The sequence below is a fragment of the Neobacillus niacini genome (assembly GCF_000759675.1).
GTDB lineage: Bacteria > Bacillota > Bacilli > Bacillales > Cytobacillaceae > Neobacillus > Neobacillus niacini_A.
On record NZ_BAWM01000018.1, the window covers coordinates 149,653 to 207,323 of the forward strand.

The 57,671-nt window shown below is 37.8% G+C and carries 61 protein-coding genes, 2 pseudogenes and 1 riboswitch (1 of these 64 running past the window's edge); of the genes and pseudogenes, 7 read left to right on the top strand and 56 right to left on the bottom strand.

The genetic code is table 11. The annotated features are described in order from the left end of the window. From buk to TR08_RS08930, 4 genes are all read right to left on the bottom strand, one after another. On the bottom strand, positions 1-420 hold the start of the coding sequence (buk, locus tag TR08_RS08915; protein ID WP_045517510.1) for a butyrate kinase. 684 nt of this gene lie to the left of the window's left edge; only the first 420 of its 1,104 coding nucleotides appear in the window; its start codon is at positions 418-420; its stop codon lies off the left edge, out of view. A gap of 90 nt (positions 421-510) precedes the next feature. Further along, positions 511-1,605 (bottom strand): branched-chain amino acid dehydrogenase, encoded by a 1,095-nt coding sequence (gene bcd, locus TR08_RS08920; RefSeq protein ID WP_045517512.1) that lies wholly within the window; start codon positions 1,603-1,605, stop codon positions 511-513. Positions 1,606-1,643: 38 nt separating this feature from the next. After that, entirely contained in the window at positions 1,644-2,552 is a 909-nt protein-coding gene (yqiS, locus tag TR08_RS08925) for a phosphate butyryltransferase (protein ID WP_045517859.1), read from the bottom strand. A gap of 132 nt (positions 2,553-2,684) precedes the next feature. Next, entirely contained in the window at positions 2,685-4,760 is a 2,076-nt protein-coding gene (locus tag TR08_RS08930; RefSeq protein WP_045517514.1) for a sigma-54 interaction domain-containing protein, read from the bottom strand. Positions 4,761-4,947: 187 nt separating this feature from the next. Here TR08_RS08930 and TR08_RS08935 point away from each other — a divergent pair, with 187 nt between their 5' ends. After that, complete coding sequence (locus TR08_RS08935; protein ID WP_045517516.1) at positions 4,948-5,190, top strand: DUF2627 domain-containing protein; 243 nt, start codon at positions 4,948-4,950, stop codon at positions 5,188-5,190. A gap of 65 nt (positions 5,191-5,255) precedes the next feature. Here the strand turns inward: TR08_RS08935 and TR08_RS08940 are convergent, their stop codons facing one another. After that, positions 5,256-5,984 carry a glycerophosphodiester phosphodiesterase gene (locus TR08_RS08940; protein ID WP_045517518.1) on the bottom strand — a complete coding sequence of 243 codons (729 nt, stop codon included), beginning with the start codon at positions 5,982-5,984 and terminating at the stop codon, positions 5,256-5,258. A 38-nt stretch (positions 5,985-6,022) separates the two neighbouring features. On the opposite strand from TR08_RS08940, the gene TR08_RS30885 reads away from it, so the two are divergent. After that, on the top strand, positions 6,023-6,160 hold the full coding sequence (locus TR08_RS30885; protein ID WP_081954408.1) for a YycC family protein: 138 nt from the start codon (positions 6,023-6,025) through the stop codon (positions 6,158-6,160). A gap of 64 nt (positions 6,161-6,224) precedes the next feature. Here TR08_RS30885 and spo0A read toward each other — a convergent pair whose 3' ends face one another. The 22 genes from spo0A to spoIIIAA form a co-directional block, all read right to left on the bottom strand. Then, on the bottom strand, positions 6,225-7,016 hold the full coding sequence (gene spo0A, locus TR08_RS08945) for a sporulation transcription factor Spo0A (protein ID WP_045517520.1): 792 nt from the start codon (positions 7,014-7,016) through the stop codon (positions 6,225-6,227). A 404-nt stretch (positions 7,017-7,420) separates the two neighbouring features. Then, positions 7,421-8,719: a SpoIVB peptidase gene (spoIVB, locus tag TR08_RS08950; RefSeq protein ID WP_370576287.1), complete on the bottom strand. Its 1,299-nt coding sequence runs from the start codon at positions 8,717-8,719 to the stop codon at positions 7,421-7,423. Positions 8,720-8,818: 99 nt separating this feature from the next. After that, positions 8,819-10,519 (bottom strand): DNA repair protein RecN, encoded by a 1,701-nt coding sequence (recN, locus tag TR08_RS08955; RefSeq protein ID WP_045517524.1) that lies wholly within the window; start codon positions 10,517-10,519, stop codon positions 8,819-8,821. A 15-nt stretch (positions 10,520-10,534) separates the two neighbouring features. Then, positions 10,535-10,984, bottom strand: coding sequence for a transcriptional regulator AhrC/ArgR (gene ahrC / locus TR08_RS08960; RefSeq protein WP_045517526.1), 450 nt, complete (start codon positions 10,982-10,984; stop codon positions 10,535-10,537). Between the two features lie 147 nt (positions 10,985-11,131). Beyond that, positions 11,132-11,971 (bottom strand): TlyA family RNA methyltransferase, encoded by an 840-nt coding sequence (locus tag TR08_RS08965; protein WP_045517527.1) that lies wholly within the window; start codon positions 11,969-11,971, stop codon positions 11,132-11,134. Positions 11,972-11,974: 3 nt separating this feature from the next. Further along, positions 11,975-13,867 carry a 1-deoxy-D-xylulose-5-phosphate synthase gene (gene dxs / locus TR08_RS08970; protein ID WP_045517861.1) on the bottom strand — a complete coding sequence of 631 codons (1,893 nt, stop codon included), beginning with the start codon at positions 13,865-13,867 and terminating at the stop codon, positions 11,975-11,977. A gap of 148 nt (positions 13,868-14,015) precedes the next feature. Then, the gene (locus tag TR08_RS08975; RefSeq protein WP_045517528.1) at positions 14,016-14,909 is read right to left on the bottom strand and encodes a polyprenyl synthetase family protein; all 894 of its coding nucleotides are present in this window, start codon (positions 14,907-14,909) and stop codon (positions 14,016-14,018) included. A gap of 3 nt (positions 14,910-14,912) precedes the next feature. Further along, complete coding sequence (locus tag TR08_RS08980) at positions 14,913-15,146, bottom strand: exodeoxyribonuclease VII small subunit (RefSeq protein ID WP_045517529.1); 234 nt, start codon at positions 15,144-15,146, stop codon at positions 14,913-14,915. Then, positions 15,136-16,494 carry an exodeoxyribonuclease VII large subunit gene (gene xseA, locus TR08_RS08985; protein ID WP_045517531.1) on the bottom strand — a complete coding sequence of 453 codons (1,359 nt, stop codon included), beginning with the start codon at positions 16,492-16,494 and terminating at the stop codon, positions 15,136-15,138. The genes TR08_RS08980 and xseA overlap by 11 nt, the downstream gene beginning before the upstream one ends. Before the next feature lie 13 nt (positions 16,495-16,507). Then, the gene (gene folD / locus TR08_RS08990) at positions 16,508-17,362 is read right to left on the bottom strand and encodes a bifunctional methylenetetrahydrofolate dehydrogenase/methenyltetrahydrofolate cyclohydrolase FolD (protein WP_045517533.1); all 855 of its coding nucleotides are present in this window, start codon (positions 17,360-17,362) and stop codon (positions 16,508-16,510) included. 34 nt (positions 17,363-17,396) lie between these two features. Then, on the bottom strand, positions 17,397-17,786 hold the full coding sequence (nusB, locus tag TR08_RS08995) for a transcription antitermination factor NusB (RefSeq protein ID WP_045517535.1): 390 nt from the start codon (positions 17,784-17,786) through the stop codon (positions 17,397-17,399). 398 nt (positions 17,787-18,184) lie between these two features. Further along, on the bottom strand, positions 18,185-18,592 hold the full coding sequence (locus tag TR08_RS09000; protein ID WP_045517537.1) for an Asp23/Gls24 family envelope stress response protein: 408 nt from the start codon (positions 18,590-18,592) through the stop codon (positions 18,185-18,187). Positions 18,593-18,610: 18 nt separating this feature from the next. Next, the gene (gene accC / locus TR08_RS09005) at positions 18,611-19,966 is read right to left on the bottom strand and encodes an acetyl-CoA carboxylase biotin carboxylase subunit (RefSeq protein ID WP_045517538.1); all 1,356 of its coding nucleotides are present in this window, start codon (positions 19,964-19,966) and stop codon (positions 18,611-18,613) included. A gap of 14 nt (positions 19,967-19,980) precedes the next feature. Further along, on the bottom strand, positions 19,981-20,496 hold the full coding sequence (accB, locus tag TR08_RS09010) for an acetyl-CoA carboxylase biotin carboxyl carrier protein (protein ID WP_045517539.1): 516 nt from the start codon (positions 20,494-20,496) through the stop codon (positions 19,981-19,983). 134 nt (positions 20,497-20,630) lie between these two features. Beyond that, the gene (locus tag TR08_RS09015) at positions 20,631-21,206 is read right to left on the bottom strand and encodes a SpoIIIAH-like family protein (protein ID WP_045517540.1); all 576 of its coding nucleotides are present in this window, start codon (positions 21,204-21,206) and stop codon (positions 20,631-20,633) included. A 15-nt stretch (positions 21,207-21,221) separates the two neighbouring features. Continuing rightward, positions 21,222-21,872 (bottom strand): stage III sporulation protein AG, encoded by a 651-nt coding sequence (gene spoIIIAG / locus TR08_RS09020; protein ID WP_045517541.1) that lies wholly within the window; start codon positions 21,870-21,872, stop codon positions 21,222-21,224. Then, positions 21,862-22,494, bottom strand: coding sequence for a stage III sporulation protein AF (spoIIIAF, locus tag TR08_RS09025; RefSeq protein ID WP_045517543.1), 633 nt, complete (start codon positions 22,492-22,494; stop codon positions 21,862-21,864). Before spoIIIAF ends, spoIIIAG begins: the two co-directional genes overlap by 11 nt. An 11-nt stretch (positions 22,495-22,505) precedes the next feature. Then, positions 22,506-23,705 carry a stage III sporulation protein AE gene (gene spoIIIAE, locus TR08_RS09030; protein WP_045517544.1) on the bottom strand — a complete coding sequence of 400 codons (1,200 nt, stop codon included), beginning with the start codon at positions 23,703-23,705 and terminating at the stop codon, positions 22,506-22,508. A 37-nt stretch (positions 23,706-23,742) separates the two neighbouring features. After that, positions 23,743-24,132, bottom strand: coding sequence for a stage III sporulation protein AD (gene spoIIIAD / locus TR08_RS09035; RefSeq protein WP_152597370.1), 390 nt, complete (start codon positions 24,130-24,132; stop codon positions 23,743-23,745). Between the two features lie 16 nt (positions 24,133-24,148). Beyond that, positions 24,149-24,352, bottom strand: coding sequence for a stage III sporulation protein AC (spoIIIAC, locus tag TR08_RS09040; RefSeq protein ID WP_007084610.1), 204 nt, complete (start codon positions 24,350-24,352; stop codon positions 24,149-24,151). 11 nt (positions 24,353-24,363) lie between these two features. Continuing rightward, complete coding sequence (spoIIIAB, locus tag TR08_RS09045; protein WP_045517548.1) at positions 24,364-24,879, bottom strand: stage III sporulation protein SpoIIIAB; 516 nt, start codon at positions 24,877-24,879, stop codon at positions 24,364-24,366. Then, entirely contained in the window at positions 24,880-25,803 is a 924-nt protein-coding gene (gene spoIIIAA / locus TR08_RS09050; protein WP_045517550.1) for a stage III sporulation protein AA, read from the bottom strand. 191 nt (positions 25,804-25,994) lie between these two features. Here spoIIIAA and TR08_RS09055 point away from each other — a divergent pair, with 191 nt between their 5' ends. Further along, positions 25,995-26,669, top strand: coding sequence for an SIMPL domain-containing protein (locus tag TR08_RS09055; protein WP_045517551.1), 675 nt, complete (start codon positions 25,995-25,997; stop codon positions 26,667-26,669). A 49-nt stretch (positions 26,670-26,718) separates the two neighbouring features. Here the strand turns inward: TR08_RS09055 and TR08_RS09060 are convergent, their stop codons facing one another. From TR08_RS09060 to TR08_RS09130, 16 genes are all read right to left on the bottom strand, one after another. Then, positions 26,719-27,228, bottom strand: a complete 510-nt coding sequence (locus TR08_RS09060) for a TlpA family protein disulfide reductase (protein WP_045517552.1) — start codon at positions 27,226-27,228, stop codon at positions 26,719-26,721. 23 nt (positions 27,229-27,251) lie between these two features. After that, on the bottom strand, positions 27,252-27,377 hold the full coding sequence (locus TR08_RS30890; protein ID WP_081954410.1) for a CcmD family protein: 126 nt from the start codon (positions 27,375-27,377) through the stop codon (positions 27,252-27,254). Between the two features lie 12 nt (positions 27,378-27,389). Further along, positions 27,390-28,151, bottom strand: coding sequence for a cytochrome c biogenesis protein (locus TR08_RS09065; RefSeq protein WP_081954411.1), 762 nt, complete (start codon positions 28,149-28,151; stop codon positions 27,390-27,392). A gap of 3 nt (positions 28,152-28,154) precedes the next feature. Beyond that, positions 28,155-28,829, bottom strand: a complete 675-nt coding sequence (locus tag TR08_RS09070) for a heme exporter protein CcmB (protein WP_045517554.1) — start codon at positions 28,827-28,829, stop codon at positions 28,155-28,157. After that, positions 28,829-29,533, bottom strand: a complete 705-nt coding sequence (locus TR08_RS09075) for an ABC transporter ATP-binding protein (protein WP_045517555.1) — start codon at positions 29,531-29,533, stop codon at positions 28,829-28,831. The genes TR08_RS09070 and TR08_RS09075 overlap by 1 nt, the downstream gene beginning before the upstream one ends. A gap of 24 nt (positions 29,534-29,557) precedes the next feature. Further along, positions 29,558-30,553 (bottom strand): hypothetical protein, encoded by a 996-nt coding sequence (locus tag TR08_RS09080; protein ID WP_045517556.1) that lies wholly within the window; start codon positions 30,551-30,553, stop codon positions 29,558-29,560. Continuing rightward, a complete protein-coding gene (locus TR08_RS09085) occupies positions 30,550-30,927 on the bottom strand; it encodes a hypothetical protein (protein ID WP_045517557.1) in 378 nt (125 codons plus the stop codon). The genes TR08_RS09080 and TR08_RS09085 overlap by 4 nt, the downstream gene beginning before the upstream one ends. 12 nt (positions 30,928-30,939) lie before the next feature. Beyond that, a complete protein-coding gene (locus tag TR08_RS09090) occupies positions 30,940-31,443 on the bottom strand; it encodes a cytochrome c-type biogenesis protein (protein ID WP_045517558.1) in 504 nt (167 codons plus the stop codon). Between the two features lies 1 nt (position 31,444). Then, positions 31,445-33,427 (bottom strand): heme lyase CcmF/NrfE family subunit, encoded by a 1,983-nt coding sequence (locus TR08_RS09095; protein ID WP_045517560.1) that lies wholly within the window; start codon positions 33,425-33,427, stop codon positions 31,445-31,447. A 15-nt stretch (positions 33,428-33,442) separates the two neighbouring features. Continuing rightward, positions 33,443-33,907, bottom strand: coding sequence for a cytochrome c maturation protein CcmE (locus TR08_RS09100; protein WP_052427395.1), 465 nt, complete (start codon positions 33,905-33,907; stop codon positions 33,443-33,445). Positions 33,908-33,920: 13 nt separating this feature from the next. Further along, on the bottom strand, positions 33,921-34,967 hold the full coding sequence (locus TR08_RS09105) for a hypothetical protein (RefSeq protein WP_045517562.1): 1,047 nt from the start codon (positions 34,965-34,967) through the stop codon (positions 33,921-33,923). Positions 34,968-35,314: 347 nt separating this feature from the next. After that, positions 35,315-35,968 (bottom strand): c-type cytochrome, encoded by a 654-nt coding sequence (locus tag TR08_RS09110; RefSeq protein ID WP_045517564.1) that lies wholly within the window; start codon positions 35,966-35,968, stop codon positions 35,315-35,317. 10 nt (positions 35,969-35,978) lie between these two features. Next, complete coding sequence (locus tag TR08_RS33880; protein WP_370576288.1) at positions 35,979-36,428, bottom strand: PCYCGC motif-containing (lipo)protein; 450 nt, start codon at positions 36,426-36,428, stop codon at positions 35,979-35,981. 170 nt (positions 36,429-36,598) lie between these two features. Continuing rightward, positions 36,599-37,156 carry an elongation factor P gene (gene efp, locus TR08_RS09120; RefSeq protein ID WP_045517566.1) on the bottom strand — a complete coding sequence of 186 codons (558 nt, stop codon included), beginning with the start codon at positions 37,154-37,156 and terminating at the stop codon, positions 36,599-36,601. Between the two features lie 20 nt (positions 37,157-37,176). Continuing rightward, positions 37,177-38,238: a M24 family metallopeptidase gene (locus TR08_RS09125; protein ID WP_045517567.1), complete on the bottom strand. Its 1,062-nt coding sequence runs from the start codon at positions 38,236-38,238 to the stop codon at positions 37,177-37,179. Between the two features lie 106 nt (positions 38,239-38,344). After that, positions 38,345-38,842 carry a YqhR family membrane protein gene (locus tag TR08_RS09130; protein WP_045517568.1) on the bottom strand — a complete coding sequence of 166 codons (498 nt, stop codon included), beginning with the start codon at positions 38,840-38,842 and terminating at the stop codon, positions 38,345-38,347. Between the two features lie 347 nt (positions 38,843-39,189). On the opposite strand from TR08_RS09130, the gene TR08_RS09135 reads away from it, so the two are divergent. Next, the gene (locus TR08_RS09135; RefSeq protein WP_305082400.1) at positions 39,190-39,582 is read left to right on the top strand and encodes an SA1362 family protein; all 393 of its coding nucleotides are present in this window, start codon (positions 39,190-39,192) and stop codon (positions 39,580-39,582) included. A 26-nt stretch (positions 39,583-39,608) separates the two neighbouring features. Here the strand turns inward: TR08_RS09135 and TR08_RS09140 are convergent, their stop codons facing one another. The 7 genes from TR08_RS09140 to TR08_RS30230 form a co-directional block, all read right to left on the bottom strand. After that, complete coding sequence (locus TR08_RS09140; protein WP_045517570.1) at positions 39,609-40,493, bottom strand: patatin-like phospholipase family protein; 885 nt, start codon at positions 40,491-40,493, stop codon at positions 39,609-39,611. Positions 40,494-40,587: 94 nt separating this feature from the next. Further along, positions 40,588-41,613: a spore photoproduct lyase gene (splB, locus tag TR08_RS09145; protein ID WP_045517572.1), complete on the bottom strand. Its 1,026-nt coding sequence runs from the start codon at positions 41,611-41,613 to the stop codon at positions 40,588-40,590. Between the two features lie 194 nt (positions 41,614-41,807). Then, positions 41,808-44,222, bottom strand: a complete 2,415-nt coding sequence (locus tag TR08_RS09150; RefSeq protein ID WP_045517574.1) for a heavy metal translocating P-type ATPase — start codon at positions 44,220-44,222, stop codon at positions 41,808-41,810. An 84-nt stretch (positions 44,223-44,306) separates the two neighbouring features. After that, positions 44,307-44,513, bottom strand: coding sequence for a copper chaperone CopZ (copZ, locus tag TR08_RS09155; RefSeq protein ID WP_045517575.1), 207 nt, complete (start codon positions 44,511-44,513; stop codon positions 44,307-44,309). 175 nt (positions 44,514-44,688) lie between these two features. Next, complete coding sequence (locus TR08_RS09160; protein ID WP_045517577.1) at positions 44,689-45,423, bottom strand: urease accessory protein UreH domain-containing protein; 735 nt, start codon at positions 45,421-45,423, stop codon at positions 44,689-44,691. Positions 45,424-45,582: 159 nt separating this feature from the next. Then, on the bottom strand, positions 45,583-46,128 hold the full coding sequence (locus TR08_RS30225) for a hypothetical protein (protein ID WP_152597373.1): 546 nt from the start codon (positions 46,126-46,128) through the stop codon (positions 45,583-45,585). Between the two features lie 2 nt (positions 46,129-46,130). Further along, positions 46,131-46,412 carry a hypothetical protein gene (locus tag TR08_RS30230; RefSeq protein ID WP_052427397.1) on the bottom strand — a complete coding sequence of 94 codons (282 nt, stop codon included), beginning with the start codon at positions 46,410-46,412 and terminating at the stop codon, positions 46,131-46,133. A 349-nt stretch (positions 46,413-46,761) separates the two neighbouring features. Here TR08_RS30230 and chrA point away from each other — a divergent pair, with 349 nt between their 5' ends. Further along, positions 46,762-47,946, top strand: coding sequence for a chromate efflux transporter (chrA, locus tag TR08_RS09170; protein WP_045517579.1), 1,185 nt, complete (start codon positions 46,762-46,764; stop codon positions 47,944-47,946). A gap of 50 nt (positions 47,947-47,996) precedes the next feature. Here the strand turns inward: chrA and TR08_RS09175 are convergent. Both TR08_RS09175 and TR08_RS09180 read right to left on the bottom strand, forming a co-directional pair. Beyond that, positions 47,997-48,590: pseudogene (locus TR08_RS09175) on the bottom strand (hypothetical protein); the annotation flags it as partial. A 300-nt stretch (positions 48,591-48,890) separates the two neighbouring features. After that, positions 48,891-50,846: pseudogene (locus TR08_RS09180) on the bottom strand (vitamin B12-dependent ribonucleotide reductase); the annotation flags it as partial. A 387-nt stretch (positions 50,847-51,233) separates the two neighbouring features. Between TR08_RS09180 and TR08_RS09185 the strand changes: the two are divergent. After that, on the top strand, positions 51,234-51,713 hold the full coding sequence (locus TR08_RS09185; protein ID WP_045517583.1) for an SRPBCC family protein: 480 nt from the start codon (positions 51,234-51,236) through the stop codon (positions 51,711-51,713). A 42-nt stretch (positions 51,714-51,755) separates the two neighbouring features. Here TR08_RS09185 and TR08_RS09190 read toward each other — a convergent pair whose 3' ends face one another. Next, positions 51,756-52,592, bottom strand: a complete 837-nt coding sequence (locus TR08_RS09190; RefSeq protein ID WP_045517584.1) for a lipoate--protein ligase family protein — start codon at positions 52,590-52,592, stop codon at positions 51,756-51,758. 190 nt (positions 52,593-52,782) lie between these two features. Here TR08_RS09190 and TR08_RS09195 point away from each other — a divergent pair, with 190 nt between their 5' ends. Further along, a complete protein-coding gene (locus TR08_RS09195) occupies positions 52,783-53,166 on the top strand; it encodes a rhodanese-like domain-containing protein (protein WP_045517585.1) in 384 nt (127 codons plus the stop codon). Between the two features lie 156 nt (positions 53,167-53,322). On the opposite strand, the gene gcvPB is transcribed toward TR08_RS09195, so the two are convergent. Genes gcvPB through gcvT form a run of 3 tightly spaced genes read right to left on the bottom strand, consistent with a single transcriptional unit; the run spans position 53,323 to position 57,247 of the window. Further along, positions 53,323-54,783 carry an aminomethyl-transferring glycine dehydrogenase subunit GcvPB gene (gcvPB, locus tag TR08_RS09200; RefSeq protein ID WP_045517590.1) on the bottom strand — a complete coding sequence of 487 codons (1,461 nt, stop codon included), beginning with the start codon at positions 54,781-54,783 and terminating at the stop codon, positions 53,323-53,325. Continuing rightward, positions 54,776-56,122 carry an aminomethyl-transferring glycine dehydrogenase subunit GcvPA gene (gene gcvPA / locus TR08_RS09205; RefSeq protein WP_045517591.1) on the bottom strand — a complete coding sequence of 449 codons (1,347 nt, stop codon included), beginning with the start codon at positions 56,120-56,122 and terminating at the stop codon, positions 54,776-54,778. Before gcvPA ends, gcvPB begins: the two co-directional genes overlap by 8 nt. 21 nt (positions 56,123-56,143) lie before the next feature. Further along, entirely contained in the window at positions 56,144-57,247 is a 1,104-nt protein-coding gene (gene gcvT / locus TR08_RS09210; protein WP_045517593.1) for a glycine cleavage system aminomethyltransferase GcvT, read from the bottom strand. Positions 57,248-57,440: 193 nt separating this feature from the next. Further along, positions 57,441-57,529, bottom strand: a riboswitch (glycine riboswitch). Positions 57,530-57,671: the final 142 nt, after the last annotated feature.

The following is a 57,671-nucleotide window of genomic DNA, read 5'->3' on the forward strand; positions in this document are numbered from 1 at the left end:
TTCAAGCTCATCGACAACAACGGGGTCGACGATAAAGGAAGGAATATTTAAACCTGAAGCAATTTCGTAAGCAATAATACCACCTAGATTTGAAGCATGCTGCCCGGCAAAACCAGTACGCAAATCTTCAAGCATGGTTTCATTGACAGTATAGGTACCACCTTCGATTGGCCGAAGCAAACCGCCGCGACCACAAACAGCACTCAGCTTGGATATATTAATTCCTTCATTATCCAGTGTTTCCAAGATGGTATTCTTTCTAAATTCATATTGATCGATAATATTGGCATATGAATTAATCAATTCTGAATCATGACGGATTGTTTTTTCTAAAATTGAAATTTCATTATCGAAGACCCCGATCTTAGTTGAAGTGGAACCTGGGTTGATGACGAGCATTCGATATTCTTTATCAGGCAACGTATTAGACCTCCATTTTTTTACATTTCACATCTATTAAAGGGGAAAAGACGCTGAATTACTCATTCAGCGCTCTGACCTTACTATTTTTTAACGACGGCTTAGAATATGATGACCATTTTGGAGAAATTGACTGCGAGAGTTACGCATTTTTTCAATTCTTTCTTCAGCCATTCTGTCTGCAGCAACATAAGTTGGAATACCGTCACGCTTAGAAATTTCAATTACCTTTTGGATACTTGCATAAATTTGATCAACCTTTTTCATTGCTCGTTCATGGTTATAACCATAAAGTTCATCTGCAACATTAATTACACCGCCAGCGTTTATTACATAATCCGGAGCATAAACAATACCCATTTCATGGATAATATCACCGTGACGTGTATCTTTTAATTGGTTATTTGCAGAACCAGCGATAACCTTTGCTTTAAGTTGTGGAATGGTATCGTCATTAATCGTTGCACCAAGGGCACATGGAGCATAAATATCACATTCAACACCATAAATTTCATTTGGATCTACCGCACGTGCACCAAAATCCTCGACTGCACGCTGAACAGCTTCCTTGTTAATATCCGTCACAATTAATTGCGCACCCTCTTCATGCAAGTATTGACAAAGAGTATATGCAACATTCCCAACACCTTGAATTGCAACTACTTTTCCTTCAAGGGAATCTGAACCAAAAGCTTCTTTAGCGGCTGCCTTCATTCCAACATATACACCATAAGCTGTAACTGGGGAGGGATTACCAGATGAACCAAATGCTGGTGAAATACCAGTTACATAGTCTGTTTCCTCATGAATTAAATCCATATCTGCAACTGTTGTTCCAACATCCTCAGCAGTAATATATCTTCCATTTAGCCCTTGAATGTAACGACCAAAAGCACGGAACAATTCTTCACTCTTATCCTTACGTGGGTCACCAATGATAACTGTTTTACCACCGCCAAGATTTAGCCCAGCTGCTGCGTTTTTATAAGTCATTCCTTTTGCTAAACGTAATGCATCGATGATGGCAGCTTCTTCTGATTCATATGTCCACATACGGGTACCGCCTAAGGCTGGACCTAGTGTTGTATCATGTATAGCAATAATTGCTTTTAGTCCTGATTGTTTATCTTGGCAAAATACAACTTGCTCGTAATCATATTGTTCTAAGTACTTAAAAATTTCCACGATAAAATCCTCCTCTAATTTAAAAGCTAGACTAAATTCTATTTGGTGACAGAGCAGATGGCGAGTGCAAGTGAATATAGCTTACTTTCCGCCGAATCAGCTCTAGAGGTTAATACGATGGGAGCTTTTGCGCCAGCAATAACAGCCCCTACTTTTGCTTTTGCAAAATAAATTAATGATTTATATAAGACGTTTCCAACCTCAATGGTGGGAACTAATAAAATATCAGCTCTTCCCGCTACTTCACTCTGAATCCCTTTGTGTTCAGCAGCTAAAGCAGAAACGGCATTATCTAATGCTAATGGACCATCTACAATACAGCCAGTTATTTGCCCTCGTTTATTCATAACACTTAATGCAGCAGCGTCAATAGTCGCTTGCATTGCTGGATTTACTACTTCAACTGCGGCTATAGGAGCAACTTTAGGATATTCTATTCCGATTGCCCTTGCAAGGGAGGCAGCATTTTTTATCATTTGAGCTTTTTGCTCTAAATCAGGGGCAATATTCATCCCTGCGTCTGTAACAATGGTAAACCGATTGTAATCTGGAATCTCAAAGACAGCCACGTGTGATAGAACATTTCCCGTCCTAAGACCGTATTCTTTATTTAAAACTGCTTTTAAAAGAGCACTCGTGGGGATATTTCCTTTCATTAATACGGATGCTTCCTTATTGGATACAGCCCTAACTGCTAGTTCTGCAGCCATCACACTTGAATCTGCATGAACAACAGAAAGTTTTTTGTTACTTTTTTGCTGGTCTTTGTGATTAACATTCAATATCATATTAATTTTTTCTTTATCACCGAATAATATAAAATTAGCAAGATCTCGACTTAATGCCTCGATAACAGCTTCGATGACTTCTTCATCTTCTGCCACCGCAACAGCTACCGTGTTACCATTCAGCTGGGTTGCTTTGTTCATTAGTGATTCAAGCAACAAGTTGTCATCAACCCTTTCTCTCTTCAACTGTGACTCCATAATAGTAATATGCAAAATCCGTGCCAAGTTAAAGTTACTGAAAACGCTTTAAAAGTCGAAATAATAAGTGCAATTTTTTTCACACTATGAAATTTATTGCATGCTATTATTTTCAAGTTTGTATTTTTCTAGCTTATAATAAAGATTCCTCACTGACAAACCAAGTGCTTTAGCAGCTGCCGTCTTATTTCCATTAAAACGGTGAAGCGTTTGCTGGATGATTTCTGCTTCATAATCTTCAACCATTGCAGTTAAGGAACGATCCTGCTGGATTGATTCGTTTTGGTCAGTTACTAGTGGTTCACTTCCCGTTTTTTTAGGTCTAAGTTCTGGCAAGTGATGCACATTAATGAATGTTTCATAATAATTCATAAAAATCATTGCCCTGCCAAGAATATTCTCTAGTTCCCTAACATTCCCCGGCCAATCATAGTTCATTAATTTAAGCAGTGCAGCTTGGGTAACACCCTCCACATTTCTACCGTAATCACGGTTAATTTTCTGAATAAGCCTTTCACACAATACGGGAATCTCTTCTTTACGATTCCTGAGTGGAGGTATATGTATTGGCATACGATTTAAACGATAGTATAAGTCTTCCCTAAAAGAACCTTTTGCAATTCCTTTTTCAAGATTCACATGGGTTGCCGCAATGATTCTAACATTTATCGGAACTGGCTTTGTCCCACCTACTCGGATGATTTCATTTTCTTGCAATACTCTGAGTAATTTCGCTTGAGTATTTGCTGATAGTTCGCCTATTTCATCGAGGAAGATACTTCCGTTATTTGCTTCTTCAAAATAGCCCCTTTTTCCTCCCCTTTTTGCCCCGGAAAATGCCCCCTCTTCATATCCAAATAATTCACTCTCTAGTAGGGACTCTGAGATTGCAGCACAATTAACACGGATAAATTTGTTATATTTTCGATCACTTGCATTATGTATGGCATGGGCAAACAATTCTTTTCCTGTACCCGATTCACCTCGTAATAAGACAGTTGCAGGTGTTTTTGCCCCAAGCTTCGCCTGCTCAACCGCAAGCGTCATTTCTTCTGAGCTACCGATAATGTCTTCAAAGGTATACTTTGCTTCGAGCGTGCGAATGATTTGACGTGCGCGGTTCAATTCCCGGTTTAGAGTTTTAATTTCAGACATATCATGAATAACACCGACGCTGCCTTTTAGTTTACCTTTTACAATAATCGGGGCAACATTGACTATTACTTCCCGTTTATTTGCACCTACTCGCATCGGGACACCACGGACTGCTCTTCTTGTTTGAAGCACTTTCATATGCATACTTTCGCCTTCTGATATATCAGCTGTTGCTGGCTTTCCAATAACCTGTTCTTGTGTAAGCCCAGAAAGGCGAGTATATGCCGGATTAATGAGAATCCCCCTGCCGTTTTCATCCACTACTGAAATGGCATCGTCACTAGAATGGATGATTGCCTGAAGCATAGTTTGGATTTCTTTTAAATCCGTAATTTCCTCTGCGAGATTCACTACTTCTGTGATATCTTTAAAAACAGCGAAAGCACCCATTAAGGTTCCGTTCTCTTCGATGATGGGAATACGCGTTGTTATAATTTTTCGCCCATTTCCCAAAAGCATCTCTTGATTCGTCTCTATTCTTCTCGTTTCAAGAATTAAAGGCAGTCTACTTTCAGGTATTACTTCAACCACATATTTCCCAATTGCTTGCTCCCGTTTTACACCCGTCATTTCTTCAGCTCTGCAGTTAAATAAAATCACAAATCCCTTATCGTCGATCACTATCATCCCATCATTTGTGGCATTAAAGATTAGTTCTTGTTGATAGGAGGCATTTTGGTGTTTTATGATTAATTCTTCCTTTTCTTCAAGAAGCCTTGCTAGAAGAAATGCTACACTACCAGGAATTAAAACGGTTTTCTTTTCCTTGGCGCTCCTTAACTCTTGGAAGACATCTTCATTTCCCGTTACCTCAATGATGATATCAATCTGCTCGGTTAAATACGGCTTCCAGTCCCTCCCGGTTTTTATCCCCTCACTTTGTGCTAATACTATCCCCGGCGCATCAAAGTTTCTGTCAATTACAATCTGAACATTCAGAACTTCTGTTTCATTGAGTAATTTTAGGATCGCAGTACCACCCTTACCGGCACCAACAATCATGACATTTTGCATTTTTTCGCCCCTTTATTATATTTGAAAAAAGAAAACTTTTTCAGACCAACATAATCGAAATCATGCAATATTTTTCATTATCTATTTTATATTTTTTTCGTTACCTTGACAAATTATATCCTTGAACTAATATTTCTCTTGAGGGTATAATTCTTATTACTTACTAAACAATTGGAAGGATTTAATTATGAAGCGGATTATTGCTCTACTTATATTAGTTATTCCTGGCTTTTTAGCAGGGTTGGGGATTAAATTAATGCGCGATATGACATTTGGGATTCTTCAAAGCCCTATCCCTTTCTTATGGCTGCAATTTCTTTTAGGATTGATTCTATTCATTGGTGGTTTAGGGTTTGTCGCAGGATTTATTTTTCACCGTGACCGAAAAAGGAATAAAGTGCAAACTAGATTTAAGGACAATACAAAATAAATAGAAATGCGGAAGCGCCTTGACCAGCCCCGACAAGCAAATAGTCTTAGGCAAAAAAGAGGCCATCAAGGTCTCTTTTCATATTGCTTCTTAATTTTCAAAGCTTTTACAGGATCGTCTGTAATAATTGAAGTACAGTTTATTTTATAAAGCCTGTGCATATCAGCATCTTTATTCACTGTATAGGGTCTAACTGCTACTCCATTTTCAATTGCACCCTTGATAATTTCATCTGATAGCGACGCTAACTTCGGATGAATACCTTTTGCGCGAATAGATTGTGCATAAACCCATGGCATATAGATTCGTTCATTATATAGTGGCGCTGTCGCGATTTCAGGTGCTGTCCGATAACTTAAGACGATACTGTAATGATTAAAAGAGGAAATAATAATCCGGTCACACAATTCATATTTCCGCACAAGCTGAATAACTTTTTCTTCCATTCCTTCGTATGGGAAAAGTCCGTTTTTTAGCTCTATGTTACAAATTAATTGGTTGGTTTGCATCCATTCAAGAACCTCAATTAAAGACGGTATTGGCTCTTTTTTCACACTTTTTTTATTTGCATTGAACTTTCGTATCTCTTTAAATGTTAAATTTTTAACAAAGCCATTTCCACTTGTAGTCCGGTCAACTTTTTCATCATGAATGACAACCACTTCATCGTCTTTTGTTAATTGGACATCTAACTCTAAGCCGTCTGCACCTGCTTTTTCAGCTGCAATAAATGCACTCATGGTGTTTTCTGCATATGCTGCAGAATAACCTCGATGGGCAAAAATCTGTGTCATTTTTTTCACTTCCTAACTAAAAAATGGAGGAAACCACAATGAAACCATTACAATTATCGCCTGAAACAGCCATTAAGCTTGCAGAAAAATTAAATGTTCCGTTAGAGCAGATTATGCATATGCCTCAGCATATACTTATTCAAAAATTAATGGAACTAGAAAAAGAAAACAAATAAATTACGTCCACGAAAAAATCCTTCATTATGAAAATGAAGGATTTTCATTATATTATTGGTCTCATCAAGAGGCCTTATGCTCTAAACGCAGTTTATCCGCAACCATAGCGATAAACTCTGAGTTTGTAGGTTTAGCCTTGGACATGCTTACTGTATACCCGAATAGAGAGGAAATGGAATCAATGTTTCCACGGCTCCAAGCTACTTCGATGGCATGGCGGATAGCGCGTTCCACACGGCTGGCTGTCGTGTTATATTTTTTCGCAATATCTGGGTATAGTACCTTCGTAATAGATCCCAGTAATTCAATGTCATTGTAAACCATCGAAATGGCTTCACGTAAATATAAATATCCCTTAATATGCGCAGGAACACCAATTTCATGGATAATGCTTGTGATGCTTGCATCTAGATTCCTTGGTTTATGTTCAGTTTGTGATCGGTAACCTCCAGTCGGGGCCTTACGGCTAACCTGACTGCTTTTGCCACTAACCTGACGGATATGGTTTCCTAAATTCTCCATATCAAATGGCTTTAAAATAAAATAGGAGGCACCAAGCTCTACAGCCTTCTTGGTTACGTCTTCTTGTCCAAATGCAGTCAACATAATAACGTTTGGAATAGCGCCCTTTTTCAACTCTCTTAAGCGCTCTAGGACGGCTAATCCATCAAGATGAGGCATAATAATATCTAAAACGAGTACATCTGTATCCGTTGATTCAAGAAGATCTAAACAATCCTGACCATTATGAGCGATACCTGCAATCTCCATATCATCCTGGGACGAAATATAGTCCTCTAATAATCCCACTAATTCCCTATTGTCGTCGACGACACAAACTTTAATTTTTTTCAACTTTATATCCTCCTCAAATCCAAATGGTCATATCTCTATTTATTATTTATCTTTATTCTCTTAATTCTATTCTAAATTAGAAATTCGACAATGCAACTAAAATTCCTCTAGTTTTTTTATTATTTCTTAAAATAGTGATAAAATCTTATCTTTTCTTTGTTTTCCTTTAAATTTCGACTAAATTCGCATAAACGACTAATTACCCCAGCATTTTGTCGAAAAATCTTCAAATAAAAACAAAATAGGCGATTCCGCCTATTTTGTTTTTATTATTAGAATTGTCTAGCTGCAGCGCCTAGAGGCTCTCAGGTCTAAGTCAATCCGACGAAAAGGTTAAAGAACAACCTTCTCGCCGGCTCGCCTTATGCCTGTCGCCCCCTGACAAGGCGCTTTCGCTTTTCGTTTTAACTTGCCTTTTCTTGTGGTTCTTCATATATGTTAATTCCTGCTTCATTTAACATCCATTCAATGTGTACTCCGTAACCAGAGGTTGGATCATTGACAAAGACATGTGTTACTGCACCAATCAGCTTTCCATCCTGGATAATTGGACTTCCGCTCATACCTTGAACGATTCCTCCAGTTTTTTCTAGAAGTTTCGGGTCAGTAACTTTTAAAACCATGCCTTTAGTTGCTGGAAATTTCTGCGGGATCGTGCTGACAATTTCAATTTCAAATTCTTCTACCCTGTCATCATTTACCACTGTCAGGATTTTTGCCGGTCCTTCCTTAACTTGGTGGGATAAGGCAATTGGCAACGGTTTATCCATAATTCCGTTCTTTAAATCTTTATTTAACACACCGAATATGCCAAATGGACTATTTTTCGTGATGTTTCCGACAATTTCACGATCAGAAGAGAATCGTGCTAGCTTTTCACCTGGATCACCATTACTTCCTTTTTCAATTGAAGTAACAGTAGAACGAACGATTTGACCATCTTCAACAACAATTGGCTTTTTCGTATCCATATCAGATATTACATGCCCTAAGGCTCCATATTTTTTAGTTTGTGGATGAACAAATGTCATCGTTCCAATACCTGCTGCTGAATCACGAATATATAATCCAAGCTTATAGGAGTTTTCTCCCTTATCTTTGAGAGGAGTAAGCTTCGTTGTGAACTTACCACTTTCCCTGCTAATTACCATATCTAGTGCTTTTCCACTTTGTCCTGCATTTTGTACAAAGGGAGCTACATCTGTCATTTTTTCAATTTTGTTTCCATTGATTTCTGTTATGATATCACCGATTTGGATTCCTGCTATCTCACCAGGTGATTTTTTTCCATCTTCGGTATTAACTAAATGGTGGCCTACGACCAATACGCCAATTGTATTTAATTTAACACCAATGGATTGTCCTCCTGGCTGAACTTTGAAGTCTTTCAATACATTGACATCGACCTTTTTTACTGGTATTCCTGCAAATTCTAATAACATTTCATCTTTGCCGTTTTCACTTGCTGTTAGGGAAATATTGTTTTGATCTTGTTCAAGTGTGATATTCGAATTGTGAGATACTATTGAGGCTGATACCGGTACAGCCTTTTGGAAAGTATAATCTTGTCCTTCAAAGACTGTAATGGTCTTTGGTATATCAAGGTATTGCTGAAATGGCTGAAAAAATAGAACGCTGATTAATGAAACAAGGAGAATTCCACCAATGATCTTTCTAATTATTTCTAACTTCAAAATCTTCACTCTCCTCGCTTCTGCTTCACACTATATAGAAATGGCTACATCTTTAATTTTGCCTGCATCAGCAGCATTTATAACCTGATACAACATAAAAAAGCTCCCCTAATTGGGAAGCTTTTCAATTTTTTTATTTTCAGATGCTAAAAACAACAATTCTTCAGCATGTTTTTTAGTTAAATCAGTAATTTCAACACCAGAAATCATCCGGCCAATTTCCTTTATTTTCTCTTCAATATTAAGTGGAATTACCGAAGTTTTAGTTCGCCCGCCTTTCGTTACTTTGGAAATAAACAAATGGGTATCAGCCATAGCAGCCACTTGAGGTAAGTGAGAAATACATAATACTTGTGAATCTACTGCTACTTTATAAATTTTTTCAGCGATTGACTGAGCCACTCTGCCGCTAACACCGGTATCCACCTCATCAAATATAATCGAGGTAACTCCTTGGTGCTTTGAAAAAATACTCTTAAGTGCAAGCATAATCCTTGAAAGTTCACCACCGGAGGCAACCTTAGATAATGGTTTTAACGGTTCACCAGGGTTGGTTGAGATATAGAACTCCACGTGATCGACTCCGTTTTTTGAAAAATGAGGTAAAATAGATTCAAAACGAATTTCAAAAACCGTTTTTGCCATGTAAAGCTCTTTTAACTCGTTATGTATTAATTTTGTCAGCTTCTTAGCCCAGCGTTTTCTAAGCTCTGTTAGCTGTTTTGCTTCAAGACTTAAATCCTTTTTAATAGATGCTAATTGCTTCTCTAATTGTCCAATATGTGTTTCTTTATTTTGTAATGTTTCGATTTCTTCTTCAATTTTCGCTGCATATTCTAAAATTTCTTCGATTGTTTTTCCATATTTCCGCTTTAATTGATTAATTTCATTTAATCTTTCTTCTATCTCATTTAAACGTTGCGGGTCATATTCTAATCCGTCCAGTTCATTTCTTAATGTACGGGACGCATCTTCTAATTGATAAAAGCTGTTCATGACCGATTCATATATTTCTTTATAAGAGGAATCCAAGACGGCCGCATCTTCAAGCTGTCCCATTACCATACTAATCCAATCGAGCCCCTTTTGTTCCCCAGTTAGGGCATTATAACTGGATTGAATCGCATCAAAAACACGCTCAAAATTCGCAAGCTTTCTTTTTTCTTCAAAGAGTTTTTCATCTTCATTAAGCTTTAATTTTGCATTTTGAATCTCGTCAAATTGAAATTGAATAAGATCAAGACGATGTGCTGTTTTTTGCTCATTTTCACTTAAAGATTTTAACTTGTGAGAAATTTGTTCATAGCGATGAAAAACCTCTTGGTACTCTGCCTGAGACTGAGAAATTTCTTCAAACCCAAATTGGTCAAGCAATAGCAAATGCCTGCTTTCATCCATTAGATCTTGGTGTTCGTGCTGACTATGTATATCTACTAAGGTCGAGCCCACTTCGCGAAGAGTTGAAATAGTCACAAGCTTACCATTAATTCTACAAACACTTTTGCCTGTCCGTGAGATATCTCTTCTTAAAACAACCATACCTTCTTCAATTTCAATACCAAACTCTAACGCTTTTAAATAACAGGGGTGGTTCTCATCTAATTGAAAAAGTCCTTCAATTTCTGCTTTTTCCTCCCCATGCCTGACAAACTCAGCCGACCCTCTGCCACCTACGAGCAGATGGATAGCATCAATTATAATCGATTTCCCTGCACCTGTTTCTCCTGTTAAAACAGTCAAGCCCTTGTCAAAAGAAATAGAAAGGGCCTCTATAATAGCAAAATTCTTAATCGATAGTTCTGATAACAAGGTACATTCCCCCCATTAAAGCATATCAAGGAACCGGTTAGTAATTGTCTCTGTATCTTCCGGAGTACGACAAATGATTAATATGGTATCGTCACCACAGATGGTTCCTAAAACTTCTTCCCAATCAAGGTTATCTAGCAGAGCACCAATAGCCATGGCATTTCCCGGAAGACATTTCATTACCAGCAAATGTCCTGCGGAATCTATTCGAACAAACGCATCCATTAATGATCTTTTTAATTTTTGCAATGGATTAAAGCGTTGATCTGCTGGCAGACTATATTTGTATCTCCCATCTAAAAGCGGTACTTTAACCAGATGTAATTCTTTAATGTCTCGAGAAACCGTTGCTTGAGTCACATTAAACCCTGCACTTTTTAATTCATCAACAAGTTCATCTTGTGTTTCAATATCATTATTGGTGATAATTTCTCTAATTTTTATATGACGTTGGCCTTTATTCAATCCATTCACCCCGTAATTATCAAAACATATAAGTAATTTGTACTTAAATGTCGCTTCTACCCATATGTTAGCCCATTTTGCCAAGGATGTACAATTATTATTTTGCAAAAAAACAGACCATATCAAAAAGGAAGAATAAGCACATGCTTATTCTTCCACATCTTGTTTGGATTTAAATTCTAGATGAGAGTCTTTCACAATTTGTGAAGGCTCGGCAGGTAATTGATTTTGACCTTTATCTTGCTCCCCCATCCACTTGAGGTGAAGGAGAAACTCAATATTCCCGTCTCCTCCTGTGATCGGAGAAAAGGATAAGTTAACCGCATTAAATCCTTGTTCGAGTGCAAAATCGACAATTTTATTAACAACCTGTAAATGTACTTTTTCATCACGTACAATACCTTTTTTTCCAACTTGCTCACGACCTGCTTCAAATTGTGGCTTAACAAGTGCAACAATATCACTACCAGGTACAAGCAAGGTTTTTAGGACAGGTAAAATTAATTTTAAAGAAATAAAAGAAACATCGATCGTTGCAAAATTAGGCATTTCCCCAACTAAATCTGGAGGTGTTACGTACCGAAAGTTGGTTCTTTCCATTACCACTACTCTTTCATCTTGACGGAGCTTCCAGGCAAGCTGATTGTAGCCTACATCCAAAGCATAGGACATTTTAGCCCCGTTTTGCAGAGCGCAGTCAGTAAAACCTCCGGTCGAAGCACCAATATCGAGCATAATTTTATCCTTGACTGTCACATCAAAGACCTTTAAAGCTTTCTCTAACTTAAGACCGCCGCGACTCACATAAGGGAGCACATTTCCCTTTATCATAAGTGGTATATCTATTTTTACTTTCTCGCCAGGCTTATCTAAACGTTCTTCATTCGTATAAACTAAACCAGCCATGATTGAACGTTTTGCCTTTTCCCTAGTTTCTGCTAATCCTCTTTCAACTAATAAGACATCTAATCTTTCTTTGTTCTTCATTACTTATGCCCTTTGTTGTTTTTTTCGTGCAAGTATGGTCATTCTTTTAACAACCTCTGAAGTAGTCATCCCAATTTCCTCAAGCAGTGAGTTAACATCTCCATGCTCAATAAATTGGTCTGGTATCCCCATTCGGTCGATTGCTTGATGGTAAAAACCTTGATCATGTGCGTATTCTAATACATAGCTTCCGAATCCACCCTGCAGAATTGCTTCTTCAATGGTTAGGATAGGAATATTCTTTAAGAATAACTGATTGAGCATTTTTTCATCTAACGGCTTAATGAAACGCGCATTAACTACTTTTACTGAAATCCCTTGTTTTTCAAGAACTTCTGCTGCCTCCATCGCCATTGGGATTGTGGTACCAAAGGTTAGTATAGCCGCATCTTCACCTTCCTTCAAAACCTCCCAGGTGCCAATTGGAATGCTCTTGAATTTTTCATCCATTGGAACACCTAAACCATTTCCTCGAGGGAATCTCATTGCAATAGGACCATCATCATAATTTAGAGAAGTATAAACCATATGCTGTCCTTCATTTTCATCTTTAGGCATCATCAGCACAATATTAGGCACATGTCTTAAAAAGGCAATATCAAATACTCCCTGATGGGTCTCACCGTCTGCTCCTACTAATCCAGCACGATCAATTCCAATGAAAACATTTAGATTCTGCCGGCAAATGTCATGAACGACTTGATCATATGCCCGTTGTAAAAATGTCGAATAGATTGCTAAAAATGGCTTCATATTTTGTGTGGCTAATCCTGCAGCTACAGTAGCAGCGTGCTGTTCAGCTATACCAACATCGTACATTCTCTCTGGAAATTCACTAGCAAAGCCCTCTAGCTTAGATCCAACAGGCATTGCAGGGGTAATCGCAACAATTCGCTCATCCTCGCGGGCAAGCTTGCGGACAGTTTCACTAACTAAGCTGCTCCAGGCAGGAGGGGTTTTATCAGACTTAACAAATGCACCTGTATCCATCTTATAAGGTCCCGTTCCATGCCATGTACCTTTTGTATCACTTTCAGCAGGTTGAAAACCTTTTCCTTTTTTCGTGATGACATGAAGAAGGACAGGACCTTCAGTTTTTTTTGCATAGCGGAAATTTTCAAATAAAGCTTCATAATTATGTCCATCAACAGGACCTAAATAGGTAAAGCCCATTTCCTCAAAGAACATACCTGAAACAAATAAATATTTAAGACTGTCTTTCACACGTTCCGCAGTTGCTGCGAGTTTTCCCCCAACGGCTGGTACCTTTTTCAAAAATAATTCTAATTCATCTTTGACCCATTGATATTTCCCAGCTGTGCGTAATTGACCAAGGATATTATGAAGAGCACCAACATTAGGAGCAATTGACATTTCATTGTCGTTAAGTATGACAATCATATTCTTCTTTTCATGACCAATATGGTTTAATGCTTCTAACGCCATTCCTCCTGTTAACGCACCATCGCCAATAATAGGCACAACAAAGGAACTCTCTTTTTTCAAGTCTCTTGCAATGACCATTCCCATCGCAGCGGAAAGGGAAGTTGAGCTATGTCCTGTTTCCCAAACATCATGCTCACTTTCAATTCTTTTAGGGAAGCCGCACAGTCCTTTATATTGACGCAATGTATCAAATTCGCAAGCCCTGCCTGTTAGTATTTTATGAACATAGGACTGATGTCCTACATCCCAAATAAATTTATCATTGGGGCTGTCGAAACATTTATGTAAGGCAATCGTTAATTCGACAACACCTAAATTCGGTCCAATATGTCCTCCAGTTACAGACAGTTTTTTAATCAAGAATTGGCGTATCTCTTGACTTAAAACCTCCAATTCTTGATTTGACATTCCTTTTAAAAAGGAAGGGTCTTTTATTGATAACAGATCCATGTTTGGACCACTCACTTTCATACTTTTTCTTTCCATACACCTAGTAAAAAATAGCCGCTAACACAAAAAAGTGATAACGGCATTGACAACGTCTTCTACATTGACAACAATTATAACACAATTACGTTGTTGTTCAAATACCAGTTATTTAGTGGTCTCTGGATGCTACAAGATCTGCAATTTCTGTAAGCAAATGTATGTTAAGCCCTGTCTTTTCTAAGTATTGCTTAGAAAGGTTCAATTGCTTTCGTAACGCTTCCTTCGCACCCTCCATTGACAATAGCTGTGGATAGGTGCTTTTTTGGTTAGTGGTGTCACTTCCAATATGTTTACCTAGTAACTCTGGATTTCCCTCTAAGTCGAGAATGTCATCTTGGATTTGAAAAGCAAGACCCAGATGATGAGCAAATGCAGATAGATTTTCTAGTTGATCATGATTTGCTCCACCTAACAATGCTCCCGCTATGACACTAAATTTTAAAAGCTTTCCTGTTTTATGAATATGGATATACTCAAGCTCTTCAATGGTAAGAGTTTTTCCTTCTCCTTCCATATCCGCAACCTGACCACCTACCATTCCTTCACTTCCAGCAGCTTGGGCCAATTCGATTACCAATTGGAGTTTCGTTTCATCTGAAGCAATTTCATTTGGAATTTGCCCGATTACCTCAAAGCTAAAGGTTAATAATGCATCTCCAGCTAGAATAGCCATTGCGTCACCAAATACTTTGTGATTCGTGGGCTTTCCTCTTCTAAGATCATCGTTATCCATACTTGGTAAGTCATCATGGATTAATGAATAAGTATGAATCATTTCAATAGCTGAGGCTGCCAATAGTCCATTTTTAGGATCTTTTCCGAATGCTGCGAGGGTAGCTAATAATAGTAAGGGACGGATTCTCTTACCGCCTGCTTCAAGGGAATAGTGCATGGCTTCTTTAATAATAGGAGGTGCTTTCAGCTTTTCTACCAAGGTTCGAAGCTCTGATTCAAGCAGTTGTTTATGTTCTTGTGTAAAAGCATCTAGAACTTTTGTATTCAAAGCCTATACCTCCTCTTCAATCGTAAAGTTTTGTTTACGTCCGTCCTCCGTAATAATCTGCGTTAATTGTTCTTCAACACTTTTTAGCTTATCATGACAAAGCTTTGACAGCTCCATTCCCTCTTTATAAAAGGCAATGGCCGCTTCGAGTGGGACATCCCCTTCTTCAAGCTTATCCACAATTTGCTCCAGCTTATTCATAGCTTCCTCAAAGGAAACCTTTTGTTCATTCGTCACGGTTTTCGCTCTCCTTTATGTTCTGTACATTACAGAGAAGGCTGCCATCTGTTAATTGAATTTGTAGTGGTTCGTTCTCTTTGATTTGTTTAATACTTTTTATTAGCACATTGTCTTCAGAATAAACGAGACTGTATCCTCGTTCCATTATTTTTAACGGGCTTAAAGCCTGGAGTGTTGAAATGACCTTATCAAATTCCGTTTGTTTCTTCAAGAATATTTGTTCCATTGCTCGTTGCATGTCTTTTTGCGAGCGGTCAAATTTACTCTCAGCTTCTCGTAAAGCCAGTCTTGGATGGTTTCGCATTAGACGTTTATGAATGGTATCATGCTTAGATTTTTTTACGTCCGTCAATCTAGAAGCACCACGAACAAGCGATTCAGTTAATTTATCAACCTGTTCTAGCTTTTGTTCGTAAAGACGCTGCGGATATCGAAACGCATAGGATTTTTGTACGCGGTCTAACCGTTGTTTTTCATATCGATATCTGCTATTCATTGATTGAAGCATCCGGGTTTTCCGCTGAAGTATTCTCTCCATTAATTCATCGATATGAGGAACGGCTAGCTCCGCTGCTGCAGTTGGTGTCGGGGCACGCATGTCTGCTACAAAATCTGCAATCGTAAAATCTGTTTCATGCCCAACAGCAGAAATAATTGGGACTTCAGATTGATTAATGGCTCTAGCGACTAACTCTTCGTTAAATGCCCATAATTCTTCAATAGAGCCGCCACCTCGCCCAACAATAAGAACATCTATCTCATCCATCTTGTTTGCTCTTTCAATTGCCCGTGCTATAGATGGAGCTGCATTTTCGCCTTGTACAAGTGCTGATAAAACAAGAATATTAGCAATCGGATATCGCCTTTTAATCGTTGTGATAATATCCCTTATTGCTGCTCCTGTTGGCGATGTAATAACGCCAACCGTTTTAGGGTAGCTCGGGATGGGCTTTTTTTGTTCTATAGAAAACAAGCCTTCCGCTTCAAGCCTTTTTCTTAACTGCTCGTACGCTAAAAATAATTCCCCGATTCCGTCTGGCTGCATTTCTTTAATATAAATTTGATATTGACCGCTTGGTTCATAAACCGAGATATCCCCTTTAACAACCACCTTCATTCCGTTTTCTGGCAAGAACTTCATGGACCGTGATTGGCTCGAGAACATGACCGCTAAAATACGCGCTTTTTCATCCTTTAACGTAAAATACATATGTCCGCTCGAGTGCTGTTTAAAGTTTGAGATTTCACCTCTTACATTTACATCCTGCAAATGGGGGTCTGCATCAAATTTTCTTTTTATGTATTTTGTTAATGCTAGCACAGATAAATACTTTTTTTCCTGCATAACGAACTCCTTTTTAGAACCGCAGCGTATTTTTTGCTGATTTAAGAGTGTTATACATGAGCATCGTAATGGTCATAGGACCTACACCTTTTGGAACAGGGGTAATATAACCTGCTTTTTTACTCACTTCATCAAAAGCAACGTCGCCACAAAGCTTACCAGCTTCATTTCTATTTATGCCTACATCAATAACAACGGCACCATCTTTTACATGTTCAGCTTTAATAAAGTTGGCTACGCCAACAGCTGCAACAAGAATATCCGCCTGTGTTGTATGATGCTGTAAATCTTTTGTTCTTGAATGGCAATACGTTACGGTTGCATGCTGATTAAGAAATAACTGACCTACAGGCTTTCCAACAATGTTGCTTCTCCCAACAACTACAACATGTTTGCCTGCAACTGAAATTCCCATTTCTTCTAAGAGCACCATAATTCCATAAGGTGTGCATGGTAAGAATGCATCTTGACCTGTCATCATTCTTCCAATATTTATCGGATGGAATCCGTCGACATCCTTGAAGGGGGAGATTGATTCGATTACTCTTGTTTCATCGATATGCTTTGGAAGAGGAAGCTGGACCAAAATACCATGGATGGTAGGATCTCCATTTAGTTCCTCTATTTTTGTGAGTAATTCTTCCTGAGTAGCCATTTCTGATAATTCAATCAACACTGAGTGCATACCAAGGTCTCGACAAGTTTTTTCTTTATTTGTTACATATGTTCTGGATGCATGATTATTTCCAACAAGAATTACAGCTAGTCCTGGTGTAACACCTAATTCCTTTAATTTTTGGACTTCCTCAGCAATTTCCACCTTTTTTTTTGCAGCAATTTCCTTACCGTCAATAATTGTAGCAGTCATGACATTTCCCCCTTTTCAACGTAAGATGACGCAATTATAGTATTTCTTTTACTTTCGACAATACGCCATTAATAAAACGGCTAGATTGTTCATCTCCGTATATTTTAGCAATTTCTATGGCTTCATCTAAGATAACATTTTCAGGAATTTCATTTTGGAAGTATTTTAATTCGTAAACGGCAATCCTTAATAAATTCCTGTCTACAGTTGCTAAACGGTCAATCGTCCATTTCTCAAGGTTTTCTTTGATTAATGGATCAATCTCGTTCTTCTGTTCGACAACTCCTAAAACAAGCTTTGTTAAATAGTCGTCTCCCGGCTCACCTTCCAAAACATGTTCGATTGCAGAAGATGGATCTGTATTGCTTACATCAATTTGAAAAAGAGCTTGTAACGCTTTTTCCCTTGCTGTTCTTCTTTTCATTATACCGTTAACTCCTTTAGAGAAAGTAATTAATTTTTGTCAAAATTGATACAACCATTGCATGATGATGTTTTGTACATAAAAAGATAATAGCATAACTATAAATGATTCGCACTGTAAGAACTTATTTTTACCTAGTAGCAGTATACTATTAACCGTAAAAAAAGAAAAAACCAAAGGATTTAACCCTTTGGTTTAGGCTGTGTTAAAATTGTCTGTTGATTTCCACTCCAGGCACTTCGCTTTCCGCGGGCGGTCCGGGGAGCCTCCTCGTCGCTTAAGCGCGCCTGCGGGGTCTCCCCTGCCCCGTCCTCCCGCAGGAGTCTTCGTGCCTTCCGCTCCAATCAACAGAGTTAACTAAATCAACAATTAGCGTTACCACAGCCTTGGTTTAATTATTAAATCTCTTCTTCTACTTCTGGTTCTGGCTTTTGTGTTTCAAATGAGATACCAACAACATGTATGTTTACTGCCTCGGCTTCTAATGCGGTCATATTGAGCAATGCTTGGCGAATGTTATCTTGCATTTTTCCTGCTACTGTAGGAATGGATACACCAAATTTCATTACGCAGTAAACATCTACAGTAATTCCTTCTTCCGATAATTCCACCTTAACACCTTTACCGTGGTTTTTCTTCCCTAATCGTTCAACTACTCCTGTAGCGAAATTCCCACGCATTTGTGCTACACCTTCGACCTCGGAAGCAGCAATACCCGCAATGACTTCAATGACTTCAGGTGCAATTTCTACTTTTCCATGCCCGCTGTTTCCTTGATTCATTTCCAGTACATTATTTTCGCTCATAAAGTACACCTCCAGATTTTAGATAGTCTTCATCACATCATGTAACTCAAGAAACTTTGTATTGAATTGTCCCTCTACGAAATTTTCATGCTCAAGCAATTTTAAATGGAACGGGATGGTGGTATGGATACCCTCGATCACAAATTCGCTTAGTGCACGCTTCATTCGTGAGATTGCTTCTTCCCTGCTATTACCATATGTGATGACTTTCGCAATCATGGAATCATAATAAGGTGGAATGGTATAACCTGGGTATGCAGCTGAATCAATTCGAACTCCAAAGCCGCCAGGAGGCAAATACATATTAATTTTCCCAGCTGAAGGCATGAAGTTCTTTTCAGGGTTCTCTGCATTAATTCGGCACTCTATTGCCCAGCCCGTAAACGTAACTTCCTGCTGGTTAAGCGTTAATTTTTCTCCAGAAGCAACTCTGATTTGCTCCTTAATAAGATCAATACCTGTAACCATTTCTGTAACTGGGTGCTCCACCTGTATCCTTGTGTTCATTTCCATAAAATAAAATTTACGATTGCGGTAGTCATATATAAATTCTACCGTTCCCGCACCTGAATAATCAACTGCTTTTGCTGCTTTTACTGCAGCATTTCCCATTTCTGCACGCATTTCTCCATCTAATGCTGGAGAAGGTGTCTCTTCTAACAGCTTTTGCAGTCTGCGTTGAATAGAGCAGTCTCTTTCCCCTAAATGGATAGTGTTTCCATAGGAATCTGCAAGTACTTGTATTTCAACATGACGGAAATCCTCAATATACTTTTCTATGTATACTCCCGGATTACCAAAAGCGGTCAAAGCTTCCTGCTGTGTAATAGAAATACCCTTAATTAGTTCCTGTTCATTTTTTGCAACGCGGATCCCTTTACCGCCTCCGCCAGCAGTTGCTTTGATGATTACAGGGTATTCTATTCTACTTACAAGCTCGAGTGCCTCATCAATATCATTAATGATACCCGTTGATCCTGGTACAATTGGTACACCAGCTTCACGCATCGTTTCTCTGGCAATATCCTTTGTACCCATTTTTGTAATAGCTTCAGGACTTGGTCCTACGAAAGTAATATTGCATTCACGGCAAAGTTCAGCGAAATCTGCATTTTCAGCTAGAAACCCATAACCTGGGTGGATCGCATCACAAGCTGTTAATTTTGCCACACTAATTAAATTTGTCACATTTAAGTAGCTATCTTTTGATAATGTCGGTCCTATGCAATAGGCTTCGTCTGCAAGTTGTACATGCAGCGCTTCACGGTCTGCCTCCGAGAAAACAGCAACAGATTCAATTCCCATTTCTCTACAAGCTCGAATAATTCTGACCGCTATTTCTCCTCTGTTTGCAATTAACAGTTTCTTTATCATCCTGTTATCGCTCCTTATTCTGGTTTTACTAAAAATAATGGTTGCCCATATTCTACCAATTGGCCATTCTTCACAAGTACTTCAACGATTTCACCATTAACTTCTGCTTCAATTTCATTAAATAATTTCATCGCCTCAACAATACATACGATAGAATCTTTCGTAACAACAGAGCCTGATTTAACGTACACATCCGCTTCAGGTGTTGGTGAAGCATAAAAAGTCCCAACCATTGGGGAAGTAATTTTGTGTAAATTTGATGTATCAACTGGAGTTGCTGCAACATTGTTTGCTTCTTCCTGCTTTAATTCTTGCACAGGTGCTGGAGTTGATACTGCTGCTGGTGATGCTGGTTGAATCACCGGAACAACCTCTGCTCCTGCTTGTGGTACTGGTTGTACAGATGTTACTGTTGTCCCAGTATATTTTTTCATTTTAATTTTTGAACCTTCATTTTCATATACGAATTCATCAATGCTTGAATGGTCAACTAATTTTATCAATTCACGAATTTCTTGTACTTTTAACAATCTGAACACTCCTTGTTCTGCAAAATTAAGACTAACTACTAATACTATACGCTAATACATTGTTAAAGTTCAATATGCTTATTCAGCTATCAGCTAAAAAAGGAAAGCCTAAGCTTTCCTTTTTTATGTTTTATTTATTTAGTTGGCTGGAATTCAACAGCAACAAAGTTTGTTTCGCCAATTTCTTTCTTAACCATTTGAATAATCGCGTTTGCTTCTGATTTAGAAGACTCTTTATTAGACTTTACAATAATTTTAACCGTTGAACCATCTGCTCTAACAAGGGCATCCTCATAATTCATCGCTTTTATTAATGTCTCAAGCATTTCTTCCTTTTGAGCGATTTCATTTAATTTTTTCATTTGGTCAACCGCTTCGCTTCTTTCATCTGCAGGAAGGTTAGTTGTCGCCACAACCGTGTTTAATTGTTCCTTTGCTTCACTGCGCTCGTCTTGAAGCTTCAAACGAAGCGCTTCAAATTCTTCATCCCCAGCGACCTGTGAAATAATAGTATCGCTATCCTTTGCTTCAGCATCTGTTTTCGTTTCTGTTTGGTCAGTTTTCGTTTCTTTTTGATCAGTTTTCTCTTCTTGCTTTACTGCTGCAAGTTCATTGCTTTTTTGTTCAGGAGTAGTAATGTAATAAACTGATAATACAACCACTAAACTTAACATTGTTAATAACCAAACTGTTTGTTTTTTCAATAGCATTTGTAAATCCTCCTTTTATTTTTTAGGCATAACGGCAACGCGATGACTTGGTACGTCAAGCGATCTTGTTACTGCCTCAATAATCCATTTTTTCACTTGAATATTTTCTGCACCTTTAGCTACCACTAACACTCCGCGAATGGAAGGTTTTTGATATTCAACCACAATTGGAACCTCTTTCTCTCCTTCACGAATAATGACTAATTGCTCGTCAGTGGAAGTATCCTGCACTTTTCGTTCCCCACCCTCGTTGTCTTTTTCTTCTGTTGTCTGTGATTTTGTTACCGTATTTTTCTCGAGCACCTTCTTGTCTGTAGAATCAATGTTAACTACTACCGTTACATCATCTACACCCAGCATTTCTTCAAGTGCCTTCGTAAGTTGCTTCTCATACTCTTCTTCGTAACCAGTAATTGTTTTATTATTTGAATCCTTCTTAAGGCTAAATGTCTCAACATCCGCTGCTTCCTCTTGGCTGCTGTTCACTGTCTTACTATCAACAGGAGCTGATTTATTCGAAAAAAGTACATTACCGACAATCATGAAGGCAGCACCGATGCATAGTACCAGAATCATATATTGATATTTCCCTGACTTTTTATCGGAATTCTCTCCCTTTGCCAATATGTTTTTTAACCATGAAAATGGTCCTTTGCTATTTTCCATTCTGCTTACTCATCCCCCCTTCAACCGAGACTTCAATAGTTTTTTCGGTTACATTCCATTGTTGAGAAAGAAATGCGGCGATTTTTTCTGATTCTTCTGTTGTATCGTTAGATGGAAGAGGCGTTTCTGTATTAATACTTACTGGTTGTATGGCTTCGACTGTCGTAATGATTGTTTCCGGCTGCTTAAGGCGAACTGTAACCATTTCTAAGTTTTCAGGGAATGATTCTTGACTATCTTTCTTGGTTGTTAGTTCTATTTTTGCAATTTCCAAACCAAATTGTTCCATCAACTCCTCTTCTACTCCCTTTTCAAGCTGGACAGCCATTGTTTTTAAAATATATGCATGATTGGAGGCTTGTATTTCTTTTTTCTGCAATTCTATTAAATTTTCCATATTTTTTTCTCCTGGACCTTGAAAGGAGGGGATCTGAGCCATTGCAGTTTCAAAATCCTTTGAGATTAACTTAAAGATTGGTGTAAGGATAATTGCAATTAGCAGCAGCCCTGTAACCATTTTTGTATACTTTTGCAAACTTGTATTTGGAAGCAGCATATCAACAACAGTGGCAAGTAGGATAAATAAGATAATATTCGTTACCCATTCTATTAAAAATTCCATAATGTTCTCCCCTATCTCATCATCATCGTTAGATTCCCTGCTGCGACAATAACTGTAATACTTAAAAAGAACATGAGAGATACAATACCGAGTGCAGCAAAAACATAAATTACGCTTTTGCTAATAATATCTAAGCATTTAATAACCGGCCCCCCGCCTAATGGCTGCAAAATAGCAGCAGCGAATTTATAAATAAACGCGATCATTAAGATTTTAATAGCCGGGAAAGCAACGATGATTAATAGAATGGCAACACCTGCAATACCGACTGAATTCTTTAATAATCCAGAGGCACTTACTACTGTATCCGCTGCGTCTGTAAAGATTCTGCCAATGACGGGGATAAAGTTACCTGTAACGAATTTTGCTGTCCGGATGGCAACACCATCTGTTATCGCTGTCGAAGCACCCTGCACTGAAATCACTCCGAGAAAAACCGTCAAGAAAAGCCCCATTAAACCAATGCTCCAGTTTCTTAGCAGCTGTGCCAGCTGTGTCACCTTATACTGGTCTGACATCGTACTCACTATACTCAACAGAGTGGCTAAAAAAAGAAGTGGGAGAATGACATATTGCATGAACATCCCGCTGATATTCATTAAAAACAAAATAACAGGGTGGAAAAAAGCAGCCGAGATGATTCCTCCAGATGAAGCAATTAAAGCTAACAAGAGCGGAATAAGTGCAAGTACGAATGAAATCATGCTCCCGATTGCCTCATTGGTATATTCTATGACTATATGAAAACTATTAAGTGCAATAATCACTAGGACCATATAGACGATGGAATAGGCAACTTTACTAATCGTGCTGCTTTCAAATGCATTTTGCATCGATTGGAGAAACATACTGAATATCGTAAGAAGGATTAAGGAACCAAGCAATTTCCCATTTACAACAAACTCGTGGAATAGAAATTTAAGTATTCCTTGTGTCCAGTCCTTGAAGGAGAATTTCTTATCTCCCTTCACAAAATCGTACAAACTGCCTTTTTGGCTTTCCGGGAGGAAGCCGCCGTATTTATTTTGAATATCCTCCCAATATTGTTTAAGCTCTGTTAAATCCATTGTTTTAAGCTGTGCGTCTACTAATTCCTGTGGCGAGAGAGGTGTGGAGGCAACACTCACTTCATCGTTAGCTTGTACACTTGTTGAAGTAAAAAACATAAATAATAGAATAATAATGGGAATAATCTGCAGCCTTTGCTTCATTATTTTTCACCTCTTGTTTTCAAAGAAAATGACCTTTCTAGCTTGGAATCAGCTTGATTATCGTTTCGATCATGACGGTTAATATCGGAATGGCCATTGCAAGGATTAACACTTTTCCAGCAAGCTCTATTTTTGAAGCCACTGCACCCTGACCTGCGTCCTTCGTTATTTGAGATGCAAACTCAGCAATATAGGCAATTCCAATGATTTTAAGTATTGTCTCTACGTAAACCAAATTCACATTTGCATTCACTGCCAGCTTTTCAAGCATATGAATAATTTCATAAATCTTATCGACTAAATACAGAAAAATGCTGCAGCCTACAAATACAATTAAGAGGAAGGCGAAATTAGGTTTTTGTTCCTTTATTATTAATGCAAGGAAGGTTGCAACAAGAGCCACTCCAACTATTTTAATAATTTCAATGGCAAAGCCCTCCTTTCTATTGAAACAAGAAGACAGATTTTATTTTCTGGAAGAGGTCATCCACAATTGAGGCGACTTGAAACAAAATATAAATAAAACCGAATAATGTAACCCACTGGGCATATTCTTTTTTCCCAACCTGATCTAGAACTGTATGCAAAAACGCAACGACTATTCCCACTCCGGCTATTTTAAAAATAATATCCACTTCTAAGCCCATTGCTTTTCCCCCTAAATTAATAAAATAATCAGTAATAATCCTGAAAAGAACCCTAAACTCTTTACCATTTTTTCGTATTTTGATTGTTTATCAATTGCGTCTGCTTCCTCTCTTTCGAGATGGGAAAGAGTTAGCATAATATGTTTTTGCTGGGAAAAGCGGTCGTGCCGACCCAGGGTTTCGCCAAATTGTTTCATGATCTCAAATTCACCTTGTTTAAAAGCCGTCTGCTTCCAAACTTCTTTCAAGCTGTCTTCCCAGGCTTCCTTTACTGTTGTTTCAGTATCTGTCAATTTCTTTGCAAAGCTTTCAAAGAAAGATGATAATGGACTTGATAGTTGTGCCGCCAATCTCCTCGCAGCTTCATGCAAGGGTGTATGACCGTACATAATTTCTGCTTCAAGGGATTGAAGTGCAGATTTTAACTGCCTAAGCTGTCTCGGTCGCTCGCTTAAATGTTTGGCGGCTTCAAACCCTGTCCAAGTGGTAGCGAGTATTATAAAAATGGCTCCAATTAACTTAACCATTTACATCACTCTCACTTTTTGACTCAGTTCTTTTCCGTTTCCATCCAAAATATGTGTAATGGATCCTGGACCGTGAGACCTGCTTAGGACAATAAATCGTTGGAATATGTTTTGGTCTATAATGGTCTTTAATGAAGGTCTGTTCCTTACTTCCTCCAAGCTGGATCCATGTGTGGTCATAATTAGTTTAATTCCTGCGTGGACAGCTTCTTGAATTGCTTCAGCATCCTCTATGCGGCCAATTTCATCAACAACTAATACATCTGGGCTCATTGAACGAATCATCATCATCATACCCTCAGCTTTCGGGCAGGCATCTAGCACGTCTAGACGATGGCCGAATGACATTTGAGGAATCCCATTCACACATCCGGCTATTTCCGACCGTTCATCCACGATCCCTACCTTATATGCATGTATCCCTTTTTCATGGTTTCCAGTTGAGATAATTCTGGCGATATCCCGTAAAAGCGTTGTTTTTCCTGTTTGGGGTGGACCAACAATCATCGTATGCAACCAGGAATCTTTGAATATAAAGGGTGTAATCTTCTCTGCGATACCTAACTTCTCCTTGGCAATCCGGATGTTAAACGAAGCAATATCCCTTATCGCTTTTACCTTTCCTTCTTCAAGAATAACCTTTCCTGCAAGTCCAATTCGATGACCTCCTGAAACCGTGATATACCCCCGCTTCAGTTCTTCCTCAAGTGTATATATAGAGAATTGGCTGATTTTATTCATTAAATGGAAAGCATCTTCTTGCCGAATAATGTACGATAGAAACCTTGGAGCGCCTTTCATCGTAATTTCAATTGGACGGTCGATGCGAATTCTGATTTCTTCCAATTCTTCTTTTTGATTAGGAGGGATTTTACTGATTAGATCTGCAATGTTTTTTGGTAAGAATTTTAGGATCGTTTCCACATTCGTTCCTCCTTTTTTGCTTGTCTCATTATTTAAAATGTATGCCTTTCGATAAGCAATATGACCTTGAAAATTTTAATTCTTTCAAAATACTCTTATTTTCTATTAAATTAAAAGTATTGCTAGAACGAATACTTCCAATGACAAAACGTACTTTATAATATATGCAGCATTCGAAAGGGGAACGAACCATGTATAATCAAAGACCAGTAGTCCATAATCCACAGCCTCCCAGTAAAAATATTATTAAGGTTACTGGGGAAGGAGAAATTGCCGTTCAACCTGATACAGCGTCTGTAAATTTAGGTGTAGTAACAGAAAGTAAGGAGCTGATTGAAGCTCAACATCAGAATTCAATAATTGGAAAAAAGGTCATTGATTCACTAATAGCATTAGGGATTGATAAGAATCAGATACAAACTTTTGATTATCGTATTGAATCAGATTACGATTATGATCAAGGGAAACAAATTTTTCGTGGCTATAAAATCACACAAATTTTACAGGTGAAATTAGAAGATTTATCGATTATTGGGAAAGTAGTGGATACTGCTGTTCAGAACGGAGCCAACTATGTGGCTAACATTCAATTTACAATCAAATATAAAGAGGCTTATTACCAACAAGCACTTGCCTTGGCATTAAAGAATGCAAACAATAAAGCGACAACCATTGCTAATACGATAAAAGTGAACCTAAATCCTACACCCATTCTAGTTACAGAGGTTAGAGACACAATTCAACCCTTTGAGACCCACCAAATTGCCTTTGCTAAAGGAGTCAGCTCCACCCAAATTGAACCAGGGCAGCTCGTCATTAAAGCGCATGTTTTAACAGAATACAAATATCATTCAATTAATGGATAAAAAAAGAGTGAATCACTAAAATTAGTGGTTCACTCTTTTTTTGATAGATTTATTTATCATACTTTTTAACCATTTCGTAAAGTTGTGCGGATGTTACTGGTCCGTTGTAATGTTCTCTTATTACCCCTTGTCTATCGATGACAAATGTTTCTGGCTGTCCGGTAACATTATACTTTTTGGCAATTTTAGAATTATAGTCAAAAACATACACAGCAGGTGTATTATATTTTTCTAGGAATTTTTTAACTCGGTCCTTTGTTTCACCCTTGTTAATCATAATTAATCTGTATTGATCACCGTAATCCTTTGCAAATGACTCAAGCTCAGGAGCTTCATCCACGCAAGGTTTACACCATGAAGCAAAATAATTTAAGATGATTATTTCGCCTTTGTAATCAGAAAGCTTCGTATTTGTTCCATCTAAATTTGGCAGCTCGAAATTATATGCTTGGTCCCCGACATCAGTATTGTCACCTTTGCTAGCCAAACTATATCCAAAAAAACCAAACATTCCAATTAATAGAAACAACACGAGTAAGTTAATGACTCGTCTGCTCATCTGTGCTTCCTCCTAACAACCCCTTATTTATCCAGTTGTTTTAAAAATTCAATATCCTTTTTAAGGCTGCTATGACGCTTTCCGATAAGAAGCATATAGCCAAAAATAATTACCCAAACTATTGAATATGCTGCATACATGAATCCCATGATTAATTCCTCCTAGTGTTCTAATCTTTCACGTAATTTTTCTTTGTAGTGGCCTACTTTAATTTTCATATTTTCAAAAGATACTCCCTTATGAAGGAGATAGGCATAAAGGAATGTAAAAGCGGTAATCGCAACCAACAAAGCAACGAGCATACTAGGTGCAATTCCTCCGCCTTGTTGTGAAGGACCATCTCCAAAGACGATTGGGTGGAATTTAGATTGCCACCAGCGAATCGCGAAGAATACAATTGGAACATCCGCAAACCCGATAATTCCAAATACCGCCGCAAGTCTTGCTTTTTTGTCCCAAACCCCATCCATCTGGCGAACCATTAGATAAGCCATGTAAAGGAAGAAAAGAATTAAGGTTGTGGTTAAGCGTGGTTCCCATGCCCACCAAGTATTCCAAGACGACTTTGCCCAAATGGGACCTGTTGTTAATACGATAGTAGTAAAAACTACCCCTATTTCTGCTGATACGTAGGCATATGTGTCATAAATTCTTTTACGCTTTATTAAAAATAGGATACTAAAGACAAATGTCACGAAGAATGCTAAAAATGCTACCCATGCTGATGGAACATGCATATAAAATATCTTTTGTACGACACCCATAGTCTTTTCAATCTCTGCATACAGGAAAATAAAGTAGAATGCCGCTAACATAGACACTACCATTCCACCGTATAAAACTTTCGTAAGCATAGTTGTTTTTGTCTGGACCACTTCTTCTAGAGGAAGGGTCACTTTTTCTCTTTCGAGATTTATACTCATCTTTTAAACCTCCAGAACATACTCAATTAGTAAAAAACAAAGAACAAAGAAAATTACATCATAGGCTGCGACCAATTGCATCCAGGCGATAGCATTCGGTAATTTCTCCATATTAATAAGAATAATTTTTGTTGCTTGCGTAACACCAATTAAGACAGGGCTTGTCATTGGGAAAAGCAATAGCGGCAATAACATTTCACTACTCTTTGAATTGGAAGCAAGTGCAGCTAAAAAGGTTCCAATGGCAATGAATCCAAAACTACCTACAAACAGCACTAATATGAAATAGAAAATACTGCTGTTCATTTTAAAGTCAAATAATAGAAATAGAAATGGAATGGATACAATTTCTACAATTAATATCATCGAGAAGTTTGCCATGAACTTGCCTAAATAAATGCTGGAGGCGTCCATAGGTGCTACCAATAAACCATGCATAGTATCATTTCGCTGTTCGGATACTAACGAGCGATTAAGTCCCAATATTCCCGAAAATACTATGATGATCCAGACAGCACCGGGGATAACAGCTTTTGTCGTATTGTTTGCTGGGTCAAATGCAAAGCTTAATACTAAGATTACTAAACCAGCGAAAATGATCATGGTTCCCAAAACTTGCTTTGTTCTTAATTCTGAATAAATATCTTTTTTAGCTATTGTGAGGGCTGTTCTTAACATCACGATACTCCCTCCACTAGTACCTTATATTTTTCAGAAACTAAACCTAGTGATTTATTATTTATTTTAAAATCATCAGCAATCTTGCCATTTTTCACAATAATAATTCGATCACATATTTCAGCTGCTTGTTTAAAGTCATGTGTAACCATTAATGTTGTACATCCTTTCTCTTTCATGGAGAGGACAACATTATTTAAAATGGTAATGGCACCTTGATCCAATCCTGTATGTGGTTCGTCTAGCAACATGATTTTCGGTTCATGAATAATAGCTCTTGCAATCGCAATCCTCTGAATCATCCCGCGTGAGAAATTCTTTACAGGTTCATTGATAAAGAATGACAAACCTACCTCATTTACGAGTTTTCTTGCTCTATTTTCAACCTCCTTGACTCCATATAAGTTTCCGAAGAATACCAAGTTTTCTAATGGGGTGTAGTGATCATAAAGCAAGCTGGAATGCGGTAAGTAACCAAACATTTTTTTTACTTCAATATGATCCTTTTTCAAATCCAATCCGTTAATCTTCACAAGGCCTGATGTAGGCTTAATTAATGTTGCCAGCACTTTAAGCAGCGTGCTTTTTCCAGCACCATTTGGACCAAGTATTGCAACTGTTTCACCTTGAGTAATTGATAGGTCAATACCTCGTAGGATCAACTTATTGTCGGCTTGCTTTGTTAGCTTTTTTATTTCAATCATCATGTATCCCTCGCATTCCGACTGTTACTCTACAAATTGGCGTAAATTCATTTTTACTTGCACTAAATACTGTTTATAAGCAGCCAATTTTGCTTGATAATCCTCTTCTGACATATTTCCATCACCGAAGTTTTCTTCTAATTCGAGGATTTTATCCATAATCGCTTTTTGTTTAGCCATTAGGTTTTTAAATGCTGATTCTTCCTTATCTGCTCCGAGTCTCTTCTCTTCCGCGATTGCCTTCATTCTAAAATAGGCAAAGTAGGACAATGCTGCAATAATAATGGCACCCATTACAAATAAGAAAACATGTGGATCCCAACTGCGCAGCGGTGATTGTGCCCACATCCGAAGGTGACCGGGATTATGAAACGCTGGTGCGGTTTTGGTTACGTTCCCATTCGTTTCACTTGCTCCTTTTACTGTAGAACCTTGTGCATCACTTGGTGACGGCTGTTTGTCTTTATCATAGACCATGGTAAAGGATTGCTTGGCTTGAATGCTTTCAACACTGTAGCCCTGATAATTTTGATCGTCCATTTTGAAAAGACCTTGATTAGTTGCCGTAACATTTTTAAATTCAATGCTTCCCATTCCCTCAGGAACAAGAATTTGCATCATTTGAACAGGATAGTCAAAGCTTAAATTAATTTCCTCGTCTTTAGCGACTCTATAACTATACGGCAAAACTACTGTTTGATTAGCTGGAATGGGATCCGTTGTGATGAATCCTGTATCAACCTGTTTCTGTGCAATTTTGTTATCTAAAAAGGTAAATCCTGTTGCTCCTGTCGGAATAGTGACATTCAGAACTGCTTCACCCTTGCCGTCACCTTTATATTCCTCTGCTGTAGTATTGGTGAAATTCACCATGTTCATCATATTGGAAGAACCATCTTCTGCAGGGCTAACGACTAGATAATGCATATCAACGGATATCGCTGATTCTGCAGCTGCCATTCCGTTTATAGGAATCAACAGCAGTAGTCCAAGGAGGAAAACTGTGATTTTCTTGATCACTTTCCTTCCCCCTTTTTATTCTTATAGCTCTTCATTGTAGCTTCAATTTCACTTTCTATTTCAGCCATTATATCCTTGTCTACTGTTTGAGTTGACATTTGCTCTTCTTCATCCTTCATGATGCTGACAACTTGTGATTCATATTGTTTCTTAAGATTTTTGTAATCTGCATGTGAGATTTTATCCATCTTAAATTCAAACTCTAATTCATTAAGTGTGGATAAAAGCACTTCTTTATTGGATGCAGAATCCTGACCCTTAGTGGCGAAATTCAAATATGAATTCCAACTAAAGAATGGTGCTAGGACTAGAAATAAACAGATTAGCACAAGAGCGGCGGTAAATATCATTGATATGATCGTGATTTCTTGCATTTTGTTCACATCCTAAAGGTACTTTTTGCGTTCTTCTTCAATCATAGATGAGAGGATCTCCTCCTCCACTTCATCTTTATCGATTTCGTTGTCTGAGGTTTGTTCATCCGTTCCTTTTTTCTTCACCCATTTACGAACGATGAAGAATATCGCTACCCCTGCAATTCCTAAAGCTGCAAAAGGCATTATCCAAGCAACTAAACTGAATCCGCTTTTCTCTGGAGCTGTTAAAATTTCTTCACCGTAAATATTGACGTAGTATTCACGAATTTTGTCCTTATCCCAGCCCTTGTTCATCATTTCAACTATGTCTTCCTTAAAGCCAATGGTGAGATTACAAGTTTTAGGGTCACATTCAAAGTGATCTTGACCACAGCCGCATGTACACATAAATTGTGACGCAGCTGCTTCGAATTCCTTAGATTTGTAGTCGAATTCTTTTGCTTGGACTTGGAAGAAAGAAGCTTGAAAAACAAATGCAATCAGAAGGAGTCCAATAAAAATTTTACTTTTCATATTAAGACACCTCTTTGCGTACTCCTGTGTACCTTGGAGTAATATTTTGATATTTTCCATTCCAAACTGCAAATAGTGAACCAATTACAATCATGAAAGATCCAATCCAAAGCCACGTAATCATTGGGTTAATTTTCACAATAAAAGTTGCTTTTCCATCGTCTTCCCAATCACTTAAAACAACGTATAAATCCTCTTTTAAGGTTGTGATTAGCCCGACTTCTGATGATGGCTGGTCCCAGTTTCCGTAAAATACTTTTTCAGGCTGAATGGTTCCAATTCGTTTACCATTCTTGAAAACTGTCATTTCTGCATAAACGATGTCATTAATTCCTTCTCTTTTTTGATCAAGGCGCTCGTAATTAATACGATAATCCTTCAGTTCAATGGAATCGCCTAAGTTCACAGTTTTCATCGTTTGCACGTCATAGTTTTGTGAGCCGATAATTCCCATTGCGATAAACGCTATTCCAATATGAACAATATAACCCCCATACCTGCGGCGGTTTTTAGTCATTAAACGATAAAGTGAAAGATAAACTTTTTCATTTGTCATTTTTCTACGTGCTTTGACACCACGGTAAAATTCTAGGAAGTGTGTGATAAATAGTAAAACAATAACACCAAATCCAATTACTGCCCAGGCTTTTTGGATTCCAAGTACAACCATTAAAGCCATTGCTGCAACAGCAAGGATTGCTGGAATGAAAAAGTTTTTCTTTAAGTTTTTTAATGATGACCTTTGCCATGCTAGCAATGGACATACTGCCATTACAAACATCATAGATAATAGAATTGGAGCTTGAACGGTATTAAAGAATGGCATACCTACAGTAACCTTTGTACCACGTACAGCTTCAGATACGAGCGGGAATACTGTTCCCCAGAAAACACCAAACGCTGCTCCCACCAACAATAGGTTATTAATTAAGAAACTGCTTTCTTTTGAAATATAAGAATTGAACTCACCTGCACTACGTTTAAGTAGGTTGTAACGGCTCATTAACACGTAAAGTGCTCCAATAACCATTACACCCATAAAGATTAGGAAGTATAATCCTAGATTTGAGTTAGCAAATGCGTGAACCGATGTTAGAACACCACTTCGAACAAGGAATGTTCCAAATAATGTTAAAGCATAAGATGTAATGATTAAACTTATGTTCCAAATCTTCAACATGTTTTTCCGTTCTTGAATCATCACCGAATGTAAGAACGCAGTTGCCGTTAACCAAGGCATAAAGGAAGCATTTTCAACCGGATCCCATGCCCAGTAACCACCCCAGCCTAGCTCTACATAAGCCCATTGACCGCCAAAAATATTACCTAGACTTAAAAACAACCAAGCTATTATCGTCCAGCGTCTAGTCATTTTAATCCAGAAATCATCAACATTTTTCAATAAAAGTGCTGCCATTGCGAATGCAAAAGGAATAGCGAGTCCTACATAACCAAGGTAAAGTGTAACAGGGTGAATAATCATACCTGGGTTTTGAAGCATTGGGTTTAAACCATGACCTTCAATCGGAACTTGATCCAACAATACAAATGGTTTAGCAACAAATCCAAGGATTAAAAAGAAGAATACGATATTTCCTAATAGAATAGCCGAAATATATGGAACCATTGGATTTCCTCTCATTTTTCTTGAGAAGGCAATCATAACGGTATAGAGAACTAAGAAGAACGTCCACAATAACAAGGAGCCTGAATTACCTGCCCATAGTGCTGTAAGCTTATAAATAACTGGCAGCTCACTACTTGTATAATCAGTAACATATTCATATTGAAATTGGGATGTAGCTAGTAAGTAGAATAAGGAAAGCATGGCCATCGAAGCGCAAACCATAATTCCAATTACTCCACCCTTGCCACTGTTAATTAATTTTTGATTCTTCGTGCTAATCCCCAATGTGATTATGAGGAGTGAATAGATAGCAAGCGCTAAGCCTACATATATTGTTGCGTTAGCAAATAAGTACATATCGTCACCTTCTTATTATTTTGCCTCATCGGTTTGTGCTGGTGGCTGATCTAATAATTTTTTATGTGCTTCAGGATCATAGTTTTCAACGTCTTCACCCTCGTATTTAGAAGGACATCTTGTTTTTACCGTTTCAGCAACAAACGTATCTTTCTTAGTTGGTGCGCCTTGGAGGATAACAATAACACCTTCAGAGAAGTTATCTGGTCTTGTGCCATTATGAATAACTTGCATTAAGTTACCATCGTTATCTTTCAAATCAAACTTCAACTCAATTTTATCTGGGTTCCATTTAATAGATTCTTCGATTAATAGACCTTCAACTGTTACAAAATCATCTCTATACTTTTCTTGGTTAGTCAAAAGCTCTTTCATGGTTAATTCAATGCCGCTTGATCCTGGTGTAGCTGCCATAAGTAAGAAAACAATAGCTCCCGCGATAATAAATCCGCCAATCATTACAATCGTGTTCTTTTTCAACCCATTCACCCCATTAAATTAATTTTTTCATTTCCTCATCGTATGTTTCTTGATCAATTTTTCCATTTAATAGTTTCTTACGTAGTTCTTTTTTATCATCAACACTGATTGAATTATTTTCCTTTTTTACTACCTGTTTTTTTGGGTGATGGTTTGTTGCTTTGGAACTTGAAGTTTTAGGTGCAGACTGTGATTTTCCCTTTAATCCTAAGTAAACAAACACACCAGCAATGATGATGGCGATTCCAATTACGACAGCACCGCCAATTCCAATTAGAGGTCGATCTCCCCCTGATCCCCCAGAAATTTGGTCTGTTGCAGTACCATTAACACCAGTATGGTTTTCATCATTAGGCGGTTGTTTCTCGTTGATAGCATCTAACGTTGATTTAAAACCATCTTTTTGATAGGAGAAAGAATATTTATAGCTTTCACCTACTTTTACATCTTTGTATTGATAGTAGAATAGCTCTTCACCATATTCACTTTTCGTATTATTTGGTGCCTTTGGCTCTAGTGTGATCTCTTTTGCATCCATTGGAGCATAGAAGATTACGTCTAATGTTCCAATCTCCGTTGGGTTACTATATTCGTATGTAAAGCTTCTTTTATCCTTTATATCTACTGCGCTGGTATAGTACTCTACTACGAATCTATAAGATTCATTATTCTTAATTGCTTTTGAAGGTTTCCAAGAAATAACTCCCTTTTCCTTATCTACATCAAATGGTCGTTGTACTTCTGGCTTATTGTCTTCTGGAAATTCAGCAACTAAATACGCTTGGAAACCTTTTTCATTTGCTGGAACAGTTATTTCAACTTTCCCATCAAAATCCTGTCCGCTTTTGTTAGTAAAAGTTCCATATTGTCCCACTAGTAAAGATGGGGTGTCTTTTGCCCAACCTTCAGGATAATCAAACTCTGGCATTATCTGAATTTGCATATCTGTATAAGGAAATTTTTCTGGCTGGAATGTTGTTTCTGCATATGCATTTGGAATGATAAAACTTGCTAAAAATGACGTAATTAGAAATAATGCCAATAACCTTTTCTTAAGCATATTAATCCTCCTTGAGTTCCAATAAAAAAACTATTTTTCACTATAGCCCTCTTTGGAATAAATATAATATTAATCATCTATGTATAGTTGATTCACTTTTGAACATTTTGTAAAAGGAGAAAAAACGTTACGTTTTTGTCAAGAAATGCCCACAGAATGTTCACATTTACTTTTGTTTCATAAATATCCCCCTGTTTTTTTATATCCCAACTAGTACTATAAACCCTAACCTATTTACCTAGTTGGCCTGAAAATGAACGTTTTGTTAATTTCGATCACCTAATACTTTTTTTGTTATTATTAAATGGATACTAAAAAACCTGAATCCGAAGATTCAGGTTTTTTGATTATTTTCCTTCTAATGAACGTATATATGTCACAATATCAGAAATTTCTTCTTCTTTAAGCTGTCTTACTCCGTCGAGACCTTTAAGCGATGGGGCCATTCTAGTATCATCACGACCATAAGCCGTACCAATCCAAATTTGCTTGTCAGTGGTGTATTTCAGGTATTGTGGATGTGAAAGAGCTGTCCCCATTTTTAATTTGCCTGCACCAGCTTCTCCATGACAGTTAATACAATATAAGTTATATAGTTTTTCACCGTTAATAGGATTACCAGCAATTGTTTTAGGGACATCAAACTCTATTTCCTCAGACTGCCAACTTCTAATATACGCAACAACATTATTCAATTCATCTTCTGTTAGTCTTGGTCCATAGCTCGGCATACCTGTACCTTCTCTGCCGAATTTAACACTATTGAAAATGTCTTTGTCACTTACAGAATTTAAATATTGTTGGTTGTTTATCGCTGTGCCAGCATTTTTACCTTCACCTTTACCATTCCCTCCATGACAAATCAGGCACTGCTTTTGATAAATTTTTTCACCTGCAGTGATTACTTCTGCATTCTTACTGCTAAAAATACCACTATTAATAATACAGATAATAATCCCAATAATGATGATGATGTAAAGGCCGTATAATATTTTTTTCATTGGCTATCCCTTAATTAGGTTCTGGTGTCGGAGTTGGCTCCCCAAAATCTTGATATTTAGTAGTGATTAAGTCATATATTTTCTTAGGACTTTTACCGTCAAGATGCATTTCTACCGCCTCCCGGGCGATATCTATACAGACGTCTCAGGATATACTCATTGAATCCCAACCGGTTACTGCCTTATCTTCTCCAAATGAATCAATATAGCAATCTAGATTACTTTCATGTCCATCTTGAGCATAACAGCCGCAATAGCAAGGAACACCTGCTACAACTTCTGGATAGTTTGATACCATAGCGTATGTTTCCTGAATTAAATCAGAAGAATTCAAAACATAATCTGGTAATGGTAGATGTTTTTTATCTAAAGTAACATTCGTCTCTTTAGAACTGCCGCAAGCTGCTACTAATAGACCGATAGCAGTACAGAGAAACAAGAGAGATAGGATTTTTTTCATTTTGCGTGTCACCCCTTTTGTTTATATGTTGTAATTCTACTTTATTTTAGCAAAAACTAATGGCTTGAAATGGAAGTAAATATTACTATTTAGTGAAGTTTTCACAATAGGGAAAGAAATAAAATAAAAAAACTAAGACCGTGAAAAACGGTCTTAGTTTTATGAGTTAGTTATGCACGAGAAACATAGGAAGCTTCTGTTGTGTTAATAATTAATTTATCACCTTGATTAATAAAGAAAGGAACTTGAACGGTAAGTCCTGTTTCAAGTGTTGCAGACTTAGTCCCGCCTGAAGAAGTATCTCCTTTTATTCCTGGCTCGGTTTCAGCAACTTCTAATACAACAGTGTTTGGCAGTTCTACACCAAGAGTTTCATAATTGAACATCATGATGTGAACTTCCATGTTCTCTTTTAAAAACTTTAATTCGTATTCGATATTGTTAGCAGGAAGTTCAACCTGTTCGTATGATTCCATATCCATAAAAATATGCTGATCGCCACTTGCATATAGATATTGCATTTTACGATTATCAATTTGTGCCTTTTCAACTTTCTCACCAGCACGGAATGTTTTTTCTTGAATCGCGCCATTACGAAGGTTACGAAGCTTTGAACGAACAAATGCCGCACCTTTACCTGGTTTTACATGCTGGAAATCAAGAACGCGCCAAAGCCCTCCATCCACTTCGATCGTTAGTCCTGTTTTAAAATCATTAACAGAAATCATTTTTTTTCCTCCTATGTCTATTACAAAATAATAAGTTCTTTTGTTGAATGAGTAAGAGCTTCGTTAAGGTCTTTCGTAATGAGAGTATCATCCTCAATCCGAACCCCGCCAAGTCCTGGTATGTAAATACCGGGTTCAACAGTTACCATCATTCCAGGTTCTAGAACCATTTCTGAACGGGTTGAAAGAGTTGGACCTTCATGGACTTCAAGACCAATACCGTGACCGGTCGAATGCCCAAAGTAATCGCCATACCCTTTTTCAGTTATGTAATTCCGGGTTAATGCATCTGCTTCTTTCCCAGTCATTCCAGGCTTAATTCCTGCCATTCCCCTCAATTGCGCTTCAAGGACAATCTCGTAAATTTCTTTCAACTTCGCATCTGGTTTTCCAACTGCCACTGTTCTCGTGATATCCGAGATATAGCCGTTGTAATAGGCACCATAGTCGAGTGTTACAAAATCTCCCGTTTCAATGGTTTTGTCACTTGCAACTCCGTGTGGAAGAGCAGAACGATGCCCAGAAGCAACAATAATATCAAAGGAAGAAGAAGTTGCTCCAGCCTTTCTCATAAAGAACTCTAATTCATTGGATACTTCAAGCTCCGTTTTTCCTGGGCGAATAAAATCCAATATATGTTTAAATGCAGCGTCGGCAATATCCGCTGCTACCTTTAATATCTTAATCTCTGCTTCTGTCTTAATCAAGCGTAACTTTTCAATTACCCCTGAAACAGGAATAAGTTTTGCTTCCACTTCTTTTTCATATGCTTTATAAGTAGAGAATGTTAAATGATCTTCTTCAAAACCCAACTTTGTAATACCAAGTATTTTCGCTTGCTTAGCTACCTCTTCAACAAGCGTTCCTGTCATTTTAACAATATCATATCCTTCGCATTGGTTCGAAGCCTGTTCTACATATCGGAAATCAGTAATAAACTGTGCTTTATCAGCACTAACAAGAACTACCCCAGAGGAACCAGTAAAGTTCGTCATATAGCGACGGTTAAATTGGCTTGTAATTAAAAAACCATCAATTCCATATGTAGAAAAACTTGATCTTAACTTATCTATCTTTCCCATTTTCTCCCACTCTCCTATATGTAATCCAGTGGCATGTACTATCGCCTAATGCACTAATATCAAAAATTATTTTAACACAACTCAGCCCATAAAGACTAATAATGAATTAGGTGGCTGACTCATTATCCTCCACATGATTAATTTGATACTCATAGTTAATCGAATATCCAATAAATAAACCATATACCAAATATAAGCATATTGTCGTAATAACAGTATCACGATTTAACTCTAAAAAAGGTTTGATACCTGGAAAAATTGGATTTAGCACAAAGTACACCAATAAGAACAGTACAATACCATACCCTAAACCTAGCCATATTCCATTTAATTTTTTTAATGCTATAGAATAAACAAATGCTGCCCCAATGGATAAGATTCCGATTAAAATAATTGAAATAATCGTTCCTAGCCATTCATTTTTCCAATTTCCTAATGCCCATGGCTCTAATATGACATTAGGACGAATTTCAGTAAAATTAAAGTAGTATGCTAAAAAACCAATTGTTCCCCAAAAAACACCACCAAATAATCCGGTCCAGAAAACAATCACATGAAAAGACATTGGTTTTGGATAATCTGATTTTTTTGGTCCGTTAGCCATAATAAAATACCTCCTTTAAAGGTGTTATTTTTCTCAATAAAATAATAATCCAGCATGAATTCCACCATATTATGCCCTTACCTTGTCAATCACTTGCATAGAATAAATTTTTTAATTGGAAAAATTATGTCATCCTAGAGGTTTTTTCTTATTTGAAGTAGAATAAAATATAAGTACATACTAATTTTTCTTAAAGTTAGATATAAAAGCTCTCTGTGACTCTGGATGGAATTCCAAAGAACTAATGGAGAGAGTTATTATAAACAGCAAAAGCTAAGAAATCGTCTAAAACATTATTATTTATGAGTTTAAAAAATTAAGAAAATGCTTATGATGCTCTTAGGGAGGTGGCTTTCTTGAAAAATCGGATTTCTGTTCCTTTGGTTGGTAGTGTTATCGTTCTAGGAATAATTGGCCTTATTGGAGCATTAACTAGTGATCCTATTGGTTTTCTACAGAGTATAGCAGTCTTTGCATTAGTCGGCTTAGTCATATTCTTCATATTCCGTCTAATTGTTAGAGCAAATCCTCAGAAAAAAGAGCAGCAAGCATTTATTAAAGCAGCTAAAAAATCAAAAAAGCGATTGCAATCTAAGACCGGAGATATGCAGACTAAAAGTTCTTCCTTAGGCTCGCTTGCTTCTTTAAAGAAAAGCAAGAAGATAAAAAAGAAATCTCCTATTCACTTAACGGTCATTGACGGAAAAAAGGGCAAAAAGAAAAATCGAGCGTCATTATAAACGCTCGACTTTTTTATTTGTTTAAATTAATAACACCAAAACTTAAAGAACTTTTTAGCAGCCTCTCTACCTAACTCAAACAACTCCTGCTTCTTTTCCTCTGTCAGATGGAACTCTATTGCTAATGCCCCCTCCGAGGGAATAAAAATTATGTTTTTTGCATGTTTTTTTGAAATATAACGTGAATCATGCGCGTCCTTCATTGTTTCAAAAAGTGCACCAAACAATTGAATGGCATTTTTAATTTTATGTTTTTCATGTTCATATTCATCTGCGTTTAATTTAATCCCGATTACCGGTCTCAACTTTTGAATATTTTCACGATCGAAAAGCCACATTGGAAAATTGCTTAATACCCCGCCATCAACGATCACATTTACGCCATCCATCGATTTCAATTTCACCGGTTCAAAAAAATATGGGATACTGCAGCTCATTCTTACTGCTTTTGCGATTGAAAATGACTCAGGGGGAATACCATATTTAACTAAATCATCAGGAAGAACCATCAACCTGCCATTCGAAAGGTCTGATGCAATGATTCTTAAGTTTTGTGGCGGTAAATCTGAAAAAGTTCTTACTCCCCTAGCTGTTAATTTTTCTTCAATCCATTTTTCTAACTCATTCCCTTTATATAAGCCTAACCTCCAATAAACAAAAAGCCATTTAGCAAGTGGAAACGGAATAATCATTTTTCGGGCATCGAGAAATTTTGTTAAATCCAACTCATCAAGAAGTTGTTCTATTTCACTACTGCCATAGCCTGCCGCAATTAATGCAGCAACAATCGATCCCGCACTCGTCCCAGCTACGCGTTCAAATTGAAAACCTCTATTTTCAATTTCTTGAATAGCCCCAATAAGGGCAAAACCTTTTATTCCTCCTCCAGAAAAAACACCGTCTATTTTCATGGCAGCCACTCCTAAAGGTGAACTCATTGTTACACTTTAAGCAGAAGCTCACCGAAATAGTACGGTGTACAAGTAAAAAAACTAAAAATCTTTTTTATGTGAAATATTCAACAACTGCATTTGGAAAATATTCATCTATATAATTACGAATGGTGGTTTCCAATTCCTTTGCTTCTTCTGTTGGATATACGTATTTTCCAATCCCATAACGGCCCCATTTATATTTTCGTTTTTCCTCATCCATTTCAAGCTTGGTTTTCGGATACCTTTTTGCTATTACGTTTTTTGCTGGCTTTGTAAAACGGTGTTGGATGAGTTCAAATGTTAATTCGGGTATTTCTATTCCTGTAAGTTCATCACTCAATCGTTCAAATAATTCACGGTAACCTTCTTTCCATTCTTCATGCAAGTAAATGGGAGCAACAATAAAACCTAAAGGATAATTTGCTTTTGCAACCTTCCTTGCGGCTGAGAGCCGGTCTTCAAAGGAAGATGTACCCGGCTCAAAGTTTTTTATGACATAACGGGAATTTACACTAAAACGGAACCTTGTCCTACCATTGTGATTGGCATCAAGCAGATGGTCGACATGATGGAATTTCGTTACAAAACGCAGCAGACCAAATTCAGACTGCCCAATGAACTCAATCGTCTTCTTTAAAGAATGTGTTAAGTGATCCAAGCCAACAATGTCCGAGGTACAAGCTGCTTCAAATCGTGTAATTTCCGGCATACGCTCATCCATGTATTTTTGTGCTTGCTCAAAGATATCCTCTAAGTTTACATATGTTCGAATATACGGTTTGCTTCCAAGTGTTGTTTGTAAATAACAATAATGGCAATGCCCCATACAGCCCGTAGCCAAAGGAATAGCATACTCTGCTGAGGGCTTGGAAGTATCAAATTTCAATGTCTTTCTAATTCCTACCACAAGGGTTGATTTTGCATTTCTATATTTCTGGTTTTCATTTTCCCCAGGCAAATCACGAATCTGGTTATGGGAGGTAGTTTCACGAATTTCAAGATTCAATTTTTCAAATTTCTCTTTTAGTTCTCTACCAAGAGGGTATTCTAATGCTCTTGGTTCAAAATATACTAATTGAGGCATAAAAGGCTCCAAATTGCTTTCCTCTTTTCAATCTGTTTTTTATAGTATGAACAAATTTTAATTATTAACATGATTCAAAATTTGGTTATATTTTGTCTACAAATTGTTCACTTTACTACTCTCTTTCTTCATATTATCAACACAATAGTTACAGATAGTGAAAAATGCGAAAAGGGCTGACAATTATGTGTCAGCCTTTTTCACATCTAAAGTTTTACTTTTTGCAATCGTAAAGCATTAAGAACAACTGACACAGAACTAAATGCCATAGCAGCACCAGCAAGCCAAGGAGCCAAGAAGCCGAGTGCAGCGAATGGGATCCCAAGTGAGTTATAGGCTAGTGCCCAGAAAAGATTTTGCTTAATATTAGTGATGGTCCTCTTACTCATGAAGATGGCGTCGGCAATGCTATTTAAATCGCCTCGAATAAGGGTAATATCGGCCGCTTCCATTGCCACATCTGTTCCGGTCCCTATAGCCATCCCAATATCCGCAACCGCTAGTGCTGGGGCATCGTTAATCCCATCACCGACCATTGCTACTTTTTTTCCTTGTGCCTGTAATTTCTTAATTTCGGCAGCCTTGCCATCTGGAAGAACTTCTGCAATGACGTGGTCAATTCCAGCTTGTTTTGCAATCGCTAATGCTGTCTGCTGATTATCACCAGTGATCATAATGACATCAAGCCCCATGGTTTTAAGGCGGTTAATAGCCTCCTTTGACGTTTCCTTAATGGTATCAGCGACAGCAACCGTACCTGCATATTGACCATTAATCGCCGCAAGCATCGCCGTTTTTCCTGCCTTTTCTAATTCATCCATTTTTTCGAAAGCGGCTGCAGCGTCTACATGATATTTATTCATTAATTTTCTTGTACCAACTAATAATTCTTTACCATCGACCATTGCTTTAATGCCAAAGCCAGGAATCGCTTCAAATTCAGTAACATCTTTAAAATTAATCCCTTTATCTTTAATACCTTGGACTATTGCTTGTGCTAATGGATGCTCCGATTGCTTTTCAGCTGAGCCAATCAATGATAATAATTCTTCCTCTTCAAACGTTTGGTCTGTGATTACATCCGTTAAAACAGGAGTACCGTTTGTTACTGTCCCGGTTTTATCCAATACTACTGTGGTAATCCGGTGGGTCATTTCTAAATGTTCTCCACCTTTAAAAAGAATGCCATATTCTGCCGCTCTTCCCGATCCAGCCATAATAGACGTTGGTGTTGCTAATCCTAATGCACATGGACAGGCAATTACAAGGACAGCGATCATTTTTTCTAAGGCTTCCGCAAAGTCTCCAGGAGCAGCCCACACATACCAGATAATAAAAGTAATAACTGCGATCCCAACCACGATTGGTACAAAAACTCCAGATATTTTATCAGCAAGTCTTTGAATCGGAGCCTTCGAGCCTTGTGCTTCTTCTACGACTTTAATTATTTGCGCTAGTGCTGTATCTCTGCCGACCTTTTTTGCCTCAACCTTTAGGAATCCATTTTTGTTAAGCGTTGCTCCAATCACATCATCACCGACAGTCTTATCAACTGGGACACTCTCCCCTGTAAGCATGGACTCATCAATCGCAGAATTTCCTTCAATTATTTTTCCGTCCACAGGTATTTTTTCGCCTGGCTTTATATAGAGAATATCTCCAACGACAACTTCCTCAAGCGGGATTTCTTGTTCTTGCCCATCTCTTTCAATTGTTGCTGTTTTAGCTTGAAGTCCCATTAGTTTCTTGATTGCTTCTGATGAACGACCTTTCGCTTTCGCTTCAAAAAGCTTACCTAAAATAATTAAGGTAATTAAAATTGAACTAGTTTCATAATAAAGCTCAACTCCATGTGCCTCCTCCATTAGTGACAATATAGATAAATATAAACTGTAAAAATAGGCTGCTGATGTCCCCAAAGCAACAAGTACATCCATATTAGCACTTTTATTTTTCAGTGCCTTATAGGCTCCAACATAGAACTGGGAACCAATAATAAACTGAACAGGTGTAGCTAGTGCCAGTTGAATCCACGGATTCATAAACGCTTCAGGGACCCAAATAAAGGATGTAAATGAAAAGTGTCCAACCATTGCCCATAATAATGGCAGGGAAAGAATGGCTGAAAAAATAAACTTGCCCGTTTGCTTTTTAATCTCCTTTTGACGGTGGTCGCTTGTTTCCTTTACGTCTTCCTTTAAATGAGCCCCATAACCTAGCTTATCAACTTTTTCTATGATGTCACTTGGTGTTAAGACAGAACCATTGTATTCCACCGTGGCTTTTTCAAGAGCTAAATTCACATTTGCCAATACAACACCATCTAGTTTATTTAAGCCTTTTTCTATTCTTGTTGAGCACGCGGCACAAGTCATCCCAGTAATATCAAACTCGGCCTTTTCAGTAACCACGTCATAACCAAGATCCCGAATCTTTTTCTCAATATCTTCGACCTTTAGTTTTTGTGGATCGTATTTAATCGCTGATTTTTCTAAAGCCAGATTGACCGTTGCTGTTTCAACACCTTTTAATTTATTTAGTCCTTTTTCAATCCTCAGCGCACAAGCTGCACAGGTCATTCCAGAGATTTGTAGATTGGTTTCTTTTAAATTTTGATTCATAAAAGCCACCCCTTCATACCCCGTACGGGTATATTTTTTTGTAAAAAGAACGTGCTAATCGCTAGCACGTGTCTTTTCTAATTTTTACTCCACGTCGTATCCTTGATCATCAATCGCTTCTTTGATTTTATCCAGTGATACCTCTTGGTTGTTAAATTCAACATCCACTGTATTCGCTTTTAAATTAACTTTAACAGCGCTTACTCCGTTTAGTTCTCCGACACTGCCTTCAACTGCTTTTACACAATGATCACAAGACATCCCTTGTACGTTTAAAGTAACTTTTTCCATTGTATATACACCCTTTCCTAATTAACACTTTTTTAACCTTTTAATGCAGGTAAGGTTCTTAATACTATTAAACCATACCCCCCTACCCTATGTAAAGTGTTTATTAAAAATTTATTTCTTATTTTCCAACTTTCACATTTTGTTCATACAGCCATATTTTTATCCAAGAGTTCTGCTACAAAGACCAATAGGTAATGGAGTCAAATATCCCAAGCAGGATAATCAAAATTCCTGAAACTCTTTGTATGGAAGCGCCATGCTTTCTTCCCTTTTTCATTAACACTCCGCCTCCGCCTAAGTACCATATAATGAAAATAAAGAGGATAAGCGGCAAAGCAGTTCCAAATGCAAATATGGAAGGCAGGACAAACCCGTATGAACTGGACAATACAATCGGCATCAAGGTAACAAAAAACAGGATAAACATTGTTGGACAAAAAGCCAGAGAAAAACTGAAACCCAACATAAAAGAACCAAATGGCGTTTCCTGTTTGTAATCATTAGGTCCTTTAAATAAATTGATTGTCCCTCTTAGTTTTATTAATCCAATCATATATAACCCAACAATGATTAATAATGGTCCCATAATTTTGCGGATCCAAGGAAAATACGAAATTAAGCTTTCTTGAATTTCTCTTCCTACTATCCATACAAGACCTCCTAATAAAGAGAAAGCAGCCACTTTACCTAAAGTGAAAAAAATAACATCCTTCCAAACAACTTTTTCTTGAAAGGAGCGGTTCCCATATAAAGTTAATGCACTGATGTTTCCAGTCAGTTGACAGGGTGCTAAAGCACCAACAATCCCCAAGAGCAAGGCAAAAATGATTGGCAAAGACTCCAAGTTATTGGCAATGATAAAAAACGGTTTACTTACAAATGAACTAAATTGGCTCAAAATATTGTACATATGATCACCTGAATTCTAGTAAATAGGGCTATTTACTAATTACTACTATTTCAATAGTACTCAGATTATATGAAGATGGGATGAAGAGATTTCGACAATTCTGCGACAACTACATTAAAGGGGTGAAAGCATCGGAAATTACCGATGCTTTCAGGGAATCTATTTAATTTCTACTACGTAAGGATATACAAATACCTCGCCGTTAAACTTAAACTCTGCCCATATTTTATATACACCAGGTTTTGAAAATTTTGTAGCAAATACAGGCTCAGTTCCTTCAAGAGGATGTACGTGAATATAATTTTCGCCTTTTTCGTCAAGTATAACTACATGACCTAAAGCTCCAAGATACTGTTCTGGGGTTTCTCCTCCTAAATCAAATGTAAGTTGGATTTCCTTGTTTGTCTTTAATGAACTAGGAAGCAGACTTACTTTATGTCCGCCAGCTTCTTTCGTTAGTTCGGAGTCAACCATTAGAGAGCCTTCATTATGTTCTATATGATTTTCTCCAACCTTGAACGTAATTGGCTCTACTTTATATACCTTACCTTTCGGTTTAATATCAACAAATGCTTTATACTCCCCTGACTGTAATGAATGGGAAATTTTAAACACACCAGGCTCGTTTGTTTGAGGATGGAGATGGTGATACTCTTTCAAATCTGAACTAACTACGATTAAATGCAACAACTTTTCGTGATTCACATCTAAATCTGATACAGCTCTATGTCTTTCAAAGTAATAATCAATTCACCATTTACTACTTGGAGACTAGGGTTAACCTCACTTTCACCACTGTGGTTTTCTCCATTTTCTTGATGTACCTGACCATGAGAATCCCCTACGTCTTGCTCATGAACTACTTTTGTTTCTTCATGAATTGCATCTTTCTTTCCATGAGTTTCTGGTTCGGTTACAGAAGCATAAACATAATATCCACTAACAGCCACCAGCAGGTAAACAAGAGCTGATATTGCCCATTTTTTCATATCCTTTCACTCCTTAATAATATTAATTAACCCTTAACCCCCCATACCTCTACGGGGTATATTTTTAAAAAAAAGAGAGAGTGCTAATAAATAGCACGTTTCATAAAGTTCCTTACATATTTATCATCATTCTAAGGTGCATACCTTGTTAACTACTTTATGAAAAGATTATATTATACCCTGGTATAGTATGTAAAGGGATAAATTTACATTTATTTAGTTATTTCTACTTCTTTATTTTAGTAAGCTTGCACGCTAGGATTGTAATTTTTTTGTAAACATATACAAATTAACGAAAACTAAAGATAGACTTATTTTATAATACTTGAAATCTTCTATAGGGGGACATATGAAACAAAATAAACTAGCTTTACTGATTGAAATCCTTGTCGTTTCAACAAAGCTTGGTCTTACATCATTTGGTGGTCCGATTGCTCATTTAGGATATTTTCATGAGGAATATGTTCGTAAGAGAAAGTGGCTCGATGAACAGGGATATGCCAATTTAGTAGCTCTTTGTCAATTCTTGCCCGGTCCAGCTAGCAGTCAGGTTGGGATTGGCATTGGTGTATTGCGTGGAGGGCTACTTGGAGGAGTTTTGGCATTTATTGGTTTTACCTTACCTTCTGTCATAGCGCTTATCCTATTTGCTCTCCTACTACAAGGGATGGATATTGAAAAAGCGGGTTGGATTCACGGTTTAAAAATTGTGGCCGTTGCCGTGGTTGCACATGCTATTAGTGGTATGGCGTCCAAATTAACTCCGGATTTATCACGAAAATCAATTTCTTTGTTTGCCTTGATATCTACTCTTCTTTGGCAAACAGCTTATACACAGGTAAGTGTAATTCTAATTTCAGCAGCTGCAGGTTATTTTATCTATAAGGAGCAGAAAGAAGATTTCCCCACGGAAATTCAGTTTTCAATCTCTCGAAAATTTGCATTCATTTGTTTAGGTTTATTCTTTGGACTACTGATTGTACTTCCTATTGTAAGAGAGTTGACCAATTTAAGCTGGGTGGCAATGTTCGATAGCTTTTATCGCTCAGGTTCGTTAGTATTTGGCGGTGGGCATGTGGTTTTACCGTTGTTGGAACGTGAATTTGTTCCAGGTGGATGGCTCAGTAAAGAAGCGTTCCTAGCAGGATATGGTGCTGCCCAAGCTGTACCTGGCCCATTGTTTACCTTTGCTGCATATATTGGTGCTGTTGTGGATGGCTGGGCTGGAGGCTTACTGGCAACCTTTGCAATCTTTCTTCCTGCTTTCTTGTTGATATTGGGTACATTACCATTTTGGGAAAGCTTAAGCCGTAATCCAAAAATAAAAGGAGCATTAATGGGCGTAAACGCAGCAGTTGTTGGCATTTTAATTTCTGCCTTTTATGATCCAATTTGGACTAGTTCGATAATGGCACCTATTGATTTTGCTTTTGCTGCCCTATTGTTTAGCATGCTTGCCTATTGGAAACTGCCACCTTGGGTGATTGTGGTTACTGGAATCATTGGAGGTTACTTACTTAGTTTGATTGGATAATTATTGTAAAAAAACGAGGATGCCCCATGGGACATCCTCGTTTTATCTTTTTATAAACCACACTTAAGTTGTGTACCACAGTTAGAACATGTATTACAGCCGCCAATTTCTTTTACTTTACCTTTACGGCAAACAGGACAGGTGTTGCCAACTTCAGAACCAATCGTTACATCTGTTGAACGAAGGTCACTAATGGTATCAACAAGTACCACGTGCTGTTTAGTTTTTTCTGTGAATGTTGGAATCTCGTTTTCTTCTGCTTTAAGGGTAAGGACTTGTGAATCACGTGACCCATCCACATAGACTGTACCACCCTTAGCTCCGCCTTTGTAAAGACGCTCATATACTTTTTCCACTTGTTCAACACTATATCCTTGTGGAGCATTAACAGTTTTACTAATAGAACTGTCAATCCAACGCTGAATAACACATTGAACATCTGCATGTGCTTCAGGTGCCAGCTCCATCGCTGCAACAAACCAGCTCGGAAGATTATCTGGATCTGCTTCTGGGTGTTTATCAAGGTATTCTTGAACGATATCAGCTTTTACTTCAATAAATTTCCCTAAACGTCCACTTCGGAAATAAGAGAATGAGAAATAAGGTTCTAATCCAGTTGAAACGCCAACCATTGTTCCAGTACTCACTTTTGTTACTCTCTATAAATCTTTATAGAGGGCGGGAATATTAGTACCCGCTCCATATGTCGCCATATGGGTCAGACTCTATCACCAACCATAAATTATTATGGTTGCTCAGCGTATAGTCGTTGAGGGGTCAGCCACGACTTCCCTGCGGATTGTCTGGTAGGCTATGAGCCAACACTCTTACATTTTTACCCGATTACTTGTTGGCAAGACAAAGGTAGTAAGAGATACGCCAGGGTTTCCCGCATATAGCTAAGTTTACGCAGCGCTCTTACGAACACTGGGGGCAATTACTTTACCCGTTGGAGCAACAGTTAGCAAATGTGAATTTCTTATTCCATTTTCTAATATCGATTGACGAACATCTTCAGGCATTTTTTTCATATATCCTGTATCAATAAATGCTTGTCGTAATCGATTTGTTTCTTCTCGTGTTTCACCGTTTAAGAATGGGAAGCTTCCCTTTTCCTTGGCTAATTCTACTGATGTTTTGTACGCTGTGGTTGCAATCACTTCAAAAACTTGATCAACAAGTTTATTTCCTTTTTCTGAACCGTACATCGTTTCACAGTAAATAAGCATATCGTGCAAGCCCATTACACCAAGACCAACTCGACGCTCTCCAAGAGCCTGTTTCTTATTTTCTTCAAGGAAGTATGGTGTTGCATTAATAACGTTATCCTGCATTCTAACGCCAACTGCAACTGTTTTCTTTAACTTCTCAAAATCTACTGTTTTTGTCTCTTTATCAGCCATTTCTGCAAGATTAACAGCTGCAAGGTTACAAACAGAAAATGGAGCGAGCGGTTGCTCCCCACATGGATTTGTTGCTACTACTTGCTGTCCATAAGCTTTTGCATTTGTCATTTCGTTGGCATTGTCGATGAAAAATATTCCTGGCTCTGCAGAATAAGTTGCACAAATGTTTATAAGATTCCAAAGTTCTTTTGCTTGGATTTTCTTATAAACTCGTATTTTGTGGCCAAGTTTTTCCCACTCGCGAACGTCTCCAACTTTATGCCATTCTTCATTGTAAATCTTCATTTCCTCTTTATTATAAATTTCAACATATGGGAAACGAAGCTCATACTCACTATCTTTTTCAACCGCGTCCATAAATTCCTTCGTTAAACAAATTGAAATGTTCGCTCCTGTTAAGAATTCTGAATTATGAACGGTATAGTTACCACCAGTTTGAAGCTTCTCTTCAGCCTCAGCAATGATTTCTTCACTAAAACCACCAGTGCCTGGTATATGTTTATAATTAACAATTCCTTGATACATTGCTTTCTCCTGGACAGTTAACGGAGTAAATTTAAGTTTGTCCTTAGCATGTTTCTTAATTGTTTCATCGTTTGTATTTTCAATTAAAAACCGTAGTATTCTAGGGTTTTGCATTTTTGAAATAATAAATTCAATAACATCTGGATGCCAGTCCGACAACATGATCATTTGGGCGCCCCTGCGCGACCCACCTTGTTCTACTAAATGTGTCAATTTCGCGATATCATCTAACCACGAAACCGAACCAGATGATTTGCCATTTACGCCTCTTGCCAAAGTGTTTCGAGGTCGTAAAGTAGATCCGTTAGTTCCTACACCACCGCCGCGGCTCATGATTTCCATTACCTGCTTACGGTGATCTGAGATACCTTCACGTGAATCTGGAACGAAAGGCATTACGTAGCAGTTAAAGAATGTCACATCTGTTTCTGCCCCAGCTCCATATAGGACACGCCCAGCTGGAATGAAGTTCATCGTAACGAGTTCTTGATAAAACTTTTCAAACCATTCTTTTCTCTTCTCTTCTGTTTCCTCAACAGAGGCAAGGCCAGTTGCATTTCGCTTGGCAATTTGCTCATAGAACAATTCCAAAGGTTTTTCAATCACATCTAGTGATCTCCAAATTAAACCTGTGGCACTTTCTTCAGGGTCATCAAGAACACCTCTAAATTCCTCTTCCACTAAAACCTTTGCTTTTTTACGCTCCCAATCTATTTCCATGATGTATCCAAGTCCGCGTGCCGGGAATTTTGGATCCTCTTTAATCGTGAGTACAACAAAGTCGCCATTTGTAAGGGTTATTTTTGCAGTGTCTTTAAAGGTGTAACGGTCTAACATGACCAATCGAGAAACACCCTTATGAGTTATTTTCATATCTGGGGTTACTGGGTGCACCTGGGGGAATAAGTGGATATCCTCATTCAACCTTTCAAAATCAATATTCATTTTTTGTCTAAAAACTACAGACATGAGAACAACTCCTTCAAAAAATTCTATATATTGTGTGAAATTCTAGTAAGCGAGACTATATCTTGTATTTCTTGTTGACTTAATATAAATAAATTAACACAGATAGGATGCACAAATCAATATATAGTACCGAAAATATTTTCGACAGTACTACATATTGTGTTCAGGCAGAAAAACACAAGTTTGTCAAACTCAAAATAAACTAGAAACAGGAGAAAAGATAAGATATCTCTTAAATTTCGGCATAATACAGGAAAATTTAACAAATTTCGCAGGTTGCGATTTTTATTTACAGAAAATTTACGGTAAAAAAGGAGATAACATGATTATCGAGAATATTAAAAAAGGTATACTTAAAAAAAGAATTATTTAAAGGAGGAAGTATAGATGATAGCACATATTGAAAAAGTTGCAACTAGCTATTCTGCCACATATGAACGCCATCTTAAACATCCTGTGGAAGATGTATGGACTTATTTAACCGATAACGAAAAACTGCCAAAATGGTTTTCAGAGTTACGTATAGACGAGCTTCGTGAAGGCGGGGTTATTAAGTTTGACATAGGAAATGGTACCTTTGAGGAAATGGAAATTCTTGATCTTGAGATGCAATCAGTTTTGGAGTATACGTGGGGAGAGGACGTTGTCCGTTTTGAGTTGTCTCACGAACCCAATGGATGTTTATTAGTTTTTAAAGAGAAGATTAACACTATCACTGCCCATACCCCAAGGGATCTAGCAGGCTGGCATGTTTGTTTAGACGTAATTCAAGCATTGATGGATGGCAGGACAATTGAACGGAGTGAAGAATGGAAAATCTGGTACGAAAAGTATGTAAAGGAAATCGAAAAAGTAACGCAACAATAATAAAAACAGGCGAACCCCTAAAAATGGATTCGCCTGTTCATTTTATCTTTTATAATTCCACTCATCGTTTTCATATCGCTCTTTTGCAATTTTGTTAACGTATGCAAGTTCTTCTTCTGTTAATTGATAGGATTCGAGTTCGATATTAAGTCCCTCTGCAAAGCCTTTATAAAAAGCTTCTTTTGCTTCCTCTAAAGTAATTTTTCTAGGACTGATTTCATTAATGGCCACAGCTTTACTTTTAAAAGCAGATTTCATTCGTTCCTTTACTCTCTCATTAGGATATTTAAATAAACTGAACAGCTTATCTTCATCTAAATCTAATAAAATCGATCCGTGCTGGAGGATGACCCCCTTTTGCCTTGTCTGCGCACTTCCTGCAACCTTACGACCTTCGACCACAAGCTCATACCAGCTTGGTGCGTCAAAACATACTGCTGAACGAGGATTCTTAAGTGCACTTCGTTCTTCATCTGTTCTTGGGACTGCAAAGAAGGCTTCTAATCCAAGTTGGTGAAATCCTTTTAAGATTCCTTCAGAAATAACACGATACGCCTCTGTTACCGTTTTAGGCATTTCTGGGTGGTCTTCCGAAACAATGACACTGTAAGTAAGTTCATGCTCATGCAGCACGCCGCGACCGCCTGTAGGTCTTCTAACAAACCCTAATCCATGGGCTTTTACTGCCTCTAAATCAATTTCCTTTTCAACCTTTTGGAAATATCCAATTGAAAGTGTCGCAGGTTCCCAGCCATAGAAGCGAATAACAGGAGGTATTTTCCCCTCGCTATGCCAATCGAGTAATGCCTCATCCAACGCCATGTTAAATGATGGGGAACAATTACCTGAATCTATAAAACGCCATACCTCTTTCTTCATATAAAAAACCTCATCTTTATGTAGTTTACTCTTGTTTTAGTCTACCAAAATCTGATATGAATTCAAAACAAGATGTTTCTGATATAATCTAATATGTAAAAAGAAATATTTTGTCGTTTATTCTTTATCTTTACACGATTGACTTATATAATAATACATAGTGTAACAAGCTTGAAAGGAGCAATAGAAATTGAATTCACTTTATGTCCTACTAGTCATAATAGTAGCAGTTTTAGCTTATTCCGTTTTCACCTATTTTTATCAAAAAAGGATTGTTAAAACGGTAACGGAAGAGGAATTTCGTGCCGGTTATCGAAAAGCACAGCTAATCGATGTTCGTGAACCAAACGAATTCGAAGCAGGTCATATTTTAGGAGCCCGCAATATCCCAATGTCGCAAATAAAAATGCGGATGAAGGAACTTCGTCCTGATTTACCTGTTTACTTATATGACCAAAGCGGCATGCGCAGTGCCCGTGCAGCACAATTTTTACACCGTAAAGGTTACAAGGATCTTACCCAGCTTCAAGGCGGGTTCAAAAAATGGTCTGGAAAAGTTAAAACTAAAAAATAATCCAATGAGGACTTCCGTTGAGCGGAAGTCTTTTTTTGTTACTTTCCATAATAAAATTCAATGATTTTTACCCAATTTCCTTCCTGCACCAAATGTCGGGCACAATAACGAAAAAGGGTAGGATTCAGCTTCCTGAATCCTACCCTTTCTTCTATATTATGCCTTTTGGTATTTTAAGATTGGTTTACGAGCGGCAGTTGCTTCGTCCATACGTCCGACAACGGTTGTATGTGGTGCTTCTTGAACAATTTCTGGGTTCTCTTCTACTTCTTTCGCAATTTGAATCATGATGTCAACGAATGAATCTAGAGTCTCTTTCGATTCTGTTTCAGTAGGCTCAATCATGATACATTCCTCAACATTTAACGGGAAGTAAATGGTTGGCGGATGGTAGCCAAAATCAAGCAGTCGTTTTGCAATATCCAAGGTACGAACACCTAATTTTTTCTGTCTTCTTCCACTTAAAACAAATTCATGTTTGCAATGCTTATCAAATGGAAGATCATAATACTCAGCAAGTCTTCTCATCATGTAGTTTGCATTTAGTACAGCATACTCCGTTACTGCTTTTAAGCCATCAGGACCCATTGAACGGATGTAAGTGTAAGCACGAACATTGATTCCAAAGTTACCATAGAAAGGCTTCACACGACCGATTGATTGCGGACGGTCATAATCAAACACATACTCGTCTCCACGTTTTGAAATAATCGGCTTTGGTAAAAACGGAATTAGGTCTTCTTTTACACCAACAGGACCTGATCCTGGACCTCCGCCGCCATGTGGACCCGTAAAAGTTTTATGAAGATTTAAGTGAACAACATCAAATCCCATATCTCCAGGTCTTGCTTTTGATAGAACGGCATTTAAGTTTGCTCCATCATAATAGAGCTTACCACCAGCACCATGAACAATTTCAGCCATCTCAACAATGTTTTCTTCAAAAAGTCCAAGTGTATTTGGGTTGGTTAACATTAAAGCAGCGGTATCTTCCCCGACAACTCTTCTTAAATCATCAAGGTCAACTAAACCATACTCATTTGATTTAACAGTAATCGTTTCAAGCCCTGCTACCGTTGCAGATGCTGGATTAGTTCCATGCGCTGAATCAGGAACGATAACCTTAGTACGCTTTAGATCCCCATTTGCCTCATGGTAGGCACGAATCATCATTAATCCAGTCCATTCGCCATGTGCTCCAGCTGCTGGCTGCAATGTGACTTCGTCCATTCCTGTGATTTCAATTAAATGCTGCTGCAAATCATACAACAGTTCAAGAGCTCCTTGGACAGAGCTTTCGTCCTGAAGGGGATGGACGTGAGCAAATCCATTGAAACGAGCTACATTTTCATTAATTTTTGGGTTATATTTCATTGTACAGGAGCCTAATGGATAAAAACCTGAATCAACTCCATGATTTCTCCGTGAAAGGGCCGTGTAATGACGCATAATATCAAGCTCTGAAACCTCTGGCAGCTCTGGTTCTTCTTCGCGTAAATACCCTTCTGGAAGAAGGCTGCTAAGGTCTAATTCAGGAACATCCATTTCAGGGAGGCTGTATCCAATTCTTCCTGGTGTACTAAGTTCAAAAATGAGTGCCTGGTCTTGGTTATGCATTTAAATCCCCCACTTCTTTCACAAGAGTATCAATTTCTTCCTTCGATCTTTGTTCTGTAACAGCAACGAGCATATGATTAGCGAGATCTGGATAATCGCGGCCTAAATCGTATCCGCCAATAATTCCTTTTAGTAACAGCTCTTGATTAATTTCTTTTACTGGTTTATTTAATTTAACAACAAATTCATTAAATGAGTGACCATCATGGATGACTTCAAAACCAGCTTCTTTAAAAGCAGTTTTCGCATAATGAGCTTTCTGCAAGTTAGCAGCGGCGATTTCTCGAACACCTTTTTTACCAAGGGCTGTCATCGCTACTGAAGCTGCCAGGGCATTTAATGCTTGGTTAGAACAAATATTAGAGGTCGCTTTATCGCGACGGATATGTTGCTCACGGGCTTGAAGAGTTAATACAAAGCCACGTCGACCCTGATCATCTGCTGTCTGGCCGACTAGACGTCCAGGAACTTTACGCATTAACTTAGTGGTAACGGCGAAATATCCGCAGTGTGGACCGCCAAACGCTGTAGGTATTCCAAACGGCTGTGCATCACCAATAACAATGTCTGCTCCAAACTTCCCTGGAGGCGTTAATACTCCGAGCGATAGCGGGTTGCTTGAAACAACAAACAGAGACTTGTTAGCATGAATGATTTCTTCCAATTCCTTTAAAGGTTCAATTCGTCCGAAAAAGTTTGGATACTGAACGATAACTGCTGCAATCTCATCATTTGCCAATTCTTTTAAGGCTTCAAGATCAGTTACCCCATTATTAACAGGAACCTCAATCACTTCAAGATACTGTCCTTTTGCATATGTTTTGAGGACTTCCTTTGATTCAGGATGAACTGCACCTGAAACAAGGATTTTTTTACGTTTTGTATGACCTGCACTAAGCATTGCCGCTTCTGCAAGAGCTGTACCGCCGTCATACATAGAGGAGTTTGCAACATCCATGCCTGTTAATTCACAGATCATAGTCTGGAATTCAAAAATAGCTTGAAGCTCTCCTTGAGAAATTTCTGGCTGATAAGGTGTATAAGCTGTATAAAATTCAGAGCGGGAAATAACATGATCAACAATGACTGGCATATAATGGTCATAAACGCCTGCTCCTAAAAAGGACACATTTCTTTTTAAATCGGCATTACGAGAAGCCATGTTAAAAAGCTCTTTCATCAAAGCAGTCTCTGACTTTGCTGCCTTGATGTTATATTCACCTTTAAATCTTACTTTTTCTGGGATATCGTTGAATAATTCATCAACGGAATTAACGCCAATTGTTTCAAGCATTGCCTTTTTATCTTCTTCAGTCATAGGTAAATAACGATGTTTCATAGACCTAATCTCCCCTCGTGTTTACTTTTCTCGTTTATAAAAAGGTGTTGGTACTACTTTCGCCTTTAGGCGTTTTCCGCGAATTTCCACTTCAATTTCAGAATCTAGACCTGCATATTCATTTTTAATAAGAACAAGTCCAATATTCTTTTTCAAGGATGGTGATTGAGTTCCAGTTGTTACCTCACCAATAAGCTCCTCGCCTTTATAAACTGGGTATTCATGACGCGGTATTCCACGGTCAATCATTTCAATACCTACTAATTTTCTTGCTGCACCCTTTTCTTTTTGCTGCTTAAGTGCTTCTTTTCCAATAAAATCAGCTTCTTTATTTAACTTAACTGCAAAGCCAACTCCCGCTTCAAGTGGAGTGATTTCAGGTGATAATTCTTGGCCATAAAGAGCAAGAGTCGCTTCAAATCGAAGTGTATCTCTAGCACCTAAGCCACATGGTATAACGCCTTCCTCTTCCCCAGCAGATAAAATCGTATTCCAAAGTTCAACTGCGTCTGATGAATCACAATATACTTCAAACCCATCCTCACCAGTATAACCAGTTCGTGAGATAAGAGCATTTTTACCGTTTAGTTTAACGTCCTGTTGAAACTTAAAAAAGCCAATTCCACTTAAATCGGTATCACCTGCGAGCTTTTGAAGGACTTTTTCAGCAAGTGGTCCTTGCAGAGCCAATTGTGCCATTTTTTCAGATAGGTTTTCTATCGAAACATCCCCGTCTAAATGGTCCTCAAGCCATTTATAATCCTTTTCAATATTCGATGCGTTAACAACCAATAGATAATGATGGTCTTCAATTTTATAGACAAGCAGATCATCGACAGTACCGCCATTTTCATAACACATTGCCGTGTACTGTGCACCGCCATTTTTAATTTTTGATATGTCGTTTGTTAACATCTTTTGCAAATAGTTTAAACTATCGGGTCCTTTTACTTCGACTTCTCCCATATGAGAAACATCAAATAAACCAGCCCTCGTCCGGACAGCTTCATGTTCTTCCTTGATGCTTGAGAATTGAACAGGCAGGTCCCAGCCTCCAAAATCAATCGTTTTTCCACCATATCTTTTATACACTTCATATAGCGGTGTGCGTTTTAATTCAGTCATCAATAATCCCCCTTTAACCAAAGATGTTTTTCATTCGTTGTTACCTTTTTCAATTACTAGTGCAAAAACAACAAAAAAGGACAGAAAACCCCCTTAAATAAAAAGAAGGTCTCTGTCCTTGCACCTGAAAGTTTACCTTAACTGGCTTTCCCCTTTGGTGGCTGCTCTTTTTAGTCAGCACTCTCCAGAGCTGCGTCAAACAAGAGTTCTTTTGCCTGAGAGATTCACACGTTGTGCTTGCTCCTTCGGCGCTACATCTGTAGTCTCTCCCCTTGTCGTCATCCGCATTATAATATTTTCGCATTCGGGTCATACTAAAATATACATCTGAAATAAATTTATTTTATTACAATATTTAAAACTTTCAAAGCTATCTCCATCCTACCATTAAAGCATAAGGTGAGCAATAAATTTTTGTGCATAT

Excerpts from the sequence above, each read along its gene's own strand:
- TR08_RS08930 (WP_045517514.1), bottom strand. The coding sequence starts at position 4,760 with ATGCAAAATGTCATGATTGTTGGTGCCGGTAAGGGTGGTACTGCGATC.
- TR08_RS08935 (WP_045517516.1), top strand. The coding sequence starts at position 4,948 with ATGAAGCGGATTATTGCTCTACTTATATTAGTTATTCCTGGCTTTTTA.
- TR08_RS08940 (WP_045517518.1), bottom strand. The coding sequence starts at position 5,984 with ATGACACAGATTTTTGCCCATCGAGGTTATTCTGCAGCATATGCAGAA.
- TR08_RS30885 (WP_081954408.1), top strand. The coding sequence starts at position 6,023 with ATGAAACCATTACAATTATCGCCTGAAACAGCCATTAAGCTTGCAGAA.
- TR08_RS08965 (WP_045517527.1), bottom strand. The coding sequence starts at position 11,971 with ATGAAGAACAAAGAAAGATTAGATGTCTTATTAGTTGAAAGAGGATTA.
- dxs (WP_045517861.1), bottom strand. The coding sequence starts at position 13,867 with ATGGATCTGTTATCAATAAAAGACCCTTCCTTTTTAAAAGGAATGTCA.
- xseA (WP_045517531.1), bottom strand. The coding sequence starts at position 16,494 with ATGCAGGAAAAAAAGTATTTATCTGTGCTAGCATTAACAAAATACATA.
- folD (WP_045517533.1), bottom strand. The coding sequence starts at position 17,362 with ATGACTGCTACAATTATTGACGGTAAGGAAATTGCTGCAAAAAAAAAG.
- nusB (WP_045517535.1), bottom strand. The coding sequence starts at position 17,786 with ATGAAAAGAAGAACAGCAAGGGAAAAAGCGTTACAAGCTCTTTTTCAA.
- TR08_RS09000 (WP_045517537.1), bottom strand. The coding sequence starts at position 18,592 with ATGAGCGAAAATAATGTACTGGAAATGAATCAAGGAAACAGCGGGCAT.
- accC (WP_045517538.1), bottom strand. The coding sequence starts at position 19,966 with ATGATAAAGAAACTGTTAATTGCAAACAGAGGAGAAATAGCGGTCAGA.
- TR08_RS09015 (WP_045517540.1), bottom strand. The coding sequence starts at position 21,206 with ATGCTATTGAAAAAACAAACAGTTTGGTTATTAACAATGTTAAGTTTA.
- spoIIIAG (WP_045517541.1), bottom strand. The coding sequence starts at position 21,872 with ATGGAAAATAGCAAAGGACCATTTTCATGGTTAAAAAACATATTGGCA.
- spoIIIAF (WP_045517543.1), bottom strand. The coding sequence starts at position 22,494 with ATGGAATTTTTAATAGAATGGGTAACGAATATTATCTTATTTATCCTA.
- spoIIIAE (WP_045517544.1), bottom strand. The coding sequence starts at position 23,705 with ATGAAGCAAAGGCTGCAGATTATTCCCATTATTATTCTATTATTTATG.
- spoIIIAC (WP_007084610.1), bottom strand. The coding sequence starts at position 24,352 with ATGGGCTTAGAAGTGGATATTATTTTTAAAATAGCCGGAGTGGGAATA.
- spoIIIAB (WP_045517548.1), bottom strand. The coding sequence starts at position 24,879 with ATGGTTAAGTTAATTGGAGCCATTTTTATAATACTCGCTACCACTTGG.
- TR08_RS09055 (WP_045517551.1), top strand. The coding sequence starts at position 25,995 with ATGTATAATCAAAGACCAGTAGTCCATAATCCACAGCCTCCCAGTAAA.
- TR08_RS09060 (WP_045517552.1), bottom strand. The coding sequence starts at position 27,228 with ATGAGCAGACGAGTCATTAACTTACTCGTGTTGTTTCTATTAATTGGA.
- TR08_RS30890 (WP_081954410.1), bottom strand. The coding sequence starts at position 27,377 with ATGGGATTCATGTATGCAGCATATTCAATAGTTTGGGTAATTATTTTT.
- TR08_RS09065 (WP_081954411.1), bottom strand. The coding sequence starts at position 28,151 with ATGAGTATAAATCTCGAAAGAGAAAAAGTGACCCTTCCTCTAGAAGAA.
- TR08_RS09070 (WP_045517554.1), bottom strand. The coding sequence starts at position 28,829 with ATGTTAAGAACAGCCCTCACAATAGCTAAAAAAGATATTTATTCAGAA.
- TR08_RS09075 (WP_045517555.1), bottom strand. The coding sequence starts at position 29,533 with ATGATTGAAATAAAAAAGCTAACAAAGCAAGCCGACAATAAGTTGATC.
- TR08_RS09085 (WP_045517557.1), bottom strand. The coding sequence starts at position 30,927 with ATGCAAGAAATCACGATCATATCAATGATATTTACCGCCGCTCTTGTG.
- TR08_RS09090 (WP_045517558.1), bottom strand. The coding sequence starts at position 31,443 with ATGAAAAGTAAAATTTTTATTGGACTCCTTCTGATTGCATTTGTTTTT.
- TR08_RS09095 (WP_045517560.1), bottom strand. The coding sequence starts at position 33,427 with ATGTACTTATTTGCTAACGCAACAATATATGTAGGCTTAGCGCTTGCT.
- TR08_RS09105 (WP_045517562.1), bottom strand. The coding sequence starts at position 34,967 with ATGCTTAAGAAAAGGTTATTGGCATTATTTCTAATTACGTCATTTTTA.
- TR08_RS09110 (WP_045517564.1), bottom strand. The coding sequence starts at position 35,968 with ATGAAAAAAATATTATACGGCCTTTACATCATCATCATTATTGGGATT.
- efp (WP_045517566.1), bottom strand. The coding sequence starts at position 37,156 with ATGATTTCTGTTAATGATTTTAAAACAGGACTAACGATCGAAGTGGAT.
- TR08_RS09125 (WP_045517567.1), bottom strand. The coding sequence starts at position 38,238 with ATGGGAAAGATAGATAAGTTAAGATCAAGTTTTTCTACATATGGAATT.
- TR08_RS09130 (WP_045517568.1), bottom strand. The coding sequence starts at position 38,842 with ATGGCTAACGGACCAAAAAAATCAGATTATCCAAAACCAATGTCTTTT.
- TR08_RS09140 (WP_045517570.1), bottom strand. The coding sequence starts at position 40,493 with ATGAAAATAGACGGTGTTTTTTCTGGAGGAGGAATAAAAGGTTTTGCC.
- TR08_RS09150 (WP_045517574.1), bottom strand. The coding sequence starts at position 44,222 with ATGAATCAAAATTTAAAAGAAACCAATCTACAAATCTCTGGAATGACC.
- copZ (WP_045517575.1), bottom strand. The coding sequence starts at position 44,513 with ATGGAAAAAGTTACTTTAAACGTACAAGGGATGTCTTGTGATCATTGT.
- TR08_RS09160 (WP_045517577.1), bottom strand. The coding sequence starts at position 45,423 with ATGTACAATATTTTGAGCCAATTTAGTTCATTTGTAAGTAAACCGTTT.
- TR08_RS30230 (WP_052427397.1), bottom strand. The coding sequence starts at position 46,412 with ATGAAAAAATGGGCAATATCAGCTCTTGTTTACCTGCTGGTGGCTGTT.
- chrA (WP_045517579.1), top strand. The coding sequence starts at position 46,762 with ATGAAACAAAATAAACTAGCTTTACTGATTGAAATCCTTGTCGTTTCA.
- TR08_RS09185 (WP_045517583.1), top strand. The coding sequence starts at position 51,234 with ATGATAGCACATATTGAAAAAGTTGCAACTAGCTATTCTGCCACATAT.
- TR08_RS09190 (WP_045517584.1), bottom strand. The coding sequence starts at position 52,592 with ATGAAGAAAGAGGTATGGCGTTTTATAGATTCAGGTAATTGTTCCCCA.
- gcvPB (WP_045517590.1), bottom strand. The coding sequence starts at position 54,783 with ATGCATAACCAAGACCAGGCACTCATTTTTGAACTTAGTACACCAGGA.
- gcvPA (WP_045517591.1), bottom strand. The coding sequence starts at position 56,122 with ATGAAACATCGTTATTTACCTATGACTGAAGAAGATAAAAAGGCAATG.
- gcvT (WP_045517593.1), bottom strand. The coding sequence starts at position 57,247 with ATGACTGAATTAAAACGCACACCGCTATATGAAGTGTATAAAAGATAT.